The following is a 48,806-nucleotide window of genomic DNA, read 5'->3' as shown; positions in this document are numbered from 1 at the left end:
TCTACCAAGTCACGCTTCACGAACCACCCCAGGACTCCTACACACCGCAATAATAACCAGATAAGCCCAACCACAACCAAAACCCCACGAAAACCCTAAAAGCCACTTTGTCTGTCGGTCATACAGGAGAAATACGGAATATGTAAGGCTCAGTATGCTAGACCAGTCTAGATGTACTTTTCGCCTTTAGCTTTGTCTTGTCATGTTGTATATGTGACGGCTGAGATCGCGTATAAAGGCTGCCACGAAAGCAGCTTGCTTTTAGACCCTCGTTCGGTTTTAATCTTTACGCCTAAGCTCAAACATACAGACTAAAACACCACAAACACGGCGCATACCAACTCATACGCAAAGAACCACTAAATCCACTTGCATATTCAATATATGGAAAAGAGTGGCGTTTGGCGCTGGTGTGTGTAAAGTATGTAGCAGGCGTCACAAGCGCGTACTGAATATAAACAATCAATGATCGAGAAGAAGAATGACGAATACACATCACGATCCTGAATACATCAACACTTTGGCAGATAAATTTACCGTGCTGCCTCACAATAATCGCGTAGCAGATGCAAAGCGTGAGCAACTTATTGATAAGCCTGCTTTTGGCCAGATTTTCTCTGACTCTATGGTTCATATGACATGGACCGAAGGTGAAGGTTGGTCTGATCGTCGCGTAGAACCATACGGTCCTTTGAAGATGGATCCAGGCGCTTCGGTTCTGCATTACGCTCAAGAAGTTTTTGAAGGTTTAAAAACCTATCGTCATTCTGATGGTTCTTTGTGGCTGTTCCGTCCAGATGCGAACGCAGAACGTTTCCAGAACTCTGCTCAGCGTTTGGCTTTGCCAAGCTTGTCTGTAGAAGACTTCATTGGTTCTGTAGCTGCTCTGGTCAAGGCTGATAAGCAGTGGGTTCCAACACGCCACGACTACACGCTTTACATGCGTCCATTTATGTTTGCATCTGAATCTTTCTTGGGTGTGCGTAAGGCTAAGGAAGTTGAATACTGTGTTATTGCTTCTCCTTCTGGACCATACTTCCCACAGGGTGTAAAGCCAGTAAACATTTGGGTAGAAGATACTTACTTCCGCACAGGTCCTGGTGGCACCGGCTTCGCTAAGTGTGGTGGAAATTATTCTGCATCTCTCGTTGGCGAATACCGCGGTATTGCACAGGGTTGTGAGCAGGTTTGCTTCGTTGATGCTGCTACCAAGACGTATTTGGAGGAACTGGGAGGCATGAATATGTTTGCTGTTCATAAGGACGGCCACTTAGAGACTCCTAGCTTGAACGGCAATATTCTTCCTGGTGTAACTCGTCGTTCTATTATTCAGATTGCTCAGGATGAGGGTCGCGATGTTGTTGAAAAGATGATTAAGCTGGACGATTTGCTCGACGATATTCGTTCTGGTGAAGTCACTGAAGTCTTTGCGTGCGGTACTGCAGCAATTGTAACTCCGATTGGACGCTTCAAGTCCGAGAAGTTCGATGTAGCTGTTAATGGTGAAGCAGTAGGCGAGTACACTGCTCACTTGCGCGAGCATCTTATGGGCATTCAGTGGGGCGAAGTCGAAGACAAGTACAACTGGATGTGGAAGGTTTCCGACTAATTCCATTTCTGGTGGTAATGCTTTTAAAGCGCCTGCTCGGTTTAGCTGTTCAGCTAGTAAATGCCGGGCGGGTGCTTTTTTGTTGTAGTGTAGCGTGGTGTCAGTGTATGAGTTGGTTTTCCCGTGGGATAAACTCCGTTGCAACGCAGTTTATCCCACGGAAACTGAAGTAGATGCCGTAGCTTCCAATCGCTACGCAAGGTTTGAGAAGAGCAGTCGAAATCAGTCTCTCAGAGCGATCCATTTTATCTGTATCGCTCAATCCTTAAGAACGATATGAGTGTTGCAGTTGTTTCACACGCGGTGTGAACGTTCCCAACAGCAGTAACACTCAAATCGTCAGCAGCGTTTGGAAGAAACAGTCACAGAACCCCTTAAAATCAAGCCTCTCACAGCAGTAACATCCAAACGCTACGAACCGATTGAGAGATACAGCCGCTTAAATCAAAAGACCGCGCCATCCCCAGCAATCCTGAGGAAAGACGCGGTCTTGTAAGTAGTACGAAAACTACTTAAAGCCTATTAAAGCTTAGAGTGCGTTGATAGCAAGAGCCAAAGCAGACTTACGATTTGCTGCCTGGTTCTTGTGAATAACACCGCGACCTGCAGCCTTATCGAGCTTCTGAGAAGCAACAGCGAATGCTGCCTGAGCAGCTTCCTTGTCGCCAGCTGCAATAGCTTCGCGAGTAGCGCGAATGGTGTTCTTCAACTGGCTCTTTACAGCCACGTTACGCTTATGAGCCTTCTCATTAGTGAGAATGCGCTTCTTCTGCGACTTAATATTTGCCACTTTTATTTCTCCAAACGTTTGTTACACGGCATACAAGCCATAATCATACCATGAGTCATGTAGAATTGAATGCAGTTTAGCAGCATAGACCAAGGAAGAATTCATAATGCCTCAGATGACGGCTCATAATCAGCCAGGTTCTACAGATCAAAAGTTGGTGCGTAACTTCTGTATTATCGCACATATCGATCATGGAAAGTCCACGGTAGCCGACCGAATTTTGCAGCTCAGCGGTATCGTTGAGCAACATGAAATGCGTGACCGCTTCCTTGACCGCATGGATATTGAGCAAGAGCGCGGTATTACCATTAAATCGCAGGCTGTGCGCGTTCCATGGACTGTTGATGGCGTTGAATACACGCTCGGCATGATTGATACTCCAGGACATGTCGATTTTTCGTATGAAGTTTCGCGCTCACTGGCTGCTTGTGAAGGAGCAGTTCTACTGGTAGATGCAACCCAGGGTATTGAAGCACAAACATTGTCGAACCTGTATATGGCCATCGATAATGATTTAGCGATTATTCCTGTTCTTAACAAAATTGATTTGCCATCTGCAGACCCAGATAAACATGCAGACGAGATTGCAGGTCTGCTCGGTATTGATTCCAGCGAAGTCTTGCGCGTTTCAGGTAAAACAGGCGATGGGGTAGATGAGCTTCTTAACCGTATTGTAAGCGATATTCCAGCTCCAACCGGCGAAGCAGATGCAGAACCACGCGCTTTGATTTTTGATTCTGTCTACGACTCTTATCGTGGAATTGTGACTTATATTCGTATGGTTGATGGCGAACTTAAGAGCCGTCAAAAGATTCGTATGATGGGCTTAGGAACAGTACATGATCCGATTGAGTTAGGCGTTATTTCTCCTGAAATGCAGCCAACAAAGGCTCTAGGCGCTGGTGAAGTTGGTTATATTATTACCGGCGTAAAAGATGTGAGCCAATCTAAGGTGGGCGATACCATTACAGCTCAAGATAATATGGCTCAGGAAGCTCTGCCAGGTTATCGCGATCCACAGCCTATGGTGTATGCCGGTTTATTCCCGATTGATAATGCTCAGTTCCCAGATTTGCGAGACGCTCTCGATAAGCTCAAGCTCAATGATGCAGCACTCGTGTACGAGCCAGAAACTTCGGTTGCTTTAGGCTTCGGTTTCCGCTGCGGATTCCTTGGCTTGTTGCATATGGAGATTGTGTCGGAACGTTTACGCCGCGAATTTGGTCTTGATCTTATTTCTACTGCACCATCGGTAACCTACGATGTGGTAATGGATGATCGCAGCGAACATCATGTGACCAATCCAAGTGAATTCCCAGAAGGGAAAGTACGCTCTGTTACCGAACCTATTGTGTCTGCAGATATTATTCTTCCTAAAGAATTTATTGGCGCTGTTATGGAACTGTGCCAAGACCATCGCGGACAAATGGGCACTATGGAATATATTTCGCCTGAGCGTGTTGAAATGCATTACACCATTCCATTAGCGGAAATCGTATTCGACTTCTTCGATCAACTCAAAAGCCGCACGAAAGGTTATGCAAGTTTGGATTACCATGAGTCCGGTGAGCAGACCGCAGATTTGGTGAAAGTCGATATTCTTATTCAAGGTGAAACGGTTGATGCTTTTAGTGCTATTGTTCACCGTGATAAAGCCTATTCGTACGGTGTTATGATGACGAAGAAACTGCGTGAGCTTATTCCTCGTCAACAGTTTGAAATTCCTATTCAGGCGGCAATCGGTTCTCGCATTATTGCGCGTGAAACTATTCGTGCTTTGCGTAAAGACGTGCTGGCTAAATGCTACGGTGGCGATATTACACGTAAACGTAAGCTGCTTGAAAAGCAGAAAGCTGGTAAGAAGCGCATGAAGATGCTGGGGCATGTTGAAGTGCCTCAAGAGGCATTCATTGCTGCGCTGTCTACTGACGAGCCAACAGATCGCGATACTAAAGATAAGATTCGCGCGGCTCAGAAAGCTAACTAAGGTGGTAGAACACACTCCGTTTGAAGTTTATGTGCATGTGCCATTTTGCTTACGTCGGTGCGGTTACTGTGATTTCAACACATATACGGCCGTCAATTTAGGCGGTGGTGTGAGCCGTTCCTCATACGCAGATATGGTCATGCGCGAGATGGAGATTATTTATCGATGGCAGGAAGAGCAAAATTGTGTGGAGCTTGCTGCTCATACCATTTTCTTTGGGGGAGGAACGCCAACGATTTTGCCGGCATCAGATTTGGTGCGCATTGTTGAGCGAATCCGATCCCTGTGGGGTATTGAAGATTATGCGGAAATAACAACCGAGGCTAATCCAGATACCGTTAACGCGCAGTATTTAGAAACATTAAAAGAGGGCGGTTTTAACCGCGTATCTTTTGGTATGCAATCTGCTGTTCCTCATGTTTTAGCTACCCTTGATCGCACGCATAATCAAGATAATGTGGTGAGCAATGTGGCAGCAGCGAAAGAACTGGACTTACGCTCAAGCGTTGATCTTATTTATGGCACTCCAGGAGAGAGCATTGAAGACTGGCGTATATCTGTTGAAGCTGCATTAGAACTCAATGTGAATCATATTTCTGCGTATGCCTTGGCATTAGAACCAACCACAAAAATGGGGCGTATGATAGCTGCTGGAAAGCTGGAGCAGCCTGACGATGACGATGAAGCAACGAAGTATGAAATAGCAGACGATATGTTCGAACAGGCAGGATTGCAGTGGTATGAAGTATCCAACTGGTGCCGGCCTGGCAATGAGTCTGAACATAATCTGGGATATTGGCGCAATGTTGATTGGGCGGGTATCGGTCCGGGAGCTCATTCTCATTACAATGCTGCACATATACGATCATGGGATATTCATCATCCAAAACTGTGGGGTAATGCTATTCATGAAAATCGCGTACCATGGGCGGGAAGCGAAAGCATTGATGAGCAGATGAATATTGAAGAGATGGCACTGCTTGGTTTACGTATGCGCGATGGCTTAGATATTGCCAATTTTGAAAGCGCTGCAGCTATGACTATTCCTGAAGTCACCTTGGCTGAGTTTGAGCGGGAAGGACTTGTCACCATTGAGAATGGTCGTCTCATTGCCACACGCCGTGGTCGTCTGCTCAATGATTCTATGATTGCGCAAATTTTAGCGGCTGTTGGGCGCTAACAAAATACATGGGCATATGATTGAGTACAATATGCACTCAGGTCGTGAATATCCTGCCTGCACCGTTATACTAGGTGCAGACTAGAGATTGCTCGGTGAGAAATCATGCATATAAAGGAGTAATGATGCCGAATAGAGCAGAACGTCGTGCACAAGATAAGCGTCAGCGTCGAGGTCAAGCTGAGCCAGAACAGAATCAGCGTTCCCGTGCTGGTTTGTTAGATGAACAAACATTGCAAGACCGTTCTGTTCGTTTGAAAAACAAGCGTAACGGCGCATGGGTTCCAACTAGTTCCACTATTGAGGCAGAAGAATCAGATGATGTTATTCCTTCTGCAGATCCAAAACTACGCGGTTCAAGTGCGCAGGCTAAGGCTGCTAAAAAAGAACGCAGACTGCGTGAACGCGCTCTTAAAGAATTGCAGCGCCAAGAGGCAGAACGTGAAAAAGAAGCACAGCGCAATGCGAAGCATCCGCTGTTTGCTCGTTCACCTCGCTGGTGGACGGCTCTGGCCGCTTGGGTTGTAGCTGGTTTGTCAGTCGTAGCAGCCATTGTTCTTATGGTTCTTCACACGCCAACATGGAGCTACGGCATTCCTGTTATTCCGTTTGTTATCGCCTTTATTGTTTTGGCTGTATTAGCACGTTTAGAGCCAGAAAATCAGTATGAAGAGTTGGCTCGTCTCGATCGACTCGAAGATATTCGTGCTGCTCAGCATCAAGGTCAGCGCACACCTACAGCTCATCCGTTGAAGTGGTGGGTTCGCGTGCTCAATTGGATGCTCATTATTATTGCAGCAGGAGCTTTGCTGTCGTTGCTCTTCTGGACTCCTAATATTTGGGTGATTATGGGCATTGTTATTGCTTTTGCCCTCGGTGTGCTCAACTTGTTTATTGTGGCTGATTCTGCAGAAAATAATCCACACTTGGATCAATATGGCACAGCAATCTAAATAATTGGTTACAATCGATTCCATGACAGCTGCTGTGGAATTGAAGAATGTAATGTTTCGACGTCAGCGCAGAACTATTCTCGCTGACGTCAATTTATGTGTGCAACCAGGTGAAAAGTGGATTATTTTTGGACCTAACGGCATAGGTAAATCCACCTTAATTTCCATGATGGCAACACGTCTTTTCCCCAGCGAGGGCACTGTAGACATTCTGGGAAATCGTTTGGGCAAAGTCAACATTTTTTCTTACCGTCATCGTATTGGTTTAGCATCTGGTGCCTTGAATCGGGCATTCGATCCGCTTGATGATCCTCTCGATGCTATTGTATCGGCTTTAGACTCAAAAATCGGTCGTCGTGGAGAACACTATTCCACTGAGCAATATGCTGCCGCGCGTGAGCTGATGCGTCACTACGGTATTGAATACTTAGCAGGAAAGAAAATGTTTAAGCTTTCTGAAGGCGAGCGCACACGTGTGGGCATTTGCCGTGCTCTTATGACTAATCCTGACCTGCTTATTCTTGACGAACCGACCGCAGGTTTAGATTTGGGTGGGAGAGAACTTGTAGTGCATGCTTTAGCCAATCTTGCTACAGAAGAATCTGAGCGTAGTGCTCTGCTCGTTACGCATCGTCTAGAAGAAATTCCTGAAGGGTTTAATAAAATAGCTATTCTAGGGCATGTATCTCAAAGCAGGGCTGATGATATTGCTGCGCATGTACTCGAATCGGAAGAAGCTCCAGCAGATGGTTCTGCGATTATTAATCCGTGTCCAGGAAGTATTCTTTTTACAGGATCTCTTGAAGAAGGCTTAACGAGCGAGCGCCTCAGTAATCTTTTTGAGTTGCCGGTTAGAGTGGTGCATGAGCAAGGTCGTTGGTCAGCTTTTGCGCGCTAGCGGAAACTTCGACACGACAGTATTATTTATTTAGCTTAAAATTTGACAAACTAAATATCTCGTCTTAATGTTTAGTTTGTTCAAATGAAAATAAACTAAATAAGGTGATGGCTATGTCGGATTATGCAATTTTCCACAATTTAGCTCGTTTGCACCAGTATCCTTATGTTTTGTTCGTAGCGCATTTCTATAACTGGTCAGATAATAGTATTAATACGCTGCGTATGTTGAACACTCAAGGCAGCCTTACAGCAGGACAGATTTCTGAACAGCTGGATATTAAACCATCGAGTGTTACGCAAATTATTAACAAACTGGAACAGGTGCACGCTATCAAACGTGAGAAATCATCAGAAGATTCACGTGTCACTATTGTGAGTATTACTGATGATGGTCTCAGCATTTTGCATGATTTGGAAGATGTTGCTACCTCGATAGGGGATGAACTTCTTGAAGGTTTCAGCTCAGAAGATGTTAAGACGCTCAATACTTTACTAGGACGTTTAATAGAGAATGCATCACAAGAATCGATGCGAGATCATGTACGTTCCATCTTGGCTGATAATGAGCATTGGAATGCGATGGATAGTCTGGTACCAAACTTTAAGCGTTCACGTTCGATAGTTTTGGCACATACAGATCCGGAGATCTTTAATAAGAATTTAACTCCTGAGCAAGTTCGCATGCATATTCATAAGAAACATCAGCAACTCTTCCGCTCATAAGTTTTATCGTACAGAAAGGTTTCCCATGCTTAAGTTATGGAGGAGATTCCTCTCCAGGCATTGGTTGCAAGTATCTATCTTGGTACTTGTGCAGGTGGGGCAGACCGTGCTCAACCTGTATTTGCCTAATCTTCAGGCAGATATTATTAATGACGGTGTAACAGCAGGCGATGCGGATAAGGTATGGAGCATCGGCTGGACAATGATTTGGGTAGCACTTATTCAAATTATTACCAATATTATTGCCGTCTATTATTCTACGCATTTAGCTATGCGAGTTGGCTATGAGGTGCGTAAGGATTATTTCGCGTCGGTAGAGAAGTTGTCGTTACACGATATTGAGACTTTCTCCACGTCTTCGCTTATTACACGTGCAACCAACGATGTGCAGCAGGTTCAGATGGCAACTATGCAATCCATGCTGATTATTTTGCAGGCACCAATTATGTTTATTGGTGGCGTGATTATGGCCGCACGTGAAGATGGTCCATTAACGTGGTCTATCGCCATTATTATTCCTATTGTGCTTCTTGTTGCTTTTATTATTATGAGCCAGATGATGGGCTTGTTTAAGAAGTTCCAGAAGAAGCTCGATGAAGTCAACAAGTTGGTTCGCGAACAGATTAGCGGTGTGCGCGTTATCCGTGCTTTCACGCGCGAAAATACGGAACGTAAGCGTTTTGATGACAGTAACGATGCTCTTGTGCATCTTCTGCTCAATATTGGCCGATGGATGGGTCTCATGATTCCAACCATGTTCTTCATTATTAATGTATCGAATGTGGCTATTATGTGGTTCGGCGGTCATCGTATTGAATCGGGCGAGATGGGAATTGGCTCCTTACAGGCCTTCATTCAATATCTCATGATTATTATGATTGGCTTAATGATGTCTGCCATGATGTCCGTGATGTTACCTCGTGCATCTGTTTCAGCTAAGCGCATTATGGAGGTAGTGGATACTCGCAGCACTATTACAGCTCCAGCACAGCCGGTGCACAACGATAATCCACAGGGTGTTATTGAGTTTAAGAACGTCAGTTTCACCTATCCAGGTGCGGAAGAAAAAGTACTGAATAATATTTCCTTTGCTGCTCGTCCAGGGCAAACCGTGGCATTTATTGGTGCAACTGGTTCAGGTAAATCAACTATTATTCGTTTGGCATCTCGCATGTTCGATGTAACTGATGGTGAAGTGCTGCTTGACGGTCATAATGTTAAAGAGTACGATCCAAGCGATCTAGCTGCACTTTTCGGCCCTGTTCCTCAAAAGTCAGTACTCTTCTCAGGTACTATCCGTTCAAACCTGCTCTACGGTAATCCTGACGCTACTGATGAGCAGCTGTGGGAGGCTCTGCGTATTGCTCAGGCTGAGGATTTCGTGCGTGAACTACCAGATGGTTTAGAGGCTCATGTAGCTCAAGGCGGTACGAACTTCTCAGGTGGACAGAAACAGCGTCTATGCATTGCACGTGCTGTAGTTCGTCGCCCATATATTTACTCTTTCGATGATTCCTTCTCTGCATTAGATATGGCAACTGATAAGAAGGTGCGCGATGCTTTGGCTCCAATCACTCGCCAAGCAACTCAGCTTTTGGTGGCACAGCGTGCGTCTTCTATTCGCCATGCAGACATCATTATTGTTATGGATAACGGACGTATTGTAGGTCAGGGTTCACACGCCGAGCTGATGGCTACTAACGAAACATATCGAGAAATTGTGGAATCTCAAGGCGGTCAAGGTCCAGATATTGAATCCTTGAGCTTAGGAAAGGAGGACTAACATGGCAAGAAACGACACATCTCCTGTAGTGAAAAAAGGAGAGAATTTACGTGTTATTAGTCGTCTTGTGCGCTATTTAGCTGCCGACCGTGTGCGCATGACCATAATGATTCTCAGTGGTCTTATTGGCGTTACTCTCATTGTGGCCGGACCAAAGATTATGGCGCAGGGCACAGATATTCTCTTCACCGGTATTTTGGGCGTTATGCTCAAGAATACGATGCATATTCCTGAGGGAACATCTATCAATACGGTTATTGATATGCTCAAGCAGAACGGTCAAGACAAGATTGCTTCTATGCTCTCGAGCTATAACGTTGCAGTGGGTAAGAGCGTTGATTGGTCTGCTTTCGCCAAGATTATGCTCATTACCATTGGTATCTACGTTATTGCAATGACTTTGCGTGCCGTGCAATCCTTTATGATGGCTCGCACGACCAGTAACTTGGTTTACCGTTTACGTAACGAGATTATTGAGAAAATTAACCGTCTGCCATTAAGCTATTTTGATCGTATTCCACGCGGCGAAATCATGAGTCGTACAACAAATGACGTGGATAATGTGCAACAGTCGTTGCAGCAGATTTTGGCTGAGTTCTTCTTCTCTACCTTCCAGTTCGTTGCCACCATTATTATGATGTTGACGATTTCGCCAACTCTTACTGTGGTTGCCGTTATTGTTATTCCTGTTCTGCTTGTGGTTATTGCAGGTATTTTAAAACTGGTTCAACCTGAATTTATTAAGCAGTGGGAACACACCGGTAAGGTAAACTCGCATGTGGAAGAAATGTTCTCAGGTCATTTGGTTGTGCGCGCTTACGGTCAGGAACATAATGCTGAGCAGACTTTTGAAGAATATAACCAGGGTTTGTATAAGTCCAGCTTTATTGCAAACTTCTTCTCAAGCCTGATGAATCCGTTGACTTCTTTCGCTGGTAATGTTTCATTCGTTATTGTTGCTATTTTCGGTGGTTTGCGTGTGATTAACGGTCAGCTCACTTTGGGTGATTTACAGGCCTTTACTCAGTATTCACGTCAAGCAACGCAGCCTTTGGGTCAGCTTGCTTCTATGGGTTCTATGCTGCAGTCTGCTGTTGCGAGCGCTCAGCGTATTTTCGAATTCTTGGATGCTGATGAGGAAGAACGAGATAATCAGGATGCTCCTCGTTTGGCTGAGCTGACTGCTGCAAACGGCGGTGTGAAGGGTCATGTTGAGTTCGACCATGTACAGTTCGCTTATACTGCAGATAAGCCGCTTATTCGTGATTTGTCTTTGGAAGCTCAGCCTGGTCAAACTATAGCTATTGTTGGCCCAACGGGTGCTGGTAAAACCACTTTGGTGAACTTGCTCATGCGCTTCTACGAGATTAATGGCGGACACATTCGTTTGGACGGCGTAGATACGAAGCAGCTGACACGTCAGGATTTGCGTAGCCATTTCGGTATGGTTTTGCAAGATACCTGGCTGTTTGAAGGAACGATCCGTGAGAACTTGTTCTACGGTGTGCATGATGCGTCTGCCCGCACAGAAGAGCGTCTACTTGAGGCTACTCGCGCTACACATGTTGATGAGTTTATCCGTCGCTTACCTCAGGGTTACGATACTGTTTTGAGTGATGATTCCACAGAACTGTCTCAGGGTGAAAAACAGCTGTTGACTATTGCACGTGCATACTTATCTGATCCAGATATTTTGATTTTGGATGAAGCTACGAGCTCGGTTGATACCCGAACAGAGGTGAAGGTTCAGGAAGCAATGAATACATTGAGAACTGGTCGCACAGCCTTTGTGATTGCTCACCGATTGTCTACGATTCGCGATGCTGATATTATTCTGGTCGTCAATCATGGCGATATTGTGGAGCAGGGCAGCCACGACGAATTGTTAGCGTTGAATGGTGCGTATGCGAATATGTATAACTCTCAATTTGCTGGCAAAAGTGACGATAATTAAAAGTTGAGAGCACGGGGCGCGCTTGTTCTAGTGAGCAGGCGCGCCTTTGCGTATACAATAGTTGTTCGATGACGTTTGGAAAGGTGAGATGATGACGTATACACGAGGAGTTTTACGTGCCGGCCAAAAGGTGCAGTTAACCGACCGTAAGGGCAATATGCTTACCTTCCAATTGGTTGCAGATGGCGTAACCGATACAGCGCATGGCCAGATTGCGCATAACGATATTATTGGTGAGGCTGAGGGTCGAGTTATTGAAACTCACGCTGGCAATGCTGCTGCCAATACGAATATGTCGCAGACGCCACAAGGCAAACCGTGGAAGGCATCTCGGCGTATTGGTGGATGGCAATATACGGTTATGCGTCCACGTTTAGCAGACTATGTGCTTTCTATGCCTCGCGGTGCGCAAATTATGTATCCGAAGGATATTGCAACCGTTATTGAACTTGGTGATATTCGCCCTGGTATGCGCGTACTTGAATCCGGGGGTGGTTCTGGTGCTATGAGCTTGCATCTGTTAGAAGCTATCGGTGAGCAGGGTGAGCTAACAACAATTGAGATGCGCCCAGATTTCGCGAAAATCTGTGAAGCAAATGCTGCGTTATTTTATGGTTATGCTCCTTCATGGTGGCATATGATTGTGGGAGATTTTGATACGCAGATTACACACTGTGAATCACATTATTTTGATCGTATTGTGCTCGATCAGCTCGACCCATGGAACCGTCTTGAACAAGCTCATCGAGTTATTGCCCCAGGTGGCGTATTGACGTGTTACGTCACCACAACAACTCAGTTAAGCCGTTTGGTTGACAAGCTTCAAGAATCGGGCCAATGGACTGTGCCGCATATTCAAGAGAGTTTGGAAAGGTCCTGGAAAGTGGATGGATTGGCTGTTCGTCCTGAGCATTCCATGATTGGTCATACCGGTTTCCTTGTTTTTGCTCGTGCTATGGCTGACGGTTTTACCGCATTGAAAAAACGTGAACGCCCGAATAAAGATACAACAACAGATATTGATGAGAACGGCGTAGACTTGGCAAGTCTGGAGCTGCGCGATATGTCTGATAGAAAATTACGTAAGGTATTGCGTGATTTAGATGCTCAACTATCTCAACTGTAATGTTTGGTAGGATAAGACTATGGCTGTAAACCTAACAAAAATTGGTAAACGTGCACGCGATTATGAGTATGTTCTTATTCTTATGCGTCACGCTAAAACCGAGAAAAATGCATCAACAGATGCAGAGCGCGAATTAACTGATAAGGGACGCAAACAAGCCAAGCATGTGGCTAAAGCATTAGATGGAATCAATTTAGTTCCTGATGTTCTTGCGGTCTCGGGTGCTAAGCGAGCGCGTCAAACCGCAGATAAAATACTCAAAGTTTTTGGCGATAAACCGGACGTTTCTTATCATAAAAAACTGTATACAGACGGATTATCAGAAATCTCTGAAATCATATACGGTCAAAAGAAAAAGCATCATCTGCTCATGGTAATCGGTCATGAGCCAACAATGAGTGAAGCTGCCCAATGGTGGGCACGCTCAGCAGATAAACACGACAGCACGTATGATTTATTGCAGTTAGGCTTATCCCCAGCTGCCTGCGCTATCTTAGGTTCGAACAAGCCTTTCCATGAGTGGGATGTGCATGAAGCAGACGTTATCGCTGTTATTTCTGCGAAGGATTGTAACTAATATGGATGATTTCTCGCTATCGTCAACGCAACTCATTCGCACAGGATTTCAACAGATTAATCATGCGCTCAATGATGCACAACGCTTGCATCGCTGTCTCGATGCAGTAGCATCACGCTATACGTGTGCATGGTCTGTGGTCGATATTTTAGGTTATGCCTCGAACGCGGATAATCCTGATACAGCAATGCGTTATGTTGCCGATATTGCTGAGAAATTAGCAGAGCAGAAGAGCGATATTAGCACAACGTTTTTTACTGCCCGTAGCAGTGAAATGTCACGGCTTGTAGCTTTGTGTGGTGCCTCCGATGGACTAGGGCATTTTCTTAGTTCTCAACCTTCTTTGGTGACGGAAGTTTTTCAGGCAGCTGAACCTCAACAGTCTTTTGATGTTGATGAGAGCGCCAGCTATATTGAGCAAGTGCAGGATTTGCGCATAACCTATTGGAAAAACTTACTGCATATTGCCGCTGACGATGTAGCAAGCGATTATCCTTTGGACGTGCAGCCTGTTATTTCTCAACGTTTAAGCGCGTTGATTGATGATACTTTACGTGCAGCTTTGAAGATTGCGCAGTATAAAGTTCCTCAGGCAGCAGAATGTCGTTTTGCTGTTTTTGGTATGGGTAAGCTGGGCGCTCAAGAAATTAATTACGTTTCCGACGTTGATTTGGTCTATCTTGTAGACAAAACAGATGATTTTCATGGCGATCTTACTGTTGTGGGTACCCAGATTGGCTCGGTTTTACAAGCTGTCTGTTCTGCTGTTATTCCTGGAGTCAGCGTTCCCGCTCTGTGGGAGATTGATACTGCTTTGCGCCCCGAAGGTAAGGCTGGAGCTTTGGTGCGCACTGTGCAATCAGCGCGTATATATTATGAAAAGTGGGCGGAAAACTGGGAGTTTCAAGCTCTGCTTAAGGCGCGTTTTATTGCGGGAGATATGCAAGTTGGCGCTGATTTTCTCGATATGATTACACCGCTTGTGTGGTCTGCTTCTGCTCGTAAAAACTTTGTATATGACTGCCGCGCTATGCGCACGCGCGTTGAAGAACATATTCCGTTGGATCATAAAGACCGTGAGATTAAGCTGGGTAAGGGTGGTTTGCGCGATGTGGAGTTTACTGTGCAAATGCTACAGCTTGTGCATGGTCGCACCGATGAAACTTTGCGAACGAAAGACACATTGACATCGCTGAAGCATTTGGCTCAGGGCGGTTATATTAACCGTCAGCAGGCTGAAAATTTATCGCAAGATTACAGGTTCTTGCGCGTATTAGAGCATCGTCAGCAGTTATGGAAAATGAAACGCACTCATTTATTCCCACAGATTTCGAGTGCTCATGAAGATATTTTTACGCGAACTCGCCATATAAGTGAACGCGATATTGCTGAAAATCCCGATATTGTGCGTTTATCGCGAGCTGTGGGATTAACAGCTGTTCAATTGGTGGAGCGTTTTGATGCTGTGCGTTTGCAAGTGCGTCGCTTGCATATGGATATTTATTATCGTCCTATGTTGCCGCACTTGTCGGCTCTGTCTGAGGATGATATTCGTTTGTCTGATGAGGCTATGCGTCAGCGTTTTGAATCTGTGGGCTTTGCCGATCCAGATGCTGCTATGGTGCATGTTCATGCGTTAACTTCAGGCATTTCGCGCGCTAGCCGTATTAATCATATTTTATTGCCTCAGATTTTATTGTGGGTGGGCATTGGTCAAAACCCTGATATGGGGTTGATGATGTGGCGACGTTGGGTGGAAACTATTGGAAGTTCCGGTCCTTATCTTGGTTTTGTGCGTGATTCGCCTACGGCTTTAGAACGTTTATGTCATATTTTTGCTAATTCTCGGTATTTGAGTGAAGCCTTAATGAAGTCGTCTGAATCTACCACATGGTTGGGCGATGACAAAAGTTTGCAGCCACGGTCACACGATAGTCTCGCCACTCGTACGTCGGTGATGTTAAGCCGTTTTGCTGATTCTCAAGTGGAGTTTTCAACCTTGTTGCGTGCGATGAGACGCCGCGAGATTGAGCGCGTGGGCTTATCGTGGATGAGTGGCGTTATTAATTCTCAAGAAGCTTTACGCGCTATGACGCGCGTCTATGATGCTTTACTGGATGCTAGCTTACAGTGGGCAACCACTCATTTAATGAAGCAAGGCGACTATGACGAAGCTCCAGCACGGATGGCTGTTATTGCGATGGGACGATTCGGTGGGGAAGAAGTCAATTTTTCTTCTGATGCCGATGTGACGCTTGTTTACGAAGCCGCAGACGGTGTGAGCGATAATATTGCACGGTCTTTCGCTAGTTCTCAAGCCGATGTGATTCGCTCTATTTTGACTGATTTAGCCGGAACTGAACAGAAGCTTGATGTAGATATGGATTTGCGACCTGAGGGGAAGAACGGTCCACTTGTGCGTTCTTTCGACTCTTGCCGCGAGTATTATGCTTCCTGGTCGCAGACGTGGGAGAGGCAGGCTTTGCTGCGCGCTCGTGTGGCTGCTGGTTGCCAGGAGCTGGGCGCGCGTTTTATTGCGCAGATAGCTGATCCGCTCAGGTATAGTGCGGATGGTGTGACTGCTGAAGAAGCGCATAGTATTCACCAATTGAAGGCGCGCATGGAGGCTGAGCGCTTGCCGCGCGGAGTACGCAATGATCGGCATATTAAGCTGGGGCGTGGCGGATTGTCCGACGTGGAATGGACTGTGCAATTACTGCAATTGCGTTATGCCGCTCAATGGGAGGACGTTCGCACCACGCATACTATTGATGCTTTAGACGCTTTAGAAAAACATGGTGTTATTCGTGCTGATGATGCCCAGATTTTGCGTCATTCATGGCAGTTGTGCACTGATTTACGTAATGCCTCTTTCTTATGGTCAGGGCGTGCCCAGCAGGCAGATATTATTCCTGACGATTACTTCGATATGGGCGGTTTAGCCGTATGCTTAGGTCACGAAGCACACCGCGGTTTGCAGTTTATGGATGATGTGATTGGTGTTATGCGCAAATGCCGTGATGTGGTCAATCGTCTGTTTTATGGGCGTGAATAACCCTCTTCATGCGTGAAGTCGATACGCGCAACCGATATGCCAGTTTTGAAGCCATCTTGTGCATCAAAACTGGCATAACAGGTGTGTTAATCGGTTAAGCAGAATGCGTGAGGGCAAGAGATTATCGAGTGTAACGCAGTTTGAAGCCTGATTGTGAGGAACAGCTGCTAAAATCCTTCTCTCGTGCGTGAATCACTCTAGTTAAGCCACAGAATCTGACTGCATAAGGAATACATTGTGACGCATGGTACGAGCTTGTTCGCGAGTAATCTCTTTCTTATCCGCCATCGTACGAATAGTTTCTAGCTCAATGGCATAGGCCTGAGAAAGCACTTCGTTAAACTGATGAGGGAAAGATTCAAAAGTGGTAGCGCCCGGCTTAGCCATCGAAGGCATCTGCAAGCTCTTAATCAAGGTACGCAACTCACTCACAATCGTGGAACCCACTACCGGCGGCACCTGATCATAATTAATCAAAATGAAAGCATGGTGAATCGAGTCCTGTAATAACTGCAACTGGATGCGCGTTACTTCCGAGCGCCTATACTCCACGTCTTCTGAACGCGTGGTCACTTGCACTGTGCGCGTCCACAAGAATCGAATAGCTGCCCGCATAACACGAATCCATACCACAGTTTTCAAACGCAAAAAGTACATGCGAGTTCGCACATGTTTGAACCATCCAGCCCCGTCATGCGTCAAGGAGTATTCAATAGGCGCCAACAGACGTTGGCATGCATCGGTATATTGCGGGTTGCGGCGTGCATAATTTTCCAACCACGTACTTTGCCAATGACGCATTTCAATACGAGCAGAATGCAAAGTGGCTAATTCTTCAGGAGTCAGCACTTTGCCACGCTGACGCGCAATACGCGCATTGTACGAACGCATCACAGCTTCAATCGCTATATGCTGATCTGGATTATCAATACGCGAAATAGCCACCAGCGTACGGTTAAGCATCTCCAAGTTAGCCAAAGCGAATTTATGACCATCCTCATCTTTTTCTGCAGGCGCCAAAATAGGAACAATAATATTGGCAATCAACAAAGAAAGAATAATATAAACAGCAGCAATAAACAGGAAAGCCGTACGAACAGGGAAGTCCGTCATAGTATCAAGCTGTGAAGGCAAGCTAAACGCCAAAATCAGCGAAATAGTTCCCTTAGCTCCACTAAAAGTCATAACAGCAGCAGAATGCCAACGTTCTTTAGTCATTTTGCGGCGCAAACCTGTTTCATGAGACTTTGTAGTACGTAAGGTTGCCGCTATCCAGAAGAAACGCACCAGATAAAGCACCATGCACAAGACCATAGCAGTGAGCACCATGCCCACAGTATTGACCTTATCGTTCACAATCGTTTGACGCATAGCCAAAGGCAGCTCAATACCCAGAAGAACGAAAACAGATCCATTGAGCACGAAAGCAACCACATCCCACACTGCACCCGAGACGCGGTTGACTTCAGCTAAATCTTCACCCACACCCACGCGATGGTAGCGTGCCACCAAACCGGCGGCAACGACTGCAATAACGCCCGAAGCTTCAAAAATATCGTCAGCAACCCCAAAAACAAGCAGGGGGAACATCAGTTCAATCAAAATACGGTTCGTCGTGGTTTCCAACCGCATACGACGCAACCAAACAATCAAATGATTAAGCATAATACCCAGTACAGCGCCTACTGCAGCGCCGCCAATAAAACTGTAAAGCACGTTCAGCGAAAACTTCAGAGGCGAAAACGTTCCAGTAATCAAAGTAGCTAAAGCAAACTGGAAGCTCACAATACCGGAAGCATCATTGAACAAACTTTCTGTAGCTAAAACAGTTTCTTGACGCTCGGTCAGCTGAGCATCAGCGCCAATTTGTGACACCGCCACAGCATCTGTCGGACTTAAAGCAGCACCTAAGGCAAAAGCGGCAGCCAAAGGAATATCAGCCATCGAAAATGTGAGCGTATAACCAGCAATAACAATAGATAAAAGCACTAATCCCACAGCCAAAGACAGCGTAATGCCCAAGTTTTTACGCAAACCCGAACGGGAAATATGCATTGCCTCAAAATACAGCAGCGGCGCAATAAAAACGAGTAAGAAGAACTCCGAATCCAAGTTAATAAGCGGCAAACCAGGAATAAAGAACCACAGAATACCCAAAAAAATCTGTACCAGCGGCATAGACACACGAGGAATATAGGGGCTTAGCAGGGATGAAATAACTACGGCTATACCGATTTGAATAATGAGTAAAAACGATCCCATAACAAGCAGGCTACTTTCCCGATCATGAACGTTGCGCTGAAACGCTCATCATTCGCGCTCGCAACGAGCGTCTGAATGATTGTGAACGTCACTTTCTATGATAAAGGAAAGAGCGCCAAAACAGGGGAGCACAAGACACAAAAGTTGCACGAAAGTTGTACGAAATATTGTACGAAAGTTGCACAACCTACGAGACAAACTCAGGCGCAAAGTACGACATAAAATAAGTGCCGGACTGACGGTTCGAAAATAGCTTGACTGCTTAAGATGGACGTTTCGGAGATAGTTAGCCACACACCCCTCACAAACACGCACCTGTTATCTTGTCTTATTTTTGCACTACCCTTAATGAGGTCACAGCGCATGCAGTGCCCCTCGGTTCTTGTATGGAATTTTGGTTTCGTATGAAAAGTTTCGTATGAAAAGTTTCGTATGAAATCTCGATTTTGTATGAGGTTTCCACAGAAAGGCGTGCCCGATGTCTGCACAGTTAAGCTCTTCCTTAGCTGGAATGAGTGTTGTTACATTGGATGATTTATCCGTTCCTCAAATTAATGATTTATTATTAAAAGCTCGATATATTGATTCGCATCGAAAAGAAGTGGCTCATACATGTGACGGACGTGTATTAGCCACTTTATTTTATGAGCCATCAACACGTACTCGTCTGAGTTTTGAAACAGCTATGCTGCGTTTAGGCGGTCAGGTTATTGGTTTTGCGGGAGCAAGCCAATCATCTGCTTCTAAAGGTGAAACGATTGCAGACACGTTAAAAACTGTGTCGAACTACGTAGATGTAGTGGCAATGCGTCATCCTAAGGAAGGTGCTGCTTTAGTTGCTACACAGGCAGTGGATACACCAGTTATTAATGCGGGCGATGGCGGTCATATGCATCCTACTCAAACATTGGCTGATTTATCAACGATATACAATCATTTCGGTCGCTTAAATAAGCTGACTGTTGGTTTGTGCGGCGATTTAACTTTCGGACGCACCGTGCATTCGCTTATTGAAACTTTGTGTCGTTATGGCGATGTGAATTTTGTGCTTATTTCTCCTCAGGAGTTGCGCACGCCTCAATACGTGATTGATCGTATTAACGAAACGCCGTCATGCTCCTATATTGAAGTGCGCGATATGGTCGATGTTATTGGCGATTTGGACGTTCTGTATATGACGCGCGTGCAGCAGGAGCGTTTCTTTAACGAAGACGATTATCTGCGTTTGCGCGATACCTATATTTTAGATGCTGAAAAACTGTCTCACGGTCGTTCGAATTTAGCGGTTCTTCATCCTTTGCCTCGAGTTAATGAGATTGCTGTAGATGTTGATGATGATCCGCGCGCTTTGTATTTTGAACAGGTTAAGAACGGTATGCTTATGCGTATGGCTTTGGAAAGTTCGGTTGTGGGCGATGAACTGCCAGGATATAACGCTGAAGAGATGGAAAAGCAGGTGCGTATCTAATGAAAGTTACAAGCATTCACGATGGTATTATTATTGACCACGTTCCAGCAGGTCATGCTTTAAAAGTACTTGATTTTTTGGGCATTGATCCTCGTAAAACACGTTTAGCTCTTATTATGAATGCCGATAGTCAAACGCTGGGCACAAAAGACATTATTAAAATTGAAAGCGATATTGTTATTGACGTTAATATTTTGGCTCTGATTGCGCCAACTGCTACGGTCAATATTGTGCACGACGGTTCTATTACGTCCAAAGAAAAGCCTGTGCTGCCTTTGCACGTTACTAATATTATTACCTGCGTTAATCCTCGTTGCGTAACTTCTACTGAACGTGGTATTAAGCAGCAGTTCCATTTGGTGCGTGGTCATGAAGATGCTTTGGGCATGCAGTATCGTTGCGATTACTGTGACGAAGAAGCTAAACTGTAAAGCCTTATCGGTACAATCTTAGGAACGAAAGAAGGGGTAGTTATGACTGTCATTTTGCATAATATTCGCGTATGGGATACCGGTGAAAATATTACCGTGCGTGTTCCAGATGGGCAGGATGCTACCCGTTCTTTTAATGCCAGTGAGTGGATGATTGCTCCTGGTTTTGCTGATCCTCACGTTCATTTCCGCGATCCTGGTCAAACAGATAAAGAAACTATGCAGTCGGGTGCTGCTGCAGCGGCTCATGGTGGATACACGAATGTGTTGATTATGCCTAATACTGAGCCTGCTGCAGATGGTTGCACATATGACGGTGTGAATGCTTTAGAAGATTTGGAGTATCGCGGTAATCTTCCTGTGCGTTACTCCTTATGCGTGTCTGCTTCAAAGGGGCGCAGCGGAGATGAGGCATCTGATCCTGCTGATTGGAAAGATATGCGCGCTGGGGGAGAACGGCATTTTAATCACCCAGTTGTAGCCATGTCGGACGATGGTTCTGCAGTAACGGCTCGCACTCTCGATGACGTAGTGCGCAACTGTGTGGATTATAAGCTCCCATTTATTGACCATTGCGAGCATCATAAAACCGGCGTAATGAATGAGGGCGACACTTCACGTCGTCTTGGATTACCAGGTATTCCTGCTGATACTGAGCTTGCTATTGTTGAACGCGATATTCATATTGCACGTGTAACAGGCGTGCATTTGCATTTACAGCATGTGTCTACGGCAGCAGCTTTTGAAGCTATCCGTCAGGCAAAAGATGATGGTGTACATATTACCTGCGAAACAGCGCCACATTATTTAGCTTTAGATGATTCCGACGTAGAAAAATACGGAACGTACGCAAAAATGAATCCGCCTTTGCGTTCTGCTCATGATCGTTTAGCAACTTTGGAAGCAGTATGCGACGGTACTGTCGATATGATTGCAACTGATCATGCGCCACATACTGCTCAGGAGAAAGGTTTCGGCGCTCTTGACGCTATGCTCACCGCTCCTAACGGAATTATTGGTTTGGAAACAGCATACCCAGTTTTGCGTAAAGTGCTTGTAGAAGCTGGCTATATTGATGATTCTCGTCTTATTGAGCTGATGTCTGTGGAACCAAATCGACTGTTGGGTGCAGAAAGCTTTGATATTGCAGGTTACGCTCACGCTCATAACGCTCAGATTGATTTTACAAGCGAAGAAATTCGCGCATATACTACGCACGATTTATCTCAAACAGATATTCCAGGACAACATCCTGATGTTGTTATTCTTGCTCCTGATGAGCAGTGGATCATTCGTGCCGATAATTTTGCATCTGCAGCACGCAATACCCCTTTTAACGCGTGGTCTGTGCGAGGACGTGTGCTTGCTACTGTATGCAATGCTGTTATGACCTATTCACGTTTGGGTGAGTATGCCTTCAGCGAAGGAGAAGAATTGGCATGAGAGCCTTAATTGATGCGATTATTGCTAAAGATAATCCCAGTGTTGTCGGTTTAGATCCTAAGCCTGCACTAATTCCTCCAATACTATTGAACGGTGCTCGTACTGTGCGTGACGTGGCGGAAGCCTACTTTGCTTTTAATATTGCCATTATTGATGCTGTATACGATATTGTTCCCGCTGTAAAACCTCAAATTGCTATGTATGAAGCGCTCGGACCTGCAGGACTAGACGTGTATGTGCGCACCAATGAATATGCACAGACTCGCGGACTCTACGTGCTAGGCGATATTAAGCGCGGAGATATTGGCAGCACAGCAGCAGCATATGCAGCACATATAGAAGGCACACCAAGTATTAATGGTGTTGGCTCAACAGATGTGTGGCATGAAGATGCAGTTACTGTAAATCCTTATTTAGGTTCCGACGGTATTCTTCCCTTCGTACAGGCTGCTAATAACAGTAATAAAGATATTTTCGTTCTTGTGAAAACGAGCAACCCAAGCTCGAACGAACTGCAAGATTTGCGGGTAGACGGATCCGCGCATACTGTTGCTACTCAAGTGGCCGAACTGGTCGAGCAGTGGGGCGAAAACTCGCGCGACAACAAGTACGGATATTCACGTGTTGGCGCAGTCGTTGGCGCTACACATCCTGTTCTGGGCGCGCAGCTGCGCACCCTCATGCCGCATACTTTCTTCCTTGTTCCCGGTTACGGCGCACAAGGAGGAACAGCTGATGACCTCGCAGGGCTGTTTGACGAAAACGGTTTAGGCGCACTTATTAACTCCTCTCGCGGTATTATTGGAGCATGGAAGCACACAGATGAAGCGGAAACAATCAGAACTAAACTACAAGCACTTAATCTAGTTGCTACCAGTGCTCGCCAAGCCGCGCTCGCTATGAAAAACGATATCGCTCGCGTTCGCGCCTAACTAATGTAAGGACACTATGACTGCCCAAACCTTCCTTAAGACTAATCCTGAAGGCAAAGGATACCTGCCATCACGCCGTACCGTTGAGGTTGTAGGGCATGAGCTACTTACTGATAGTATTGTGCGTTTAACTGTACGCGATGAATATATTGCTCAGCATGGTCAGGCTGCACAGTTTGCGAACTTGTATTCGAAGAATAATCAGCAGATTTCTCCACGACCTTTTGGCATTGCTGAGATTAATGGTGATGAGGTGAGCTTTATTTTTGCTGTGGTCGGTCGCGGTACTGCTGAGTTTGCACAGCTTCACGTCGGCGATTCCATCGATATTCTCGGACCATTAGGAAAGCCTTTCGATTTAAGCGCGCCGGGACGATATTTAACCATTGGCGGTGGTTTGGGCGTGCCACCGGTTCTGCATGCGGCTGAAAAATTGGCTGGCCGTTCGGATGCAACATGCACAGCTATGTATGGGTATCGCGATGTGCATTTTGCTGATGATTTTGCTGCACGTTATTGCGATGATGTGCGCAGTATTGACAATGCTCAGGGCAATGTGATTGATTTGCTCAATAGCTGGTTAGAGGAGCAGCAAGGTGAGCAGCAAGCCCAGCAAGACGGTCGTCCTGATTTATCGGACGTGCATATTTTAACCTGTGGTCCACATCCCATGATGAAAGCAGTGGCTTCATGGGCGCGTGAACATGGGGTAGAAGCTCAGTTGAGTTTGGAAGAGCGCATGGGCTGCGGATACGGAACGTGCGTGGTGTGTATTACGCCAACAGTTGATGGCAACAAGAAAGTATGCATTGATGGTCCAGTCTTTACGCGCGAAGAGTTGGGATGGAACTAATCGCGATAGAATTAAGCGCAATAGAATTAAGCGGGGATGGAACTAATGGAGATGTTTGACGCAACCAAACCATACACGTTTACGCATGGCACTGTGGTGGCTGGTGTTGAATGGAAAAGCCCAATCGGTACAGCTGCTGGCACGTATAATCTCGATGCTTGCTCGGTGTATTACAATCCAGCTGTTATCGGTGCTGTATCTACAAAAGGTGTGTCTCCTGTGCCGTGGGAGGGTAATCCTGCGCCACGAACTGCGGAAACCCCAGCCGGTACGGTCAATTCTGTGGGTTTGCAAAACCCAGGTGTAGATCATTATCTTGAGGATGATTTGCCGCGTTTGAAGGCAATGGGCGCCACTGTTGTGTCTAATGTGGCAGGGCATAGCGATGACGATTTTGCTGAAGTAGTCGCTAAACTCGCCGATTCTGACGCGGATATGTTGGAGATTAACGTCAGTTGCCCGAATGTGAAGTCTGGTACGTCGGTGGGGAAGGATCCGGTGGCGTTGGCTAAGTTGCTTAAGCGTTTGCGTCCGCTGACCGATAAACCGATGATTATTAAGCTCACGCCGAATGTGGATGATGTGGTGCCGATTGCGCGTGCCGCAGCAGACAATGGTGCCGATGCTGTTTCTCTGATTAATACTTTCGTGGGCATGCGTATTGATACGCGCACAGGGCGACCGATTCTGGCTAATATTACCGGCGGCGTATCGGGGCCAGCGGTGCATCCGATGGCTGTGGCGATGGTGTATAAAATTCGTCAGACTTTCCATGATTTTCCGATTATTGCGATGGGCGGCACCTTTACCGGTGAGGATGCTTTAGAATTCCTCTATGCTGGAGCAAATGCTGTGGAAGTTGGTTCGGCGGCTTTAGTAGATCCTGCTGCACCTGTTCGTATTGCCTGCGAGTTGGAGGAGCTTTTAGACGAGCGACCTGAGTTAGCTGCTGCCTTAGCTGAAGGCAATAACTGGATTAATATTCACGATAATAAGGGAGAGTACCGTGAGTGCATCAACTGATTTTACGAAGTTTCTGCTTGACAGTCAGGCGTTAAAGTTCGGTTCTTTTACTTTGAAGTCCGGACGTCAGTCCCCATATTTTATTAATGCTGGTTCTTTTAATGACGGTGACCGTATTGCTCGTTTGGGTCAGTTTTACGCTTCTGCTATTGAAGCAGCACAGTCCAGCGGCAAATTAGAACAGTTTGATACTGTTTTTGGTCCTGCTTATAAGGGCATTCCGCTGGCAGTTACCACGTCTATGGCGTTAAGCTCGGCGCGCGGCTGTGCTGTGGGATACACTTTTGACCGTAAAGAAGCCAAGGATCACGGTGATGGCGGCATGTTTGTGGGCACACCGCTTCGTGACGGCATGAAGGTTCTTCTTGTAGATGACGTGATGACCGCTGGAACTGCTGTACGTGAGGTTTTGCCTAAACTGAAGGCAGCTGCAGATGTTGATGTTGTTGGTTTAGTTTTGTCTGTTGACCGCATGGAAAAAACCAAGGATTCCGATGTTTCTGCTGTTCAAGCTGTAGAAGATGAGTTCGGTTTCCCTGTTTTTGCTATCGCAACTATTCACGATATTATTAGCGCTGCGCGTGAATTACGTCATGCTGATGGTTCAGCAGTTATTACTGACGACATCTCGCAACAGATTGACGAGTATTTTACGCAATACGGCGCATAAAATAAATTTTTTGAATCTCGCAGGGAGTATTTTCACAATACTCCCTGCGTTTTTTCATCAAAAAAAACTAGAATAATGGCACATAATATTCATTCACAGTGATGTGATATATCGTGTGAGGCACAATACTAGAGTGCTTCCATTCGGAAGATTCATATCATGTATAAGTTCGATACAGGAATTCGTTTTTGTATTTATGCAGGTTGTGCTCTTGCTGCGTATGGAGAAGTGCTCGATGGTTTCGCCCAATCCTTGCCTGTAATTTTCTGGAGTATACATGCTGCAATCGTTATTTTAATGATTTATGTATTGTGCAAGCAGAAGATAAAACAGGGCTATTTCTTAGGCATATAGGTGTGCTTGTATGTCTTTATGCTATAGCTTTATGGGGAACGCCATGGGGATGGGCATTTATTGTAGGAGTACCTATTGTTATACGATGTTTCGAGAATTACCGACTGTGGCACATTTGAGATTAAAAAGGATGGTCGGTGGCGCATGCCACCGACCATGTATACATATGAATTAATCTTCAATCGTTTCGTATCCGTGACGATGAATAACTTCTTTGAGTTTTTCTACATAATTATTCGCTGCATGTGAAAGGCGAGCGCGTTCGTTAGTAATCCAACCAACCAGCATACGGTCATCGCAGTCAAGTGGAATGGTCACGATTTTTTCTGTATTTAAATCTTCGTTATCAATACCAGAGGAAATGGTATAGCCGTTCAACCCCACAATAAAGTTCAAAATGGTTGCGCGATCGGTTACGTTAATTTGTTTGGACGCATATTCTGGCCAGCGTGCTTCTTCAGCGAAATAGAAGCTTCCTTCTTCGCCTTGCTCAAACTGAATAAATGGGTATGGCTTCAAGTCGTCCATGGTCAGTTTTTTGCGCGATGCGAGAGGATTTTCACGTGAAATAAATACATGCAAACCTGCTGTAAAAAGCGGATGGAATTCCAAGTGCTTTTCGCGCAGCAGCTTATTAATAACGTTACGGTTAAAATCAGAGGTATATAAAATGCCAATTTCTGAACGCATATTGGCAACTGATTCAATAATTTCGCGAGTACGTGACTCTCGAATAGAGAATTCGTATTCTTCGGAATCAGAAGCGTTAATCATATCGACAAAAGCTTCTACAGCAAACATGTAATGCTGGGTCGATACCTGGCATAACTGTTTACGAGGTTTCGTGTTCTTATAGCGTTCCTTCATCAGCTCAGTCTGATCAAGAATCTGACGCGCGTACTGCAAGAACTCAACGCCGTCAACGGTTAAAGCAATACCTTGAGAAGAGCGGGTGAAAATCTCAATACCCATCTCTTTCTCAAGTTCTTTAACTGCAGAGCTCAGCGCTGGCTGAGAAATATATAAAGCGTGTGAGGCTTCGTTCATGGAACCGCATTCCACGATTTTCACAATATATTGAAGCTGAAGAAGAGTCATAATGCTAAGACTATCAATCAGTATTTACTAAATTACTCTAAAGCAACCAAATCATAGTAGGAATCATTCCATAAGTCTTCATCGCCATCTGGCAGAAGAAGAACGCGGTCAGGGTTAAGCGCCTGAACAGCCCCCTCATCGTGAGTAACAAGCACTATAGCCCCCTCATATTTGGAAATAGCACTTAAAATCTCATCACGAGAAGCAGGATCCAAATTATTTGTCGGCTCATCAAGCAAAAGAACATTCGCCTTAGACGTTACCAAAGTAGCAAGCGCTAAACGAGTTTTCTCGCCACCCGAAAGCACCCCTGCAGGTTTCATCACATCATCACCGGAAAACAGGAAGCTACCCAAAATAGTGCGCGCCTGCGTATCATCCAACTCAGGAGCAACAGATTGCAAGTTCTCCAAAACAGTTGCCGAGGTATTCAACGTATCATGTTCCTGAGCAAAATAGCCAATCTTAGCGCCATGTCCCAGTTTCACCTCACCAGTATCTGGCTCATCTACACCAGCTAAAATACGCAAAGTTGTGGTTTTACCCGCACCGTTATAACCCAAAATAACAACGCGTGAGCCTTTATCTACTGCCAAATTAATACCAGCAAACACAATATTCGAACCAAAAGCCTTCGAAATATCCTCAGCCATAATAGGAGTGCGTCCGCATGGTGCAGGAGTAGGGAAACGCAAATCCGCCACCTTCTCCTTCTTACGCATCGGTTCAGTCTCTTCCAACAACTTCTCAGCACGACGCATCATATTCTGAGCCGCCACAGCCTTCGTAGCCTTCGCATGCAAACGAATACCTTGCTGCATCAAACGCTCAGCCTTCTTCTGAGCCACTTCGCGCTCGCGGCGGCGACGTTCTTCATCCACTGCACGTTGCTTCAAATATGCTGCCCATCCAAGCGAATACATATCAATCTGAGCGCGCTGAGCATCTAAATGCCACACCTTATTCACTGTTTCTCCCAGTAATTCAGTGGAGTGAGAGATAACAAGAAAACCGCCAGCATAGCTCTTCAAATACTTTTTCAACCATTCAATAGAATCAGCATCCAAGTGGTTTGTCGGCTCATCCAAGATCAGGGTGTCGGCATCGGAAAACAAGATTCGCGCTAACTCAATTCGACGACGCTGACCGCCCGACAGTGTTCCAAGCTGACGGGGCAGAACATCTTGACTAATACCCAAACTTTCAGCCATAACAGTGGCATCGGACTGTGCAGAATAGCCGTTAGCATTCTCAAAATCCTGCATCGCCTTGTCGTAACGGCGCATGGCTTTGCTCATAATATCGGGATCTGGATTAGTCATGTCGCGCTCGGCTTTGCGAATACGCGAAACGATAGTAGCAATATCACGGGCGGACATAATACGGTCTAGAGCTGTTTGTTCAGGATCATCTGCATGAGTATCCTGAGGCAAATATCCCAGCTTGCCTGAATAGGTTACTTTGCCGGCAGCTGGTAACATGTCTCCCGTAATAACGCGCGTTAACGTAGTTTTACCTGCACCATTTCGGCCTACTAAACCAATGCGATCGCCTGCAGATACGTGAAAATCTGTGGGCGCCAACAATTGTCGAGCGCCAATACGAATTTCCAAACCCTGAGCAGAAATAGCCATTCTTTACCTCAAAAACCTCATATCACCCGAGAACACTGTTCGAAGACGTCGCTCTGAGTAATTACTTAACGCCAATCACTCAACGTAATTACCTGCAAGTCGAAACGCCCATATAAATGTGCTCACAAACTGAGTTCGATAGTAGTAGAAACACGCGAAAAGAGCGAGAACACTACATACCGAGGGGTACATACTACCAACACTCACTTGAGGTCGAGCATATTCATAACGCCAAGAGAAGGAAAGCATCATAGATATTTTTCGAAAATTTGTTCGAATACTTTGTTAAAATGTAATCCGATATATTGAGGAGATGATAGTGACACAGGATATTATTATCGAAAACTTGAACGATGTGCCTTTAGACCGCAAAATCGTGATTCAAGGCGCACGAGAACATAATTTGAAGAACGTTAATCTGGAAATTCCACGCAATAAAATGGTAGTCTTTACCGGATTATCTGGTTCTGGAAAATCGTCGCTTGCTTTCGACACTCTCTTTGCCGAAGGTCAACGTCGGTATGTGGAATCTCTATCTGCATATGCGCGCCAATTCTTAGGTCAAATGGATAAACCAGATGTAGACATGATCAATGGTTTAAGCCCTGCTGTTGCTATTGACCAGAAAACAACGAACCGTAATCCTCGTTCTACTGTGGGAACTATTACAGAGGTTTACGATTACTTACGTTTGCTTTTTGCCCGCACAGGTATTCCTCACTGCCCAGTATGCGGTGAACTGATTACTGCACAAACTCCTCAAGCTATTGTTGATTCTTTACTCAAACATGATGAGCGCACACGTTTCCAAATCCTTGCTCCTGTTGTGCGCGGACGCAAGGGTGAGTTTGTTGAGCTGATAGATAGCTTGCGTGCCGATGGTTACGCTCGCGCTTTAATTGACGGCAAGCTCGTACAATTAAATTCCGAGATTAAACTCAAAAAGCAGAATAAGCATACTATTGAAGTGGTGATTGATCGTTTAGCTCTCAAAGAGGGGATACGTCAGCGTTTAACTGATTCGGTGGAAACCGCTTTACGTTTATCACACGGTTTAGTTATTGCTGATTTCGTAGATCTCGATGAGAAAGATCCTGCTCGACGTCAACCATTCTCTGAAAACCGTAGCTGTCCTAACGGTCATGATTTAGAGTTAGATGAAATCGAACCACGCACTTTCTCTTTTAACGCACCATATGGTGCTTGTCCACAATGCACTGGTATTGGTTCAAAACTCGAAATTGATCCAGAACTCGTTGTGCCGGATGTTACCAAATCTTTAGAAGAAGGCGCTATTGAGCCATGGAATACCTCTAAAACTCAGTCAGAGTATTACATGCATCTACTCGAAGGCTTAGCCGATGATTTAGGCTTCAGCCTGAAAACCCCATGGAATAAGCTCGATGAGGATGTTCGCGATGCTATTATGCACGGTCACGATTTCAAAGTGAATGTGCGCTACAAAAACCGTTGGGGACGCATACGAGAATACTCCACAGGCTTTGAAGGCGTTGTGCGCTCCATGATGCGTCGCCATGACGAAACAGACTCCGACAATATGCGTCAATACTATGAAGCATATATGCGTGAAGTGCCATGCCAAGTATGCAAAGGTAAAAGACTTAAGCCAGAAGTTTTAGCCGTAACCGTAGGCGAGAAAAACATTATTGATGTATGCGATATGCCTATTGTTCGAGCCTTCGAATGGATTAATAATCTCCACCTCGACGGCGCAGCAGCACTCATCGCCACAGAAATCGTTAAAGAAATCCGTGCACGTCTTGGATTCCTTAACAACGTAGGTCTCACATACCTCACTCTCTCGCGTGCAGCCGCCACACTCTCCGGCGGAGAAGCACAACGCATCCGTTTAGCAACCCAAATCGGCTCAGGTCTCGTAGGCGTTATGTATGTGCTCGATGAACCATCTATTGGCCTACATCAACGCGATAATGAACGACTCATTCACACCTTGCATGAACTGCGCGACTTAGGCAATACCCTCGTCGTCGTAGAACACGATGAAGACACTATTACCACTGCAGACTGGTTAGTCGATATTGGTCCAGGAGCCGGCGAACATGGTGGAGAAATTATTTATTCCGGTCACGCTCAGGGCATTACTCAAGCAGGTCGCTCCATTACAGGTGCGTATATTGCTGGCCGCAAGAAAATTGCCGTACCTGAGAAACGTCGCCGCGTCTACAAAACAAAAAACCTGAAAGTAGTGGGAGCGCGCGAAAATAATCTAAAGAACTTAGATGTTGCTTTCCCATTAGGCGTGCTCACAGTTGTCAGTGGCGTATCCGGCTCCGGTAAATCAACACTGGTTAACTCGATTTTGTATCCGGTCTTGGCAGATAAGCTCAATGGCGCTCGCATTGTTCCAGGTAAACATATCCGTATTGAAGGCGTTGACCAGGTCAATAAGGTTATTCATGTTGATCAAAATCCTATTGGACGCACCCCTCGATCCAATCCAGCTACCTACACCGGTGTGTGGGATAAAATCCGTAACCTCTTGGCTAAAACACCTGAAGCACAGGTACGCGGTTATGGTCCGGGTCGTTTCTCCTTTAATGTGAAAGGTGGTCGTTGCGAAGCCTGCCACGGAGACGGAACAATCAAAATCGAAATGAACTTCCTACCAGATGTTTATGTCGATTGCGAGGTTTGCCACGGCAAACGCTATAACCGTGAAACTTTAGAAGTGAAATATAATGGAAAATCTGTAGCCGATATTCTTGATATGCCTATTGAAGAAGCTGCACGTTTCTTCAAATCATATCCTGCTATTGCGCGTTACCTCGACACCCTCGTAGATGTTGGTTTGGGATACATCCGTTTAGGGCAGCCTGCACCAACGCTGTCGGGTGGAGAAAGTCAGCGTGTTAAACTAGCTACTGAGCTTCAGAAACGTTCTAACGGCGATACAGTTTATATTCTTGACGAGCCAACCACTGGTTTGCATTTTGAAGACGTGAACAAGCTGATGATTGTTCTACAAGGTTTGGTCGATAAAGGAAATACAGTTATTGTTATTGAACATAACCTTGATGTTATTAAAAGCGCTGACTGGATTATTGATATGGGTCCAGAAGGTGGTGACGGTGGCGGCACAGTTGTAGCTGAAGGTACTCCTGAGCATATCGCAGATGTGCCAGATAGTTGGACAGGTAAGTTCCTTAAACCGCTGTTAACTAAACATAAAAAGCAATAGAGGAAGTACATGAGCTCTCTCATTGAAAAACATTCTCCAGGAGTATGGCGCAAAACGGCTCAGCAGATGATTAAAGATTCTGCTGAGCAGACGGCTCGTGCTTCATCTGAGCATGCTTCTGAACAATCAACAGGAGTTAATGCTAACGGAGCGCCTCTCTTAGGAGATACCCGCGATCTTTTCCGACCGAGAACTTCCGATATTCCTGCTAATCCTGGTGTGTATAAGTGGCGAGATGAAGATGGTCGCGTTATTTATGTAGGTAAAGCAAAAAACCTACGTAACCGTCTCTCTAATTATTTTCAGCCACTGAACCGACTGCATCCTCGCACTCAAAATATGGTACTCACAGCTCGCAGTCTCGAATGGACTGTGGTGGGCACAGAATTAGAATCTTTAACCCTCGAATATACGTGGATTAAAGAATTCGATCCGCGTTTTAATGTTGTTTTTCGTGATGATAAAACATACCCGTACGTAGCCATCTCTATTAAAGAAGAATATCCGCGCGTGTGGGTTACTCGTAATAAAAATAATCGTAAAGCACGCTATTTTGGACCTTATGCCAAAGTATGGAATATGCGCCAAACCCTAGATTCCATGCTTCATGCATACCCTGTGCGCACATGTTCTCCCGCTATTTTTAATAAAGCACAAAAAACTGGCAGACCATGCTTACTCGGTCATATAGGTAAATGTTCCGCACCATGTGTGGGGCGAATTTCTGCGCAAAAACATCGAGAGATGAGCGAACAATTAGTAGCCATTCTCACTGGCCGCTTGGGGTCGTCTTTCCGCAAAACTCTAGAAGCCCAAATGAAGGAAGCCAGTGCTGAACTCGAGTTTGAGAAAGCAGCAAAACTGCGCGACCAAATAACTGCTTTAGATTCGGTTCTTGAACAAAATGCTGTTGTTTTTTCCTCCGATGTGGACGCAGATATTATTGGTATCGACACTGATGAACTTGAAGCCAGCGTGCATACTTTCTTCGTACGTGCTGGCACTATTCGCGGTGAACGCGGATGGTCTGTTGAACGTGTGGAAGATGTAACCAACGCTCAATTACTCAGTGATCTCATCACTCAGGTCTATTCAGCTGCTGTGGAGGAACAGGCAGATGATCGAACGAGCGAGCAAGGTCTTGCGGCTATTAAAGTTTCAGAAAACCGCAGCGCTCTAGCTCCAACCCAGCAAGCAACTGCCACAGACAGTATGAGCCGCGCTCAGGCAACAAAACAACGCCGCGAGCGTGAAGAAATGACGGGGCGTAACGATTTACTCTCACCCATTTCTCCTATTCCGCGTGAGATTATTGTGCCTTTTATTCCCGACCGTGTGGATGATTTAGAACAATGGCTGAGTACTCTTCGCGGTTCTTCGGTTACTATTCGAGTAGCTGAAAGAGGGGAGAAAAAGACACTTCTTGACCGCGCTACAGCAAATGCTCAGCAAAGTCTCAAAAGAGCTAAATCTAGTCGAGTTACTGATTTAGCTGCTCGTTCGGAAGCATTGAACGATATTGCAGATGCTCTTATGTTAGACAAAGCACCGCTACGTATTGAATGTTTTGATATTTCCAACGCTTCTGGTGGTTCTTTCCAAGTGGCGTCGATGGTTGTTTTCGAAGATGGCATAGCTAAGAAAAATTACTATCGTCACTTCGCTATTCGTGGTTCAGATGGACAAGGAGCTGTGGACGATACTGCTGCTATCTATGAAACTCTGACGCGACGTTTTAAGCATGGTAATATTTCGGGCGATACAGGGGAGAGCTTAGAAGATGAGAAACGCGCTGAAAAAACGCAGCTGAATGATGTTGTCCAGCAGGATACAAACCGTCGTCGTTTCGCATACAAGCCAAATCTCATTGTGGTTGATGGTGGTCAGCCTCAAGTCAAAGCAGTTCAAAAAGCACTACAGGACTGCAATGTTCATGATGTAGCAGTATGCGGTTTGGCCAAAAAACTCGAAGAAGTATGGCTACCGGACGATGATTATCCAGTTATTTTGAAGCGCCAATCCGAAGGAATGTATTTACTGCAACGAGTACGCGATGAGTCTCATCGTTTCGCTATAACCTATCATCGTAAAACACGGCGAAAAGGAGCTTTACGCTCGGCTTTGGATGATATTCCTGGTATTGGTCCAGCTTTCCAAAAGAAACTGCTCAATCACTTTGGTTCTGTTCGTGCCATGCGTGAAGCCAGCGTAGAAGACTTCCTGCAGGTTCAAAGTGTTGGCCAATCCAAAGCAGAAGTGCTTTATAAAGCTCTGCATGTGGAACAATCCGAAGAATAAAAAAACCGTTTCGTCCAGACGACTCAAGAGTATGGAATTATGAACGCAGATAACACATCTTCCAGCACAGGTAACCAAGCAGCTGTTCTCGGTTCACCTATTGCGCATTCGCTTTCACCAGTACTGCACAACACGGCGTATGAAGCCTTGCAGTTAACGGATTGGCAGTATGGTCGCCACGATATTACTGCCGAAACACTCGAAGATTTCTTCTTAAGCATCAATGATTCATGGGCGGGCGTGAGCATGACCATGCCACTGAAACAGAAAGCTCTGGAATTTGGTGAAGTCAGCGATGAGCGCGTAGCTTTCTTAGGAGTGAGTAATACAGCTGTTTTTGACTGGCAACGTAGCAATCCTCAGCATGAGAATATGCCACATATTAGTTTGTATAACACTGATGTTGATGGTGTAAAGCTCACTTTTGCTGACGAATTCAATATTGGCAACGCAAGCGATGCTCGCGTATGCATTATTGGTTCAGGATCAACAGCAATGTCTGCTATGGCAGCACTGATTGAAATAGGAGCTCGAGACTTTGTCATCTGTGCAGCGGATGCTGAGCAAGCATCGGCTATGCGCACAAAAATGAGTTCTTATCAGAAGTCACAGGCTCACATTGATGTGCAGCCGTGGGGTAGTGCTGTTAAGCACATACAGCAGTCAGACATTATTATTTCTACAGTTCCAGCTCATGCTACCGATGGTCTTGCTCAAGAAATCAATAATCTTGCTGCAAATATTTCGCTTACTAATAAGCATCTGCTCGATGTTATTTATGATCCTCGCCCTACTCAGTTGATGCAATCACTGAGCGCACGTGAGGCGATTGTGCGCGGGGGAGAGCATATGCTGTTGCGTCAGGCTCTGGCACAGGTCGCTTATATGACGCATCTGCCAGTACGTCATGTTATTGATACTGCGTTCGCTCATATGAAAACTGCATTATTTGAACAGCTCTAGCGCTAAACTAGGAAGCTATGGAGAAGATGGTCTCACACACGAATAGCACAGAGTATATCTCGTCCACCGATACCGAGCAGAACAGCACCAATGATTTTGAGGTTCTGCTTATTACAGGCATGTCTGGTGCAGGACGTTCACGCGCTGCAGACAGTGTAGAAGATATCGGTTGGTATGTGGTCGATAATCTTCCTCCAATGCTGCTCATTCCGTTAGTTGATATGATGACCTCATCTGGTTCGAAAGTGCATAAACTTGCTGCAGTTATTGATGTACGTTCACGCAGCTATTTCGATGATCTCAGCCAAGTTCTTGCACATTTAGAGGATTTAGACGTAAAAACGCGCATTCTCTTCCTCGATGCTAGTGATGACGTTCTCGTTAAACGCTACGAATCTGTGCGACGTCCTCATCCCCTCCAAAATGGAAATCGCCTTATTGACGGTATTAATGAGGAACGCGAACTTCTCGGTGCACTCAAAGAGCGAGCAGATATTATTTTAGACACATCCCGCACAAGTATTCATCAGCTCTCAACTCAGCTGTATGAATCTCTTGTAGGAACCGGCGCCAAAACCGTCAATGTGCATATTTTCAGCTTCGGTTTTAAGCACGGTGTTCCATCCGATGCGGATTTTGTTTTTGATGTTCGATTCCTTCCTAACCCTTTCTGGGTGCCAGATTTACGTGCTCTCAACGGTATGGATGAAGCAGTATCGGACTATGTTTTACACAGTCAAGGTGCTACGGAGTTCTTAGACGCTATCGAAAAATCGTTAAACATCGCTTTAGATGGTTATGCGCGTGAAGATAAGCATTTCGTTACGATAGCAATTGGTTGCACAGGCGGGCAGCATCGCTCTGTAGCCATGAGCTACGAGCTAGCAAAACGTCTCAAAGCGAACGGCTTAACAGTAACCGTATCTGGACGAGAGCTAGAAAGAATGCGTCACAACTAACGACTTTTGTCAAGAAATAATCAAGAAAATAATCTATCCACGGTTATGGTTACACTAAACTTCGGATAATTTGCTTTCAAAACCCAAGGAGGCGCCGTGTCACTGCTCGACGAGGTCAAAAACGAACTCGCAGCAATCACTGATGACTCGTCATTAGCCAAGCAAGCTCAAGTCTCAGCTATGTTGCGCTTTGGTGGCGGTATTCAGGTCGTTAAAAATATTCCTATTGTTGTCAGTCAGTTCACCAGCGCAACCGCAGCGCGTTGGCTTCAAAGCTCTATTCGTGAGATTTGGGGATACGATGCGGAGTTGCGTAAGGGAACATCAACCTTACCTTCTGGCGAAACAGTAGAATATTATCTTGTTGCTATTACGCGTGATGGTAAGCGTCTCGCTCTTCAATCCGGCCTTCTCGATCAGCGTTCTATGGAAGTGCATGGCATAGCTCCTGCCCATATTCAAGGTAATATTGCTCAGGTCAAAGCCGCTTGGCGTGGTGCATTCCTCGCCAAAGGACGTTTGAGCGATCCAGGAAAATCAAGCCTTCTGGAAATCGTATGTCCAAGCGTTGAGGCAGTAAACGATTTAATTATTGCTGCTCGTCGTCTCGGTATTACTACAAAACCTCATCGCGTCCATTCATCTGTACGTGTGCGTTTAAGCGATCCTGATGTTATTGAACGCATGCTTATTTTGATGGGTGCAAATACAACTGCCCGCGAATGGAGCGGCAAGCGCGTAGAAGGAGAGAGCCGAGGCAAGGCAAACCGTCTGGCAAATTTCGATGACGCTAATATGCGTCGTAGCGCTAAGGCTGCTGTAGAAGCTAGTCAAAAAGTGCGTAAAGCTTTCGAAATTCTGGGCGATGATATTCCTGAGAACTTGCGCGCAGCCGGTCAGCTTCGCCTCGATCATGGCGATGCTAGTTTGGAAGAACTTGGCCGTTTGGCAGATCCTCCTATTACGAAGGATGCCATTGCAGGTCGAATCCGTCGTCTGCTACAGCTGGCAACAAAGGTTGAGAAACAGCGTGCAGCAGCAGCGGAAAAGAACTAAACTTCATAAAGAGCGACAATAGAAAGGAAGCTTATGAAGACTCTCAAAGATTTGGGTGATTTGTCTGGCAAGCGTGTGCTTGTTCGTGCTGATTTTAACGTACCACTCGATGGTACGACTATCACTGATGATGGTCGTATTCGCGCTGCACTGCCAACAATTAACGCGCTGCGTGAACAGGGTGCGAAGGTTATTGTTATGGCACACTTGGGCCGTCCAAAGGGACAAGTTGTTCCAGAGCTCAGCTTGGCTCCAGTAGCAGCTCGCTTGGGTGAATTATTAGACGCTCCTGTGGCTTTGGCAGCTGACACCTATGGTGAAGATGCTCAGGCTAAGGTAGCAGCTATGAACAATGGTGATGTTGTTCTGCTCGAAAACGTGCGCTTCAATAAGGAAGAAACCTCCAAGGATACTGATGAGCGCGCTGCTTATGCAAAGAAGATTGCTGCTTTGGGCGATGCTTTCGTTTCTGATGGCTTCGGTGTTGTTCACCGTGCTCAGGGTTCTAACTACGATGTAGCAACCGATTTGCCATCTGCAGCAGGTTTACTTGTTGAAAAGGAAGTTACTGCTCTGTCTAAGGCAACCGACAACCCAGAGCGTCCATTAACTGTTGTTTTGGGTGGTTCTAAGGTATCTGACAAGCTCGGCGTTATTTCCAACCTCTTGAACAAGGCTGACCGTTTGGTTATCGGTGGTGGTATGGTCTTCACCTTCCTCAAGGCTTTGGGCTATGAAGTAGGAAAGTCTTTGCTGGAAGAAGATCAGGTTGAAACCGTTAAGGGCTACTTAGCAACTGCTAAGGAAAACGGTGTAGAAATCGTTCTTCCAACCGATATTTTGGCTGCTGATGCCTTCGCTGCAGACACCGCTTATGAAGCTGTTGCTGCGGATGCTATTCCTGCAGACAAGATTGGTTTGGATATTGGTCCAGAATCTCAGAAGCTCTTCCACGACAAGATTGTTGATTCCAAGACTGTTGTATGGAATGGTCCTATGGGCGTATTTGAGTTCGAAAACTTCGCAGGTGGTACCCGCGCTGTGGCTCAGGGCTTGATTGACGCTACAGCAGATAACGGCGCATTCTCCATTGTTGGTGGTGGCGATTCTGCTTCTGCAGTGCGTAACCTCGGTTTCGATGAGAGCAAGTTCTCTCATATTTCCACCGGCGGCGGAGCTTCCCTCGAATTCCTCGAAGGTAAGACTTTGCCAGGTTTGAGCGTTCTCGACTAAGAGCGGCGATAACGTTAGAGGCGACGTTATGATGGCAGCTGTGCGTAGTTTTCTACAGCGTATAGCTGCCATCTTTTATACACGTACTCTTTTTTATACACGTACACAGAAAAGTGAGCACAATATGAGCAGCACACGACGTCCCCTTATTGTGGGCAATTGGAAGATGAACCTTGATCATCGCGAAGCAACCTATTTTGTGCAAAAACTCGCATGGTTGCTGCGCGACGCTCACTTTGATTACGAAGACTGTGATATCGCTTTACTTCCACCTTTTACTTCGATTCGCAGCGTACAAGTTCTCGTTGAAGCCGACCGTTTGCACGTTGATTACGGCGCTCAGACTGTATCTGTTACCGCTCAAGGAGCTTTTACCGGCGACGTATCTGCCGATATGCTCTCGGCTTTAGGATGCCGTTACGTTCTTGTTGGACATTCCGAACGCCGCCGCTACCACTCAGATGACGATGCTAACCTCGTCGATCAGGTTCGTGCTGTTTTAGCTGACGGCATGCAACCAATTTTATGCGTAGGCGAGGGGTATGAAGAACGTCGCGAAGGTATTGAACTTGATTATGCAGTGGGCCAGGTAGAAGATATTACCCGCGATTTGTCCGAAGAAGATGCGCGCAAAATGATTATCGCGTACGAACCAGTATGGGCGATTGGCACCGGTTTAGTAGCCACTCCGCAGTCCGCCCAAGATGCGGCTGCAGCTATTCGCACGCACTTGACTCGTACGTATTCTCCTGAGACCGCGCAAACTGTGCGCATTTTGTACGGCGGCTCCGTAACAGCGCAGAACGCGACGTTAATTATGAACGAGGCACGCGATATGGATGGATTCCTGATTGGGGGAGCGAGCCTGAACCCAGAAGAATTCTCGTCTATTATTCGCTTAACGCACAAGGCAGCTAAAAAGCGCGTTTAGTTTTGATTTTTCGAGGCTCTACTGTATTCTTAAAGAGGTTTTTATTGGAGGTGCAATGAACTGGTTGTTCGTTCTTAAGGTAACACTCGAAGTTATCGTTGTAATTCTGAGCGTTATGCTCACAGCGCTTATTCTGATGCACAAGGGTAAGGGCGGCGGTTTGTCCGATATGTTCGGCGGAGGTATTTCTGCAAATGCTGGAACATCTGGTGTGGCAGAGCGTAACTTGAACCGCATTACCGTAACCATTGCATTAATCTGGATTGCTTTGATTATTGTTCTGGACTTCATGGTGAAGTACGGTTGGGGAGCTTAAGCTTCTTTCTATAGAGATTTTATTGTGGGGACTCACTCGAGAGGGTGAGTCCCCATTTTTATTTGCCCTTCATCTCATACGCAAATGCCCCGCTACCTTTTGATAGCGGGGCATTACAGTTAAGAAATAGTTGAAACTAGATCACAACTATGCGTTTACGCGGTCAATACCTGCCTGAACATCAGCAATCACGGAATCCCAAGACTTGATGAATGCAGCCACGCCATCAGCCTCGAGCTTATCGGTAACCTTCTTGATGTCAATGCCGAGCTCAGCAAGCTTGTCCATAACAGCATGAGACTCTTCGTAGGTGCCCTTAATGGAAGGAGCGCCGTTACCCTGCTCAGCTAAAGCGTTGAGGGTCTTCTCTGGCATGGTGTTTACAACATCTTCTGCCACGAGTTCATCCACATACTTGGAAGGGGAGTATGCTGGGTTCTTGGTACCAGTAGAAGCCCACAATGGACGCTGACGCTTTGCACCAGCAGCTTCGAGCTCTGCCCATGCTGGATCGTTAGCAAACTTGTTCTCGAACAATTCGTAAGCAATGCGTGCGTTTGCAACTGCAGCCTTGCCTTCGAGAGCCTTAGCTTCGTCAGTACCAATCTCTTCGAGCTGAGCATCAATAGCAGAATCAACGCGAGATACGAAGAAGGAAGCTACGGAAGCAATCTTGGTGAGGTCGTGACCGTTAGCGTGTGCCTGCTTAATACCTTCAATGTAAGCGTCGATAACCTGCTCGTAGCGCTCGATGGAGAAGATCAAGGTTACGTTTACAGAGATACCCTTAGCAAGGGTAGCAGTGATTGCTGGCAAACCTTCGAGGGTTGCAGGAATCTTGATCATTGCATTTGGACGGTTAACCTTTTCCCACAATTCCACAGCCTGCTTTGCAGTGTTCTCTGTGTCGTGTGCAAGGCGAGGATCAACTTCGATGGAAACGCGACCGTTTACGTAATCGGTTGCTTCTGCAATCTCACGGAAGATATCGGTTGCGTTACGTACGTCGGTGGTGGTGAGCTCGCGAATAGCGGTTTCTACATCTACCTTGCCGAGTTCCTTAAGCTGCTCATCGTATGGACCAACCTCAGCCAATGCCTTCTGGAAGATCGAAGGATTGGTGGTTACGCCAACAACGTTCTTGTTAGCAATGAGATCCTGCAAAGAGCCAGACTCAATGCGGGAACGGCTCAAATCATCGAGCCAAATGGAAACGCCAGAGTCGCTGGTCTTCTGTGTATGCACATTCTGTGCCATATTATTTTCTCCTTATGTGTGGAGGTGTTTTATAAAGGGCGGTTTAGCGCGGTAATACGTTAAACCGCCCAGAAACTTTTAGTTATGCACGAGCAGCTGCAATAGAAGCCTTAGCTTCTTCAACAACATGCTCTGCAGTAATGCCGAGGGCAACCATGTTCTCGTCGCCAGCACCCTGGAGGCCGAAGCTCTCAATGGATACAGCCTTACCGTAAGAACCGAGGTACTTGTACCAGGAGAGTGCAAGACCTGCTTCAACGGATACGCGTGCCTTAACAGCTGCCGGGAGCACAGATTCCTTGTACTCTTCAGACTGCTGCTCGAACCATTCCATAGATGGAACAGATACAACGCGAGCCTTAACACCTTCAGCAGCCAAAGTTTCAGCAGCCTTTACAGCGTGCTGTACTTCAGAACCAGAACCCATGAGGATTACATCTGGAGTGCCATCGGTATCTACGAGAACGTATGCGCCGCGCTTTACGCCATCCTTAGCCTTAGCAATAGTTTCAGCCAAAGTTGGAACGCTCTGACGAGTCAAAATCATTGCAACTGGAGCCTTAGAATCACGCTCGAAAGCGTAACGGTAAGCTTCAGCAGTTTCGAACTCATCAGCTGGACGTACAACTTCCAAGTTAGGAATTGCGCGCACAGAAGCGAGGTTCTCTACTGGCTGGTGGGTTGGACCATCTTCACCAACTGCTACGGAATCATGAGTCCATACGTACAGGTTAGGAATGTTCATCAAAGCTGCGAGACGTACAGTTGGACGCTCGTAATCAGAGAACATGAAGAACGTACCATTGAATGGACGAGTGTGGGAGCCAAGAATCATACCATTGGTAATAGCACCCATAGCAAGCTCACGCACGCCGAAGTGCAGCACGCGACCACCTTCAGATACGTTTGGCCAAGTCTTGGTTGCGTATTCTGCTGGAAGGAAGGAAGCAGCACCCTTAATAGTGGTGTTGTTCGAACCACCCAAATCTGCAGAACCACCCCACAGTTCTGGCATAACAGCTGCAATAGCATTCAAAGCTGCGCCAGAAGCCTTACGGGTTGCTACAGAAGCACCAGCGGTAACGCCAGCCTCGAGCTCGTCAATAGCCTTGTTGAAGTCTGCTGGAAGTTCGCCAGCAGCCATACGATCGAACAAAGCAGCCTTATCTGGGTTTGCTTCACGCCATGCCTTGAACTGCTCATCCCATTCCTTGTGAGCTTCAGCGCCGCGGTCTGCAACCTTGCGAGCGTGTGCAAGAGCTTCATCATCTGCTGGGAATGCAACTTCTGGATCGAAGCCGAGAATCTCCTTCAAGCCAGCTACAGCTTCAGCGCCGAGCTTAGAACCGTGAGAAGATTCGTCGTTGGTCTTGCCTGGTGTTGGCCAAGCAATCAAGGTGTCGACCTTAATGAAGTGTGGACGATCAGTTACCTGCTCAGCCTTGTGCAAAGCTGCAGCAAGAGCTTCGGTATCTTCCTTGTAGGAACCGTCTGGCTGTACGAAAGATACTTCGTCGGTGTACCAACCCTGAGCTTCGAAGCGCTTCAAAATATCTTCAGAGAAGGTCAAGTTAGTATCGCCTTCAATCTGAATGTGGTTAGCGTCGAAGATTACGGTAAGGTTGCCGAGCTTCTGGCCGCCTGCGAGGGATGCTGCTTCAGCGGAAATACCTTCCTCAACATCACCTTCACCGCAGATAACCCATACCTTGTGGTCGAATGGGGAAGTACCTGCTGGTGCATCTGCATCAAGCAAGTTACGCTGGAAGCGCTGACCCATTGCAAAACCAACAGCAGAAGCCAAACCTTGACCCAATGGGCCAGTGGTCATTTCGATACCAGGAGTCAAACCATACTCTGGGTGACCAGGAGTACGAGTGCCCATAGTACGGAACTTCTTCAAGTCATCAAGAGTCAAGTCGTAACCAGAGAAGTACAATTGTACGTACTGAGTCAAAGAAGCGTGACCACCGGAAAGGATAAAGCGGTCGCGGCCTTCCCAGTTAGGATCTTTTGGATCGTGCTTAATGAAGTGCTGGTACAGAGTGTAAGCAATTGGTGCGAGAGAAACTGGGGAACCTGGGTGACCAGATCCTGCCTTTTCTACTGCATCTGCTGAAAGAACCTTAGCGAGCTTAACTGCACGCTCGTCAAGTTCAGTCCATGTGAAATCGACCATGTAGATCAACTTTCCTTCCAATAGATGAAGTAACTTCGCGCTCAACATAGTGCGTTCGGCTACTCGTTTACGTTCTTCATAGTAATTGGGTATAAAGACCTTTGACGCCTTTATTTTCTTGCATGGCTTGGAATTATGCGAGCACAAAGAGCGTGTTAGGCATGAGCCAGTTTGCTCGTTCAGCCTTCGGCTTGACCAGCATGTGCGTTTTTGTTCGTTAGAAGCGATTATTCCATGCCGATGTTTACTCTTAAAGATAGAAAATGTAGTTGTGTAAACAAAGGACACCATGGCAGATTATTACGAGACTCTTGGTCTTTCACGCAATGCAACAGATGATGAGATTAAGAAGGCATATCGCAAATTAAGCCGCAAGTATCATCCTGATTTAGCAGGACCTGAGTTTGAAGACAAGTTTAAAGAAGTCAATACTGCATACGAAGTACTGTCGGACCCAGATAAGCGTTCCATGTATGATCAAGGGGTTGATCCACTTTCTCCTGGTGGAGGAGCAGGTGCTTATGGTGCTGCTGCAGGAGATTTTGGAGATATCTTTAATTCTTTCTTTGGCAGCGCTTTTGGCGGTCAGTCCGGACCAATTTCGCGTACACAGCCAGGTCGCGATTCCTTAGCAAGTATGACTATTGACTTGAAGACCGCTGTTTTTGGCGGAACTGAGTCACTTAAAGCTACGCTATACAGCGTATGTGATGCTTGTTCAGGAGCAGGTAGTGCTGATGGTAGCGCACCAGTTACATGCCCAGATTGTCATGGTTCCGGCTCGGTTCAGCGCGTGGTACGCACTATGTTAGGTCAAATGATGTCATCTCAGCCATGCGAGCGTTGCGAAGGGTTTGGCACTATTATCGAAAATCCATGCGCATCTTGTTTGGGGCATGGTCGAGTAAAGAAACAACGCACTATTTCTGTATCTGTTCCAGCCGGCGTACAAGATGGCACGCGTTTGCGCTTGGGAAGCCAAGGAGAAGTAGGCGAAGGTGGCGGCCCAGCTGGTGATTTGTATGTGGATATTACAGTACGCGCCCACGATACATTTACCCGCGATGGCAATGATTTGCATTGTTGGATTCGCATTCCTATGACATGGGCTGTGTTAGGTCATACCACGCAGATTGAAACTTTTGACGGTGAACGTGAGATTTCTATTCCAGCAGGTTCACAGCCGGACGACACTCTTACTCTCAATGATTTGGGCGTTACTCGTTTGAATCGTACCGAGCGAGGAAACCTTGTTGTTCATTTGGACGTGACTATTCCTAAGAAGCTCAGTAATCAGGAAAAGAAACTCATTTCTGATTTTGAAGAGCTTAATAAGGAGTCTCAACTCAGTGACAAGCCTGAGCAGAAGTCAAAAACAATGAAGAAGGGCAAGGGCTTCTTCGAAAAGTTACGCGAAACCTTCGCTTAAGTTGCACAAGTAATAAGGGCTGGATACGACGTATCCAGCCCTTAACTTTTAGCGTTGTGCTAGCAGTTGCCTGCACATCGATCGATACTGGCTCACATAACCACCACCAAAGAACACGCAATGTCCAGCAATAGGGTAGAGCTGCCACAAAGTTCTACGCTCGTCGAACCCTTTTTTCAGTGGATGAACGCTTTCATACCCGCGCATAATATCGCTCATAAAACTCATGCCGAACAAAGACAGCATAGATAAGTCCTCTTCTCGATGTCCTCCATGGGCAGCAGGGTCAATGAGCACAGCTTCTACCTCATCATCAGCAGATCGCGTCCACATTACATTGCCACTCCACAAATCACCGTGAATGCGTGCCGGCTTATCTGAGGCAGCGGCTCCCATAAGTTCTGGCAAAGCGTCACATACTTCCTGCGTTAAATCAGCGTCTGCAGCAGTCAAAAGTCCTCGGTGTAAACCTAAATCAACCATAGGAATCAAACGACCCTGAGCGTAATAATCCACAGCATTATCCCAATCGCCTGTATCCATGGCAACAGGATCTTGGAGCGGACCAAAATAACATGTTCCCTCATAATCTGCAGGAGCAGCTCCAAAAGTTTCTGCGCCATAATCATGCATGCGAGCGAGACTTCGCCCAAATTGATATGCTGCATCTGGCGTAGCGCTGGCAGGGGAGATACGCTCAATATCTAAATAATCACTTGCCCAATCATGCACCTGAACAACACGCGATCCTCCCACTTTTTCAGCTTCCTTGAGCCAGAGCAGCCCTTTTGCTTCACACTCAAAGAAACCTTCTGGGGCAAAGGAACGAGATTTTCTATGAATTGCCATCTGTGCCATGAGACGCTCCTTCCAAGCGGTATATGCTCTCATTCTAATGCACAGGTAAACAAAGAAACTAACGTAGATGTGGCGAACCCGGCATATCGGGCGCATCGTCTGTTTTATCCCATCCAAAATCTCGTAAGAATTTCTCAGCGTCATCAATCATATTTTCCGCAGCTTCGGAGGTAATATAATCGAGTCGTTCCTGATTATCTCTGTAGGACTCAACGGTTTTCATATACTCAGCAATATCAGGATTCGTCCTTGCTAATGCATTTGCTTTCTTGCGCCACTGCTTAACTTGCTCTGGCAAGCCGTCATCTTTAAGATATACATCCAGATAGTCAGATAAGGCATCGATAACGTTCCACATAGCCAAAGGATTAGGTTTTTCTTGATTGTCCACATACGGGGCATAAGATGGCACGGACACATACATTGAGTGAGAGATAAAACCACTGTCTACTGTTTCATAGCTGAGAACGGTAGGAATACCTATAGGACCGTTATACGATTGGGGAGTGGCAGTGTTATCGGCTGCATTGTGGAAAACCATAGGCAATGGCCGGCGATGCGTGCAATCGCCATATATAGCACTGACTGTTATGACTTCATCTACTTCATTTTCATCAGCAATACGGAGAGTGCGCTGACAATATTCAGTCCACTTAAAATTAGGTTCTGGAGCAATCTGAATAATAAGGCTTAGTTCAGGATTAATATCGATTTGCGTGAAGCTCGTTTCTGGCCATAAAATTTTACGCTTACCTTCAACGCTTACGATGACTGGACGATTATCTGTATAGTCGTAGAAGCTGCCACAACAGATATGATCGACCTCATGTGCTGATTGAGAATAAGCGCGTAAAAGAAAATGCAAAGCCTGCGTTGCTGCTAACCCAGCGTCATTCCACCCTTCGAAAGCACTGATTAATACAGTACGGTGTTTGCGCGGTTCTTCACCAAACTGATCAGAAAAAGCATCAAAAGCTTCAGGCTCAAAATTCTCTCTAAAATCTGTCATAAAACTAGCATACGAGAAGAATGGATATAAGAAATATTGTTCTCGCCGCCGGCATATTTTTTGAGCCAAGGGCTAAAGTGACTCATGGAGATTAGTGGGTTGCGTAGGTTTTATTGGTTTTAGGAGCGTGGAAGTTGTGAGCGCGCAACGCTGACAATGCGTGCGCCCGAAAAAGGTTCTCAATTCTCTCCCATGAGTACATAGAAGTTGCTAGCGCCGAACGCCAACAACGTTCACGTCCATCGTTGAGAGTGATTGGAATCCTCATCCGAGCGTGGAATCATGGAGCGCTAACCAAGTCACGATTCATGAACCAACCGTCCAAGCGCACTACTTACTTCAAGAATCCGAAGAATAAAACCTAACCAAACGCAGGCACGAAACTAAACAAGATCGCAATAAAACCCCCAAGAACCGCGAAAATTCCATTGTATATATCTGAAGACTCCCAATCCTTTTGAGGTAAAATGAATGAAAACTTGCACAACGTATAGCAACACGCCGATACTTGACCAACCATAGCCACATCGTTATAGTTATATCTCGTGCTCAGCAACTTGCACAGCACATTGCGGACATAGCTTAGTTGGTAAAGCGCGACCTTGCCAAGGTCGAGACCGCGGGTTCGAGTCCCGTTGTCCGCTCGTGGTCAGTCGAGTTGACCTCTTACGGTGAGTTAGCCAAGCGGTTAGGCAGCGGCCTGCAAAGCCGTATAGACGAGTTCGACTCTCGTACTCACCTCTCTTTTATTAGACTGGGCGATTGGCGCAGGGGCTAGCGCGCTTCCCTGACACGGAAGAGGTCACAGGTTCAAATCCTGTATCGCCCACAGGCTAAAGCTAGTCAATAAAAGCGTATAAATGAATATGTAAGTATACTTGGGCGATTGGCGCAGGGGCTAGCGCACTTCCTTCACACGGAAGGGGTCACAGGTTCGAATCCTGTATCGCCCACTCTTAATTTGAGTACTCTCTTATTCTTTCTTTTATTTTCCGTTTTTCTTTTTCTCTCACAGTTTCCTTGATTCCCAGAGTATTTCCGAGCTACGCCACACCTCATTCCCAACGTCCTCTCGTACTTCTAAGCTTGCTATGAACATATAGGCGGTCTGCACCTGTAACGCGGACCTCAAGATGAAAAGGAACGAACTGTGTCAGCAGCTTCTCTTCATATCACCCTTAATGGTGATTCTCATGAAATCGAGCCAAACATCACTGGTGTTGAGCTTTTTGCAGATAATAAAGATATTATTGCTGTTCGCATTAATGGTAATCCTCGCGATCTTTACACTCCTTTGCATGAGGGAGATGTAGTCGAATCTATTGCCATCGACAGCGAAGATGGTCTTGCTATTATGCGTCACTCAGCCACTCACGTTATGGCTCAGGCAGTGCAAGAAGTGCGTCCAAACGCCAAGCTTGGTATTGGTCCTGTTATTAAAGATGGTTTCTACTACGATTTCGATGTGGACGAGCCTTTTACTCCAGACGAGTTAAAAGACATTGAAAAGCGCATGCAGCGCATTATTAAGTCCTCTCAGCGTTTTGTACGTCGCGTAGTAACTGAAGAAGAAGCACGTGCAGAAGAAGCTGACCAACCATATAAGTTAGAGCTTATTGGTGCTGCAGAAGATCAGATTAGCGCTGAAGAAGCTATCGAAGTATCCCAGGGTGAATTAAGTTTCTACGATAACGTGGATCGAGATGGTAACGTTGTATGGAAGGACTTGTGCCACGGTCCTCATCTGCCTAATACTCGCTTTATTAAAGCATTCAAAGTTCAGCGCGCAGCTGCAGCATATTGGCGCGGTAATGAGCACAACCCAATGCTTCAGCGTATTTACGGTACCGCTTGGCCTTCCAAGGATGAGCTTAAAGCTTATATGACTCGTTTAGAAGAGGCTGCTAAGCGCGATCATCGCAAGCTGGGTGCGGAGATGGATTTGTTCTCCTTCCCAGATGAAATTGGCTCTGGTTTAGCAGTATTCCATCCGAAAGGCGCCGCCATTATTAATGCTATGAAGGATTACTCCAGCAAGCTGCATGAAACCAGCGGCTACTCCTTCGTACAGACACCTCATATTACCAAGGGTGGTTTGTATGAAACTTCCGGTCATTTGCAGTGGTATAAGGATGGAATGTATCCTCCAATGCATTTGGACGAGGAGCGCGATGAGGACGGCAATATTACTAAGGCAGGCTTCGATTACTATTTGAAGCCAATGAACTGCCCAATGCATAACCTCATTTTCAAGTCTCGTCAGCGCTCTTATCGCGAACTGCCTTTGCGTTTG

The 48,806-nt window shown here is 46.1% G+C and carries 36 protein-coding genes and 4 tRNA genes (1 of these 40 cut by a window edge); 32 read left to right on the top strand and 8 right to left on the bottom strand.

Going from position 1 to position 48,806, the window contains the following annotated elements:
* Nucleotides 1-481 precede the first annotated feature (481 nt).
* Nucleotides 482-1,609, top strand: coding sequence for a branched-chain amino acid aminotransferase (locus tag G464_RS0101780; protein WP_021618343.1), 1,128 nt, complete (start codon nt 482-484; stop codon nt 1,607-1,609).
* A gap of 529 nt (nt 1,610-2,138) precedes the next feature.
* Here the strand turns inward: G464_RS0101780 and rpsT are convergent.
* Nucleotides 2,139-2,399: a 30S ribosomal protein S20 gene (gene rpsT / locus G464_RS0101775; protein ID WP_021618345.1), complete on the bottom strand. Its 261-nt coding sequence runs from the start codon at nt 2,397-2,399 to the stop codon at nt 2,139-2,141.
* A gap of 115 nt (nt 2,400-2,514) precedes the next feature.
* Here rpsT and lepA point away from each other — a divergent pair, with 115 nt between their 5' ends.
* The 10 genes from lepA to G464_RS0101725 all read left to right on the top strand — a co-directional run bounded on the left by lepA (nt 2,515) and on the right by G464_RS0101725 (nt 16,637).
* Nucleotides 2,515-4,386, top strand: coding sequence for a translation elongation factor 4 (lepA, locus tag G464_RS0101770; protein ID WP_039777365.1), 1,872 nt, complete (start codon nt 2,515-2,517; stop codon nt 4,384-4,386).
* Nucleotide 4,387: 1 nt separating this feature from the next.
* The gene (hemW, locus tag G464_RS0101765) at nt 4,388-5,566 is read left to right on the top strand and encodes a radical SAM family heme chaperone HemW (RefSeq protein ID WP_022856494.1); all 1,179 of its coding nucleotides are present in this window, start codon (nt 4,388-4,390) and stop codon (nt 5,564-5,566) included.
* Nucleotides 5,567-5,688: 122 nt separating this feature from the next.
* A complete protein-coding gene (locus G464_RS09600; RefSeq protein ID WP_021618348.1) occupies nt 5,689-6,519 on the top strand; it encodes an MFS transporter in 831 nt (276 codons plus the stop codon).
* Nucleotides 6,520-6,541: 22 nt separating this feature from the next.
* Nucleotides 6,542-7,417, top strand: coding sequence for an ABC transporter ATP-binding protein (locus G464_RS0101755; protein WP_022856492.1), 876 nt, complete (start codon nt 6,542-6,544; stop codon nt 7,415-7,417).
* A gap of 113 nt (nt 7,418-7,530) precedes the next feature.
* Complete coding sequence (locus G464_RS08495; RefSeq protein ID WP_022856491.1) at nt 7,531-8,142, top strand: MarR family winged helix-turn-helix transcriptional regulator; 612 nt, start codon at nt 7,531-7,533, stop codon at nt 8,140-8,142.
* A 25-nt stretch (nt 8,143-8,167) separates the two neighbouring features.
* Nucleotides 8,168-9,925 (top strand): ABC transporter ATP-binding protein, encoded by a 1,758-nt coding sequence (locus G464_RS0101745; RefSeq protein WP_022856490.1) that lies wholly within the window; start codon nt 8,168-8,170, stop codon nt 9,923-9,925.
* Nucleotide 9,926: 1 nt separating this feature from the next.
* Nucleotides 9,927-11,879 carry an ABC transporter ATP-binding protein gene (locus G464_RS0101740; protein ID WP_021618352.1) on the top strand — a complete coding sequence of 651 codons (1,953 nt, stop codon included), beginning with the start codon at nt 9,927-9,929 and terminating at the stop codon, nt 11,877-11,879.
* A 91-nt stretch (nt 11,880-11,970) separates the two neighbouring features.
* The gene (locus G464_RS0101735; protein WP_022856489.1) at nt 11,971-13,005 is read left to right on the top strand and encodes a tRNA (adenine-N1)-methyltransferase; all 1,035 of its coding nucleotides are present in this window, start codon (nt 11,971-11,973) and stop codon (nt 13,003-13,005) included.
* 19 nt (nt 13,006-13,024) lie between these two features.
* A complete protein-coding gene (locus G464_RS0101730; RefSeq protein ID WP_021618354.1) occupies nt 13,025-13,582 on the top strand; it encodes a SixA phosphatase family protein in 558 nt (185 codons plus the stop codon).
* Nucleotide 13,583: 1 nt separating this feature from the next.
* A complete protein-coding gene (locus G464_RS0101725; RefSeq protein WP_022856488.1) occupies nt 13,584-16,637 on the top strand; it encodes a bifunctional [glutamine synthetase] adenylyltransferase/[glutamine synthetase]-adenylyl-L-tyrosine phosphorylase in 3,054 nt (1,017 codons plus the stop codon).
* A gap of 201 nt (nt 16,638-16,838) precedes the next feature.
* Here the strand turns inward: G464_RS0101725 and G464_RS0101720 are convergent, their stop codons facing one another.
* On the bottom strand, nt 16,839-18,899 hold the full coding sequence (locus G464_RS0101720) for a cation:proton antiporter (RefSeq protein ID WP_022856487.1): 2,061 nt from the start codon (nt 18,897-18,899) through the stop codon (nt 16,839-16,841).
* A gap of 478 nt (nt 18,900-19,377) precedes the next feature.
* Here G464_RS0101720 and pyrB point away from each other — a divergent pair, with 478 nt between their 5' ends.
* Genes pyrB through pyrE form a run of 7 tightly spaced genes read left to right on the top strand, consistent with a single transcriptional unit; the run spans nt 19,378 to nt 25,719 of the window.
* Nucleotides 19,378-20,367: an aspartate carbamoyltransferase gene (gene pyrB, locus G464_RS0101715; protein ID WP_022856486.1), complete on the top strand. Its 990-nt coding sequence runs from the start codon at nt 19,378-19,380 to the stop codon at nt 20,365-20,367.
* Nucleotides 20,367-20,798 (top strand): aspartate carbamoyltransferase regulatory subunit, encoded by a 432-nt coding sequence (locus G464_RS0101710; RefSeq protein ID WP_022856485.1) that lies wholly within the window; start codon nt 20,367-20,369, stop codon nt 20,796-20,798. The genes pyrB and G464_RS0101710 overlap by 1 nt, the downstream gene beginning before the upstream one ends.
* A gap of 42 nt (nt 20,799-20,840) precedes the next feature.
* Nucleotides 20,841-22,241, top strand: a complete 1,401-nt coding sequence (locus tag G464_RS0101705; protein ID WP_022856484.1) for a dihydroorotase — start codon at nt 20,841-20,843, stop codon at nt 22,239-22,241.
* The gene (gene pyrF / locus G464_RS0101700) at nt 22,238-23,173 is read left to right on the top strand and encodes an orotidine-5'-phosphate decarboxylase (RefSeq protein WP_022856483.1); all 936 of its coding nucleotides are present in this window, start codon (nt 22,238-22,240) and stop codon (nt 23,171-23,173) included. Before G464_RS0101705 ends, pyrF begins: the two co-directional genes overlap by 4 nt.
* A gap of 16 nt (nt 23,174-23,189) precedes the next feature.
* Nucleotides 23,190-24,026 (top strand): dihydroorotate dehydrogenase electron transfer subunit, encoded by an 837-nt coding sequence (locus G464_RS0101695; protein WP_022856482.1) that lies wholly within the window; start codon nt 23,190-23,192, stop codon nt 24,024-24,026.
* 51 nt (nt 24,027-24,077) lie between these two features.
* Nucleotides 24,078-25,049, top strand: a complete 972-nt coding sequence (locus G464_RS0101690) for a dihydroorotate dehydrogenase (protein ID WP_026472527.1) — start codon at nt 24,078-24,080, stop codon at nt 25,047-25,049.
* Nucleotides 25,033-25,719, top strand: a complete 687-nt coding sequence (gene pyrE / locus G464_RS0101685) for an orotate phosphoribosyltransferase (RefSeq protein WP_021618364.1) — start codon at nt 25,033-25,035, stop codon at nt 25,717-25,719. The genes G464_RS0101690 and pyrE overlap by 17 nt, the downstream gene beginning before the upstream one ends.
* Before the next feature lie 525 nt (nt 25,720-26,244).
* Here pyrE and G464_RS0101675 read toward each other — a convergent pair.
* On the bottom strand, nt 26,245-27,171 hold the full coding sequence (locus G464_RS0101675) for a LysR family transcriptional regulator (protein WP_021618366.1): 927 nt from the start codon (nt 27,169-27,171) through the stop codon (nt 26,245-26,247).
* 32 nt (nt 27,172-27,203) lie between these two features.
* Nucleotides 27,204-28,805, bottom strand: a complete 1,602-nt coding sequence (locus G464_RS0101670) for an ABC-F family ATP-binding cassette domain-containing protein (protein ID WP_021618367.1) — start codon at nt 28,803-28,805, stop codon at nt 27,204-27,206.
* Between the two features lie 319 nt (nt 28,806-29,124).
* Here G464_RS0101670 and uvrA point away from each other — a divergent pair, with 319 nt between their 5' ends.
* From uvrA to secG, 8 genes are all read left to right on the top strand, one after another.
* Nucleotides 29,125-32,025 (top strand): excinuclease ABC subunit UvrA, encoded by a 2,901-nt coding sequence (gene uvrA, locus G464_RS0101665; RefSeq protein WP_022856480.1) that lies wholly within the window; start codon nt 29,125-29,127, stop codon nt 32,023-32,025.
* A gap of 9 nt (nt 32,026-32,034) precedes the next feature.
* A complete protein-coding gene (uvrC, locus tag G464_RS0101660; protein ID WP_022856479.1) occupies nt 32,035-34,323 on the top strand; it encodes an excinuclease ABC subunit UvrC in 2,289 nt (762 codons plus the stop codon).
* Between the two features lie 39 nt (nt 34,324-34,362).
* Nucleotides 34,363-35,286 (top strand): shikimate dehydrogenase family protein, encoded by a 924-nt coding sequence (locus tag G464_RS0101655; RefSeq protein WP_021618370.1) that lies wholly within the window; start codon nt 34,363-34,365, stop codon nt 35,284-35,286.
* Between the two features lie 26 nt (nt 35,287-35,312).
* The gene (gene rapZ / locus G464_RS0101650; protein ID WP_022856478.1) at nt 35,313-36,245 is read left to right on the top strand and encodes an RNase adapter RapZ; all 933 of its coding nucleotides are present in this window, start codon (nt 35,313-35,315) and stop codon (nt 36,243-36,245) included.
* Between the two features lie 96 nt (nt 36,246-36,341).
* Nucleotides 36,342-37,301: a DNA-binding protein WhiA gene (gene whiA, locus G464_RS0101645; protein WP_021618372.1), complete on the top strand. Its 960-nt coding sequence runs from the start codon at nt 36,342-36,344 to the stop codon at nt 37,299-37,301.
* Nucleotides 37,302-37,334: 33 nt separating this feature from the next.
* On the top strand, nt 37,335-38,534 hold the full coding sequence (locus G464_RS0101640) for a phosphoglycerate kinase (protein WP_021618373.1): 1,200 nt from the start codon (nt 37,335-37,337) through the stop codon (nt 38,532-38,534).
* 124 nt (nt 38,535-38,658) lie between these two features.
* On the top strand, nt 38,659-39,465 hold the full coding sequence (gene tpiA, locus G464_RS0101635; protein ID WP_026472525.1) for a triose-phosphate isomerase: 807 nt from the start codon (nt 38,659-38,661) through the stop codon (nt 39,463-39,465).
* 64 nt (nt 39,466-39,529) lie between these two features.
* On the top strand, nt 39,530-39,781 hold the full coding sequence (secG, locus tag G464_RS0101630; protein WP_026472524.1) for a preprotein translocase subunit SecG: 252 nt from the start codon (nt 39,530-39,532) through the stop codon (nt 39,779-39,781).
* A 147-nt stretch (nt 39,782-39,928) separates the two neighbouring features.
* Here secG and tal read toward each other — a convergent pair whose 3' ends face one another.
* Together tal and tkt are read right to left on the bottom strand one after the other, a co-directional pair.
* Nucleotides 39,929-41,038, bottom strand: a complete 1,110-nt coding sequence (tal, locus tag G464_RS0101625) for a transaldolase (protein ID WP_022856476.1) — start codon at nt 41,036-41,038, stop codon at nt 39,929-39,931.
* Between the two features lie 82 nt (nt 41,039-41,120).
* Nucleotides 41,121-43,217: a transketolase gene (gene tkt / locus G464_RS0101620; RefSeq protein WP_022856475.1), complete on the bottom strand. Its 2,097-nt coding sequence runs from the start codon at nt 43,215-43,217 to the stop codon at nt 41,121-41,123.
* Nucleotides 43,218-43,506: 289 nt separating this feature from the next.
* Between tkt and dnaJ the strand changes: the two genes are divergently transcribed.
* Nucleotides 43,507-44,646 (top strand): molecular chaperone DnaJ, encoded by a 1,140-nt coding sequence (gene dnaJ / locus G464_RS0101615; RefSeq protein WP_022856474.1) that lies wholly within the window; start codon nt 43,507-43,509, stop codon nt 44,644-44,646.
* Nucleotides 44,647-44,694: 48 nt separating this feature from the next.
* Here the strand turns inward: dnaJ and G464_RS0101610 are convergent, their stop codons facing one another.
* Together G464_RS0101610 and G464_RS08490 are read right to left on the bottom strand one after the other, a co-directional pair.
* On the bottom strand, nt 44,695-45,495 hold the full coding sequence (locus tag G464_RS0101610) for a fructosamine kinase family protein (RefSeq protein WP_026472523.1): 801 nt from the start codon (nt 45,493-45,495) through the stop codon (nt 44,695-44,697).
* Between the two features lie 67 nt (nt 45,496-45,562).
* Nucleotides 45,563-46,513: a PAC2 family protein gene (locus G464_RS08490; protein ID WP_022856472.1), complete on the bottom strand. Its 951-nt coding sequence runs from the start codon at nt 46,511-46,513 to the stop codon at nt 45,563-45,565.
* Nucleotides 46,514-47,084: 571 nt separating this feature from the next.
* On the opposite strand from G464_RS08490, the gene G464_RS0101600 reads away from it, so the two are divergent.
* From G464_RS0101600 to thrS, 5 genes are all read left to right on the top strand, one after another.
* Nucleotides 47,085-47,157 (top strand) — tRNA-Gly (locus G464_RS0101600).
* 26 nt (nt 47,158-47,183) lie between these two features.
* Nucleotides 47,184-47,254, top strand: a tRNA-Cys gene (locus G464_RS0101595).
* A 15-nt stretch (nt 47,255-47,269) separates the two neighbouring features.
* Nucleotides 47,270-47,342, top strand: a tRNA-Val gene (locus G464_RS0101590).
* Nucleotides 47,343-47,393: 51 nt separating this feature from the next.
* A tRNA-Val gene (locus G464_RS0101585) sits at nt 47,394-47,466 on the top strand.
* 197 nt (nt 47,467-47,663) lie between these two features.
* Nucleotides 47,664-48,806 carry the 5' portion of a threonine--tRNA ligase gene (thrS, locus tag G464_RS0101580; protein ID WP_022856471.1) on the top strand. It continues 900 nt past the right edge of the window, so the window shows 1,143 of its 2,043 coding nt (coding positions 1-1,143); its start codon is at nt 47,664-47,666; its stop codon lies off the right edge, out of view.

The organism is Alloscardovia omnicolens DSM 21503 (assembly GCF_000420505.1).
Classification (GTDB): domain Bacteria; phylum Actinomycetota; class Actinomycetes; order Actinomycetales; family Bifidobacteriaceae; genus Alloscardovia; species Alloscardovia omnicolens.
The sequence above is the reverse complement of the archived record's forward strand: the minus strand, read 5'-3'. Positions and strand labels throughout refer to the sequence as shown.

What these genes read in the sequence shown, in the direction of transcription:
- G464_RS0101640 (WP_021618373.1), top strand. Translation starts at nt 37,335, where the DNA reads ATGAAGACTCTCAAAGATTTGGGTGATTTGTCTGGCAAGCGTGTGCTT.
- tal (WP_022856476.1), bottom strand. Translation starts at nt 41,038, where the DNA reads ATGGCACAGAATGTGCATACACAGAAGACCAGCGACTCTGGCGTTTCC.
- G464_RS09600 (WP_021618348.1), top strand. Translation starts at nt 5,689, where the DNA reads ATGATGCCGAATAGAGCAGAACGTCGTGCACAAGATAAGCGTCAGCGT.
- tkt (WP_022856475.1), bottom strand. Translation starts at nt 43,217, where the DNA reads ATGGTCGATTTCACATGGACTGAACTTGACGAGCGTGCAGTTAAGCTC.
- tpiA (WP_026472525.1), top strand. Translation starts at nt 38,659, where the DNA reads ATGAGCAGCACACGACGTCCCCTTATTGTGGGCAATTGGAAGATGAAC.
- G464_RS0101705 (WP_022856484.1), top strand. Translation starts at nt 20,841, where the DNA reads ATGACTGTCATTTTGCATAATATTCGCGTATGGGATACCGGTGAAAAT.
- G464_RS0101610 (WP_026472523.1), bottom strand. Translation starts at nt 45,495, where the DNA reads ATGGCAATTCATAGAAAATCTCGTTCCTTTGCCCCAGAAGGTTTCTTT.
- G464_RS0101695 (WP_022856482.1), top strand. Translation starts at nt 23,190, where the DNA reads ATGACTGCCCAAACCTTCCTTAAGACTAATCCTGAAGGCAAAGGATAC.
- G464_RS0101730 (WP_021618354.1), top strand. Translation starts at nt 13,025, where the DNA reads ATGGCTGTAAACCTAACAAAAATTGGTAAACGTGCACGCGATTATGAG.
- G464_RS0101780 (WP_021618343.1), top strand. Translation starts at nt 482, where the DNA reads ATGACGAATACACATCACGATCCTGAATACATCAACACTTTGGCAGAT.
- G464_RS0101755 (WP_022856492.1), top strand. Translation starts at nt 6,542, where the DNA reads ATGACAGCTGCTGTGGAATTGAAGAATGTAATGTTTCGACGTCAGCGC.
- G464_RS0101710 (WP_022856485.1), top strand. Translation starts at nt 20,367, where the DNA reads ATGAAAGTTACAAGCATTCACGATGGTATTATTATTGACCACGTTCCA.
- G464_RS0101675 (WP_021618366.1), bottom strand. Translation starts at nt 27,171, where the DNA reads ATGACTCTTCTTCAGCTTCAATATATTGTGAAAATCGTGGAATGCGGT.
- G464_RS0101725 (WP_022856488.1), top strand. Translation starts at nt 13,584, where the DNA reads ATGGATGATTTCTCGCTATCGTCAACGCAACTCATTCGCACAGGATTT.
- G464_RS0101720 (WP_022856487.1), bottom strand. Translation starts at nt 18,899, where the DNA reads ATGGGATCGTTTTTACTCATTATTCAAATCGGTATAGCCGTAGTTATT.
- pyrF (WP_022856483.1), top strand. Translation starts at nt 22,238, where the DNA reads ATGAGAGCCTTAATTGATGCGATTATTGCTAAAGATAATCCCAGTGTT.
- lepA (WP_039777365.1), top strand. Translation starts at nt 2,515, where the DNA reads ATGACGGCTCATAATCAGCCAGGTTCTACAGATCAAAAGTTGGTGCGT.
- pyrB (WP_022856486.1), top strand. Translation starts at nt 19,378, where the DNA reads ATGTCTGCACAGTTAAGCTCTTCCTTAGCTGGAATGAGTGTTGTTACA.
- G464_RS08495 (WP_022856491.1), top strand. Translation starts at nt 7,531, where the DNA reads ATGTCGGATTATGCAATTTTCCACAATTTAGCTCGTTTGCACCAGTAT.
- G464_RS08490 (WP_022856472.1), bottom strand. Translation starts at nt 46,513, where the DNA reads ATGACAGATTTTAGAGAGAATTTTGAGCCTGAAGCTTTTGATGCTTTT.
- G464_RS0101670 (WP_021618367.1), bottom strand. Translation starts at nt 28,805, where the DNA reads ATGGCTATTTCTGCTCAGGGTTTGGAAATTCGTATTGGCGCTCGACAA.
- uvrC (WP_022856479.1), top strand. Translation starts at nt 32,035, where the DNA reads ATGAGCTCTCTCATTGAAAAACATTCTCCAGGAGTATGGCGCAAAACG.
- G464_RS0101690 (WP_026472527.1), top strand. Translation starts at nt 24,078, where the DNA reads ATGTTTGACGCAACCAAACCATACACGTTTACGCATGGCACTGTGGTG.
- G464_RS0101735 (WP_022856489.1), top strand. Translation starts at nt 11,971, where the DNA reads ATGACGTATACACGAGGAGTTTTACGTGCCGGCCAAAAGGTGCAGTTA.
- G464_RS0101745 (WP_022856490.1), top strand. Translation starts at nt 8,168, where the DNA reads ATGCTTAAGTTATGGAGGAGATTCCTCTCCAGGCATTGGTTGCAAGTA.
- G464_RS0101740 (WP_021618352.1), top strand. Translation starts at nt 9,927, where the DNA reads ATGGCAAGAAACGACACATCTCCTGTAGTGAAAAAAGGAGAGAATTTA.
- rapZ (WP_022856478.1), top strand. Translation starts at nt 35,313, where the DNA reads ATGGTCTCACACACGAATAGCACAGAGTATATCTCGTCCACCGATACC.
- dnaJ (WP_022856474.1), top strand. Translation starts at nt 43,507, where the DNA reads ATGGCAGATTATTACGAGACTCTTGGTCTTTCACGCAATGCAACAGAT.
- G464_RS0101655 (WP_021618370.1), top strand. Translation starts at nt 34,363, where the DNA reads ATGAACGCAGATAACACATCTTCCAGCACAGGTAACCAAGCAGCTGTT.